General features: G+C 66.4%; 47 protein-coding genes and 1 pseudogene (2 of these 48 running past the window's edge). 25 read left to right on the plus strand and 23 right to left on the minus strand.

Annotated features, from left to right (window positions below):
• Positions 1 to 2,551: the 3' portion of a phosphoenolpyruvate carboxylase gene (gene ppc, locus LH19_RS22585; RefSeq protein ID WP_054731950.1), read on the plus strand. The gene continues 128 nt to the left of window position 1, outside the view; only the last 2,551 of its 2,679 coding nucleotides appear in the window; the start codon falls outside the window, past its left edge; its stop codon occupies positions 2,549 to 2,551.
• A gap of 117 nt (positions 2,552 to 2,668) precedes the next feature.
• On the opposite strand, the gene LH19_RS22590 is transcribed toward ppc, so the two are convergent.
• The 4 genes from LH19_RS22590 to LH19_RS22605 form a co-directional block, all read right to left on the minus strand.
• Positions 2,669 to 3,184 (minus strand): hypothetical protein, encoded by a 516-nt coding sequence (locus tag LH19_RS22590; RefSeq protein ID WP_054731951.1) that lies wholly within the window; start codon positions 3,182 to 3,184, stop codon positions 2,669 to 2,671.
• A gap of 175 nt (positions 3,185 to 3,359) precedes the next feature.
• A complete protein-coding gene (locus tag LH19_RS22595) occupies positions 3,360 to 4,163 on the minus strand; it encodes an SDR family oxidoreductase (RefSeq protein WP_054731952.1) in 804 nt (267 codons plus the stop codon).
• Positions 4,164 to 4,180: 17 nt separating this feature from the next.
• A complete protein-coding gene (locus LH19_RS22600) occupies positions 4,181 to 5,299 on the minus strand; it encodes an acyl-CoA dehydrogenase family protein (RefSeq protein WP_054731953.1) in 1,119 nt (372 codons plus the stop codon).
• Positions 5,300 to 5,302: 3 nt separating this feature from the next.
• Entirely contained in the window at positions 5,303 to 6,484 is a 1,182-nt protein-coding gene (locus LH19_RS22605) for an acyl-CoA dehydrogenase family protein (RefSeq protein ID WP_054731954.1), read from the minus strand.
• 172 nt (positions 6,485 to 6,656) lie between these two features.
• Here LH19_RS22605 and LH19_RS22610 point away from each other — a divergent pair, with 172 nt between their 5' ends.
• From LH19_RS22610 to LH19_RS22660, 11 genes are all read left to right on the plus strand, one after another.
• Complete coding sequence (locus LH19_RS22610; protein ID WP_054731955.1) at positions 6,657 to 7,514, plus strand: SDR family NAD(P)-dependent oxidoreductase; 858 nt, start codon at positions 6,657 to 6,659, stop codon at positions 7,512 to 7,514.
• Positions 7,511 to 8,971 carry an MFS transporter gene (locus tag LH19_RS22615; RefSeq protein ID WP_054731956.1) on the plus strand — a complete coding sequence of 487 codons (1,461 nt, stop codon included), beginning with the start codon at positions 7,511 to 7,513 and terminating at the stop codon, positions 8,969 to 8,971. Before LH19_RS22610 ends, LH19_RS22615 begins: the two co-directional genes overlap by 4 nt.
• A gap of 111 nt (positions 8,972 to 9,082) precedes the next feature.
• Positions 9,083 to 10,372, plus strand: a complete 1,290-nt coding sequence (locus tag LH19_RS22620) for an acyl-CoA dehydrogenase family protein (RefSeq protein ID WP_054731957.1) — start codon at positions 9,083 to 9,085, stop codon at positions 10,370 to 10,372.
• Positions 10,373 to 10,544: 172 nt separating this feature from the next.
• Positions 10,545 to 11,636: a Zn-dependent alcohol dehydrogenase gene (locus tag LH19_RS22625; RefSeq protein ID WP_054731958.1), complete on the plus strand. Its 1,092-nt coding sequence runs from the start codon at positions 10,545 to 10,547 to the stop codon at positions 11,634 to 11,636.
• On the plus strand, positions 11,633 to 12,700 hold the full coding sequence (locus LH19_RS22630; RefSeq protein WP_054731959.1) for a phosphotransferase family protein: 1,068 nt from the start codon (positions 11,633 to 11,635) through the stop codon (positions 12,698 to 12,700). Before LH19_RS22625 ends, LH19_RS22630 begins: the two co-directional genes overlap by 4 nt.
• Entirely contained in the window at positions 12,697 to 13,458 is a 762-nt protein-coding gene (locus tag LH19_RS22635) for an SDR family oxidoreductase (RefSeq protein ID WP_054731960.1), read from the plus strand. Before LH19_RS22630 ends, LH19_RS22635 begins: the two co-directional genes overlap by 4 nt.
• The gene (locus LH19_RS22640) at positions 13,455 to 14,261 is read left to right on the plus strand and encodes an SDR family NAD(P)-dependent oxidoreductase (RefSeq protein WP_054731961.1); all 807 of its coding nucleotides are present in this window, start codon (positions 13,455 to 13,457) and stop codon (positions 14,259 to 14,261) included. Before LH19_RS22635 ends, LH19_RS22640 begins: the two co-directional genes overlap by 4 nt.
• 11 nt (positions 14,262 to 14,272) lie before the next feature.
• Positions 14,273 to 15,220 carry an aldo/keto reductase family protein gene (locus tag LH19_RS22645; RefSeq protein ID WP_054731962.1) on the plus strand — a complete coding sequence of 316 codons (948 nt, stop codon included), beginning with the start codon at positions 14,273 to 14,275 and terminating at the stop codon, positions 15,218 to 15,220.
• Positions 15,221 to 15,228: 8 nt separating this feature from the next.
• Complete coding sequence (locus LH19_RS22650) at positions 15,229 to 16,431, plus strand: serine hydrolase domain-containing protein (RefSeq protein ID WP_145923665.1); 1,203 nt, start codon at positions 15,229 to 15,231, stop codon at positions 16,429 to 16,431.
• Between the two features lie 22 nt (positions 16,432 to 16,453).
• Positions 16,454 to 18,487, plus strand: coding sequence for a 3-hydroxyacyl-CoA dehydrogenase NAD-binding domain-containing protein (locus LH19_RS22655; RefSeq protein ID WP_054731964.1), 2,034 nt, complete (start codon positions 16,454 to 16,456; stop codon positions 18,485 to 18,487).
• A gap of 144 nt (positions 18,488 to 18,631) precedes the next feature.
• Positions 18,632 to 18,868, plus strand: a complete 237-nt coding sequence (locus LH19_RS22660) for a hypothetical protein (RefSeq protein ID WP_054731965.1) — start codon at positions 18,632 to 18,634, stop codon at positions 18,866 to 18,868.
• A gap of 205 nt (positions 18,869 to 19,073) precedes the next feature.
• On the opposite strand, the gene mmsB is transcribed toward LH19_RS22660, so the two are convergent.
• From mmsB to LH19_RS22705, 9 genes are all read right to left on the minus strand, one after another.
• Entirely contained in the window at positions 19,074 to 19,949 is an 876-nt protein-coding gene (gene mmsB, locus LH19_RS22665) for a 3-hydroxyisobutyrate dehydrogenase (RefSeq protein WP_054731966.1), read from the minus strand.
• Positions 19,946 to 20,203, minus strand: a complete 258-nt coding sequence (locus LH19_RS22670) for a hypothetical protein (protein WP_145923575.1) — start codon at positions 20,201 to 20,203, stop codon at positions 19,946 to 19,948. Before LH19_RS22670 ends, mmsB begins: the two co-directional genes overlap by 4 nt.
• Positions 20,200 to 20,982, minus strand: a complete 783-nt coding sequence (locus LH19_RS22675) for an enoyl-CoA hydratase-related protein (protein WP_054731968.1) — start codon at positions 20,980 to 20,982, stop codon at positions 20,200 to 20,202. The genes LH19_RS22670 and LH19_RS22675 overlap by 4 nt, the downstream gene beginning before the upstream one ends.
• Before the next feature lie 109 nt (positions 20,983 to 21,091).
• Positions 21,092 to 22,150, minus strand: coding sequence for an enoyl-CoA hydratase/isomerase family protein (locus LH19_RS22680; protein WP_054731969.1), 1,059 nt, complete (start codon positions 22,148 to 22,150; stop codon positions 21,092 to 21,094).
• Entirely contained in the window at positions 22,147 to 23,292 is a 1,146-nt protein-coding gene (locus LH19_RS22685) for an acyl-CoA dehydrogenase family protein (protein ID WP_054731970.1), read from the minus strand. Before LH19_RS22685 ends, LH19_RS22680 begins: the two co-directional genes overlap by 4 nt.
• A 2-nt stretch (positions 23,293 to 23,294) precedes the next feature.
• Positions 23,295 to 23,690, minus strand: coding sequence for a RidA family protein (locus LH19_RS22690; protein ID WP_054731971.1), 396 nt, complete (start codon positions 23,688 to 23,690; stop codon positions 23,295 to 23,297).
• Positions 23,683 to 23,985, minus strand: a complete 303-nt coding sequence (locus LH19_RS22695; protein ID WP_054731972.1) for an I78 family peptidase inhibitor — start codon at positions 23,983 to 23,985, stop codon at positions 23,683 to 23,685. Before LH19_RS22695 ends, LH19_RS22690 begins: the two co-directional genes overlap by 8 nt.
• Before the next feature lie 23 nt (positions 23,986 to 24,008).
• The gene (locus tag LH19_RS22700) at positions 24,009 to 24,533 is read right to left on the minus strand and encodes a hypothetical protein (RefSeq protein ID WP_054731973.1); all 525 of its coding nucleotides are present in this window, start codon (positions 24,531 to 24,533) and stop codon (positions 24,009 to 24,011) included.
• A gap of 98 nt (positions 24,534 to 24,631) precedes the next feature.
• On the minus strand, positions 24,632 to 26,125 hold the full coding sequence (locus LH19_RS22705; protein ID WP_054731974.1) for a CoA-acylating methylmalonate-semialdehyde dehydrogenase: 1,494 nt from the start codon (positions 26,123 to 26,125) through the stop codon (positions 24,632 to 24,634).
• A 99-nt stretch (positions 26,126 to 26,224) separates the two neighbouring features.
• On the opposite strand from LH19_RS22705, the gene LH19_RS22710 reads away from it, so the two are divergent.
• Complete coding sequence (locus LH19_RS22710; RefSeq protein WP_054731975.1) at positions 26,225 to 27,112, plus strand: LysR family transcriptional regulator; 888 nt, start codon at positions 26,225 to 26,227, stop codon at positions 27,110 to 27,112.
• Here the strand turns inward: LH19_RS22710 and LH19_RS22715 are convergent.
• From LH19_RS22715 to LH19_RS22730, 4 genes are read right to left on the minus strand one after another with little or no spacing between them, the layout of a single operon-like run.
• Positions 27,109 to 28,425, minus strand: a complete 1,317-nt coding sequence (locus LH19_RS22715) for a mannitol dehydrogenase family protein (protein WP_234716006.1) — start codon at positions 28,423 to 28,425, stop codon at positions 27,109 to 27,111. The genes LH19_RS22710 and LH19_RS22715 overlap by 4 nt on opposite strands.
• The gene (gene uxaC / locus LH19_RS22720) at positions 28,422 to 29,834 is read right to left on the minus strand and encodes a glucuronate isomerase (protein WP_054731976.1); all 1,413 of its coding nucleotides are present in this window, start codon (positions 29,832 to 29,834) and stop codon (positions 28,422 to 28,424) included. The genes LH19_RS22715 and uxaC overlap by 4 nt, the downstream gene beginning before the upstream one ends.
• Positions 29,831 to 31,135, minus strand: a complete 1,305-nt coding sequence (locus LH19_RS22725; protein WP_054731977.1) for an MFS transporter — start codon at positions 31,133 to 31,135, stop codon at positions 29,831 to 29,833. The genes uxaC and LH19_RS22725 overlap by 4 nt, the downstream gene beginning before the upstream one ends.
• A gap of 20 nt (positions 31,136 to 31,155) precedes the next feature.
• Positions 31,156 to 31,941, minus strand: a complete 786-nt coding sequence (locus tag LH19_RS22730) for a 2-keto-4-pentenoate hydratase (RefSeq protein WP_054731978.1) — start codon at positions 31,939 to 31,941, stop codon at positions 31,156 to 31,158.
• A 177-nt stretch (positions 31,942 to 32,118) separates the two neighbouring features.
• On the opposite strand from LH19_RS22730, the gene LH19_RS22735 reads away from it, so the two are divergent.
• Positions 32,119 to 33,162, plus strand: a complete 1,044-nt coding sequence (locus LH19_RS22735; RefSeq protein WP_054731979.1) for a LacI family DNA-binding transcriptional regulator — start codon at positions 32,119 to 32,121, stop codon at positions 33,160 to 33,162.
• A gap of 3 nt (positions 33,163 to 33,165) precedes the next feature.
• Here the strand turns inward: LH19_RS22735 and LH19_RS22740 are convergent, their stop codons facing one another.
• The 5 genes from LH19_RS22740 to kduI form a co-directional block, all read right to left on the minus strand.
• Positions 33,166 to 34,845 (minus strand): hypothetical protein, encoded by a 1,680-nt coding sequence (locus LH19_RS22740; RefSeq protein WP_054731980.1) that lies wholly within the window; start codon positions 34,843 to 34,845, stop codon positions 33,166 to 33,168.
• Between the two features lie 67 nt (positions 34,846 to 34,912).
• Positions 34,913 to 37,525, minus strand: a complete 2,613-nt coding sequence (locus LH19_RS22745; protein WP_158514474.1) for a TonB-dependent receptor — start codon at positions 37,523 to 37,525, stop codon at positions 34,913 to 34,915.
• 272 nt (positions 37,526 to 37,797) lie between these two features.
• Positions 37,798 to 38,808 carry a sugar kinase gene (locus tag LH19_RS22750; RefSeq protein WP_054731982.1) on the minus strand — a complete coding sequence of 337 codons (1,011 nt, stop codon included), beginning with the start codon at positions 38,806 to 38,808 and terminating at the stop codon, positions 37,798 to 37,800.
• Positions 38,809 to 38,817: 9 nt separating this feature from the next.
• On the minus strand, positions 38,818 to 39,585 hold the full coding sequence (gene kduD / locus LH19_RS22755) for a 2-dehydro-3-deoxy-D-gluconate 5-dehydrogenase KduD (protein WP_054731983.1): 768 nt from the start codon (positions 39,583 to 39,585) through the stop codon (positions 38,818 to 38,820).
• Between the two features lie 93 nt (positions 39,586 to 39,678).
• Positions 39,679 to 40,515 carry a 5-dehydro-4-deoxy-D-glucuronate isomerase gene (kduI, locus tag LH19_RS22760; RefSeq protein WP_054731984.1) on the minus strand — a complete coding sequence of 279 codons (837 nt, stop codon included), beginning with the start codon at positions 40,513 to 40,515 and terminating at the stop codon, positions 39,679 to 39,681.
• A 243-nt stretch (positions 40,516 to 40,758) separates the two neighbouring features.
• On the opposite strand from kduI, the gene LH19_RS22765 reads away from it, so the two are divergent.
• From LH19_RS22765 to LH19_RS22800, 8 genes and pseudogenes are all read left to right on the plus strand, one after another.
• Positions 40,759 to 41,898: an efflux RND transporter periplasmic adaptor subunit gene (locus tag LH19_RS22765; protein WP_407696694.1), complete on the plus strand. Its 1,140-nt coding sequence runs from the start codon at positions 40,759 to 40,761 to the stop codon at positions 41,896 to 41,898.
• 6 nt (positions 41,899 to 41,904) lie between these two features.
• Entirely contained in the window at positions 41,905 to 45,120 is a 3,216-nt protein-coding gene (locus tag LH19_RS22770; RefSeq protein WP_054731986.1) for an efflux RND transporter permease subunit, read from the plus strand.
• Positions 45,120 to 46,517: an efflux transporter outer membrane subunit gene (locus tag LH19_RS22775; RefSeq protein ID WP_054731987.1), complete on the plus strand. Its 1,398-nt coding sequence runs from the start codon at positions 45,120 to 45,122 to the stop codon at positions 46,515 to 46,517. Before LH19_RS22770 ends, LH19_RS22775 begins: the two co-directional genes overlap by 1 nt.
• A gap of 154 nt (positions 46,518 to 46,671) precedes the next feature.
• Positions 46,672 to 47,472, plus strand: coding sequence for an ImuA family protein (locus LH19_RS22780; RefSeq protein WP_054731988.1), 801 nt, complete (start codon positions 46,672 to 46,674; stop codon positions 47,470 to 47,472).
• Positions 47,360 to 48,913 carry a Y-family DNA polymerase gene (locus tag LH19_RS22785; protein WP_054731989.1) on the plus strand — a complete coding sequence of 518 codons (1,554 nt, stop codon included), beginning with the start codon at positions 47,360 to 47,362 and terminating at the stop codon, positions 48,911 to 48,913. Before LH19_RS22780 ends, LH19_RS22785 begins: the two co-directional genes overlap by 113 nt.
• On the plus strand, positions 48,910 to 49,656 hold the full coding sequence (locus LH19_RS22790) for a PHP domain-containing protein (RefSeq protein WP_054731990.1): 747 nt from the start codon (positions 48,910 to 48,912) through the stop codon (positions 49,654 to 49,656). The genes LH19_RS22785 and LH19_RS22790 overlap by 4 nt, the downstream gene beginning before the upstream one ends.
• 132 nt (positions 49,657 to 49,788) lie before the next feature.
• On the plus strand, positions 49,789 to 51,003 hold the full coding sequence (locus tag LH19_RS22795) for an IS256-like element ISSpma2 family transposase (RefSeq protein ID WP_006954973.1): 1,215 nt from the start codon (positions 49,789 to 49,791) through the stop codon (positions 51,001 to 51,003).
• A 51-nt stretch (positions 51,004 to 51,054) separates the two neighbouring features.
• A pseudogene (locus LH19_RS22800) lies at positions 51,055 to 53,631 on the plus strand (error-prone DNA polymerase); the annotation flags it as partial.
• A gap of 287 nt (positions 53,632 to 53,918) precedes the next feature.
• Here the strand turns inward: LH19_RS22800 and LH19_RS22805 are convergent.
• Positions 53,919 to 54,731: a flagellin N-terminal helical domain-containing protein gene (locus LH19_RS22805; protein ID WP_054731991.1), complete on the minus strand. Its 813-nt coding sequence runs from the start codon at positions 54,729 to 54,731 to the stop codon at positions 53,919 to 53,921.
• 245 nt (positions 54,732 to 54,976) lie between these two features.
• Between LH19_RS22805 and fliE the strand changes: the two genes are divergently transcribed.
• The 3 genes in view from fliE to fliG are tightly spaced (at most 3 nt apart) and all read left to right on the plus strand, a layout consistent with a single transcriptional unit that may run on beyond the window.
• The gene (fliE, locus tag LH19_RS22810; protein ID WP_054731992.1) at positions 54,977 to 55,321 is read left to right on the plus strand and encodes a flagellar hook-basal body complex protein FliE; all 345 of its coding nucleotides are present in this window, start codon (positions 54,977 to 54,979) and stop codon (positions 55,319 to 55,321) included.
• 3 nt (positions 55,322 to 55,324) lie between these two features.
• Entirely contained in the window at positions 55,325 to 56,986 is a 1,662-nt protein-coding gene (gene fliF, locus LH19_RS22815) for a flagellar basal-body MS-ring/collar protein FliF (protein ID WP_054731993.1), read from the plus strand.
• Positions 56,979 to 57,671: the 5' portion of a flagellar motor switch protein FliG gene (gene fliG / locus LH19_RS22820; RefSeq protein WP_054731994.1), read on the plus strand. It continues 345 nt past the right edge of the window; only the first 693 of its 1,038 coding nucleotides appear in the window; the start codon lies at positions 56,979 to 56,981; its stop codon lies off the right edge, out of view. Before fliF ends, fliG begins: the two co-directional genes overlap by 8 nt.

Genomic DNA, 57,671 nt, shown 5'->3' on the forward strand with positions numbered 1-57,671 from the left:
CGTCGACCGCCACCGCGGTATCGCGGGGGCCGAGGCGATCGACCCGGGGCTCGACGCGCTGAGCCTCGACGACACGATCGCCTTCGTGCGCGGTTTCATGCTCTTCTCGATGCTCGCCAACCTTGCCGAAGACCGGCAGGGGGTCGCCGCCGAGCCCGAAGCGACCGTCGCCGCGGCGCTCGCGAAGCTCAAGGCCGACGGGATCGACGGCGATGCGGTCCATGCACTGCTCGGCGCGTCGCTGATCGCCCCCGTCCTCACCGCGCACCCGACCGAGGTGCGCCGCAAGTCGATGCTCGACCACAAGAACCGCATCGCCGAGCTGATGCTGCTGCGCGACGCGGGCGCGGTGGAGACGCCGCAGGGCGACGTTGTCGAAGAAGCGATCCGGCGGCAGATCGTCCTCCTCTGGCAGACGCGGCCGCTGCGCACCGAGAAACTCTTCGTCGCCGACGAGATCGACAATGCGCTCACCTACTTGCGCGACGTCTTCCTGCCGGTGGTGCCCAAACTCTATGCGCGCTGGGAGGCCGAACTCGGCCAGCGCCCGGCGCCCTTCCTGCGCGTCGGCAGCTGGATCGGCGGCGACCGCGACGGCAATCCCTTCGTCACCGCCGACACGCTGCAACAGGCGACGGCGCGCAACGCCGCGGCGGTGCTCGGCCATTATGCCGATGCGGTGCATGCGCTCGGCGCCGAGCTGTCGGTGTCGGCGAGCCTTGCGCCGGTGCCGGGCGCCGTCAGCGCGCTCGCCGAAGCGAGCGGCGACGACGCGCCGAGCCGCCGCGACGAACCCTATCGCCGCGCGCTCTCGGGTATTTATGCGCGGGTCTGCGCCACTTACGCGGCGATCGCCGGCAAGGCGCCGCCGCGCCCGTCGGCGCTGAAGGGCGAAGCCTATGCCGCGCCGGGCGATTTCCGCCGCGATCTCGTCACGCTGGCCGACGGGCTGGCGGCGAGCGGCGAGGGGCAGCTCATCGGCATCGGCGCGCTCGGGCGGCTGATCCGCGCGGTCGAGGTGTTCGGATTTCACCTCGCAACGCTCGACATGCGCCAGAACAGCGCGGTGCACGAACGCGTGCTCGCCGAGCTGCTGGCGGTCGCAGGCGTCTGCGCCGATTACACGGCGCTGGGCGAGGAGGAGCGTATCGCGCTGCTCACCGCCGAGCTGCAGAGCGACCGCCCGCTCGCCGCGCCGTGGCACAAGTGGAGCGACGAGACGGCGGGCGAACTCGCGATCGTCCACGCCGCCGCCGATATCCGCGAGCGGCTGGGGCAGGATGCGATCTGCCAGTGGATCATTTCGATGTCGCAGGAACTCTCCGACCTGCTCGAAGTCCATCTGCTCGCGCGCGAAGCCGGGCTTTGGCGGAGCGGCGCTGCGGCGGGCAAGGCCAATCTGATGGTCGTGCCCTTGTTCGAGACGATCGCCGACCTCGATCGCGCGCCGGCGATCATGGCGCGCTATTTCGCGATGCCCGAAATCGGCCCGCAGATCGGGGTGCGCGGGCATCAGGAAGTGATGATCGGCTATTCGGATTCGAACAAGGACGGCGGCTATCTGACCTCGACCTGGGGATTGCATCAGGCGTCGCAGGCGCTGACCCCGGTGTTCGAGGAAGCCGACACCGCGATGCAATTGTTCCACGGCCGCGGCGGCGCGGTCGGGCGCGGCGGCGGCAGCGCCTTCGCGGCGATCCGCGCCCAGCCGGCGGGCACGGTGCAGGGGCGCATCCGCATCACCGAACAGGGCGAAGTGATCGCCGCCAAATATGGCACTGCCGACAGCGCGGCGACGAACCTCGAGGCGATGGTGTCGGCGAGCCTGCTAGCCAGCCTTGAGCCCGAGGCGGCGAGCGACGCCGATGCCGCGCGCTTTACCGCCGCGATGGATGCGCTGTCGGACAGCGCCTTCGCCGCCTATCGCGGGCTCGTCTATGACACGCCGGCGTTCAAAGACTTCTTCCGCGCGATGACGCCGATCGCCGAAATCGCGACGCTGAAGATCGGATCGCGCCCGTCGAGCCGCACCAAAAGCAACGCGATCGAGGATCTGCGCGCCATCCCGTGGGTGTTCAGCTGGGCGCAGTCGCGCGCGATGCTGCCCGGCTGGTACGGCACCGGCGAGGCCTTTGCCGGATTTGCCGACAAGGCGCTGCTTGCCGATATGGCGCAGGGCTGGCCCTTCTTCGCGGCGCTGCTCGGCAATATGGAGATGGTGCTCGCGAAATCGGACATGGGGATCGCGGCGCGCTATGCCGAGCTCGCGGGGCATGTCGACGGGCACGCCGCCATCTTCGGGCGCATCCGCGATGGCTGGAACCGGGCGCACGACGGGCTGCTCGATATCACCGGCCAGACGCGATTGCTCGAAAAGAACCCGGCGCTCGAGGCGTCGATCCGCCTCCGCCTGCCCTATATCGAGCCGCTCAACCTGCTTCAGATCGAGCTGATGAAGCGCCACCGCGCCGGCGAGACCGACGAACGGATCGGCGAGGGCATCCAGCTCACGATCAACGCGATCGCGACGGCACTCCGGAACAGCGGGTAGAGCTATCTCCGCTCGTGTCGAGCGAAGTCGAGACACCCGTCAGGACAGCGCAAGGCCGAGGGGCATCTCGACTTCGCTCGATGCGAACGGGTTTTTATGGTGGCGTGCAGCAAAGCCCTATTTCGAAACGATCCGCACTTCGCCCTTCGTATTCGCCCCGTCGGGTGCGAAGTTGATCGTGAAATCGTCGCCGTCCTTGGCGGTCCCCGCGAGCGCGTCGCCCGAGCGGGTGATCTTGACGCCCTGCTTCGCGAACTCGCCCGCCATCCAGTCGGCCGCCTTCGCCGGGGCCGCGGGGGCGGTGAAGCCGAGCTGGACGGTCGCCTTGCCCGCGCCGTTCGTATCGTTCGCATCGACATTGACCGTCGTGACATTGCTGCCGGGATAGAGCTTCACCCCGTCGATATCGAAATCGCCCGAGACGTCGAGGTTGACGAAATCGGGGATCTTCATGTCGATATCGACGCCTTCGCCGCCGATCTTGAGCTTGCCGCCGCCTTCGCCTGCGGTGATCTGCACGCCGCCGTCGGCGCCGCCGGCGTTGATCTTGATCTCGGGGCCGTCCTGCTTGTCCTCGCCCTGCCCGCAGGCGGCGAGGAGCATCATCGGCGGAATGAGGAACGCGAAACGCATGGCACATCTCCTTGGTGCATTAGTTAAATAATACACCTTGGGATTGGACGAGTCAACTTATCCACTATCGTCATCCCGGACTTGATCCGGGATCCATTCAACGGCCGTAGTCATGGGCCCCGGATCGAGTCGAACGAGCCACGTGTCTCGTTCGAGGGTGACGATAATGGAGAAATCAGGCGTCGATGCTCGTCTTCAGGTCGCCGTGCACCAGCCCGCCGTCGACGGTGATCGTATCGCCGACGACATAGTCGCCCGCCTTCGACGCGAGGAAGATCGCGGCGCCCGCCATATCCTCGGGCACGCCGATGCGCTTGGTCGGGATGCTCTGCGCCACCGCATCGCCATGATCGCGCGCCGCCTTGTTCATGTCCGACTGGAAAGCGCCGGGCGCGATTGCGGTGACGAGGATATGATCGGTGACCAGCCGCGCCGCCATGCGCTTGGTGAGGTAGAGAATGGCGGCCTTCGATGCGTGATAGCTGTAGGTTTCCCACGGGTTCAAACGCATGCCGTCGATCGAGCCGATGTTGATCACCTTCGCCGGACGGTCGTGCGAACCACCGGCCTTGAGCAGCCCGTGCAGCGCTTGGGTCAGAAAGAAGGGCGATTTGACGTTGATGTCCATCACCTTGTCCCAGCCCGCCTCGGGGAAGCCCTCGAAGGGTTCGCCCCATGCCGCGCCGGCGTTGTTGACGAGAATGTCGAGCCGCTCTTCGCGCGCTTCGAGTTCCTTGGCGAGCGCGCGGCAACCCTCGACGGTCGAAAGATCGACGGGAAGGCCGATGACCTTGCCGGGGTAGCGGGTTCCGAAATCGGCGACGGCTTCCTCGATCTGCGCACTCTTGCGCGCCGATATATAGACGCGCGCGGCGCCCGCGGCGAGATAGCCCTCGACGATCATCTTGCCGATGCCGCGCGAACCGCCGGTGACGAGCGCGATGCGGTCGTCGAGGCCGAACATGTCCTGAAGATTCATTGTCTTTACTCCCCGGCTCAATAGCCGTTCATGCGGGCGACCTGGTCGATGTGGTAGTGCACATCGCCCATATATTCGGCGAGCGCGCGGTCGCGTTTCATATAGAGGCCGATGTCATATTCGTCGGTCATGCCGATGCCGCCATGCATCTGCACGCCTTCGCGCACCGCGAGATTCGCAGCGCGGCCGGCCTTGGCCTTGGCGACCGAGACCATCAGCTTCGCGCCCTCGCTGCCCTCGTCGAGCAATTGCTGTGCCTTCATCACGGTGGCGCGCGCGACCTCCATTTCGCCATAGAGATGCGCGGCGCGGTGCTGGAGCCCCTGGAACTCGCCGATCAGCTTGCCGAACTGCTTGCGTTCCTTGAGGTAGGTGACGGTCATGTCCATCGCGCCCTGCCCGACGCCGACCATTTCGGCGGCAGCGCCGGTGCGGGTGGCGGCGAGCAGCGCGTCGAGGATCTCGCCGCCGGCATCGACCTCGCCGATCACCGCGTCGGCATCGACCTCGACCCCATCGAGCGTGACATGGCTCGCGAGGCTGGAGTCGACGAGGCGGCGCGGATCGGCCGTAACGCCCTTGGCGTCCTTCGGCACCGCGAAGAGCGTGATACCGCCGTCGGTCTTCGCCGCGACGATGCTCATGTCGGCGACATGGCCGTGGAGGACGAAGCTCTTCTTTCCATCGAGGCGGAAACCGTTGCCCGCGCGCGTCGCGGTGGTCGCGATGCGGTCGGGGCGGTGCTTGGCGCCCTCGTCGATCGCGAGCGCGATGATCGCTTCACCGCTGGCGATCGCGGGAAGCCAGCGGCCGGCCTGCGTGCCGCCAGCCTTGGCGAGCGCGGCGACCGCGCCGACGCTGGTTGCGAGGAAAGGCGACGGGGTCAGGTTGCGGCCGATTTCCTCGAGCACGATCCCCGCTTCCATATGCCCCATGCCGAGCCCGCCATGCGCCTCGGGCACGAGCATACCGGGCAGGCCCATTTCGGTGAACTGCGCCCAGAGGTCGCGCGAAAAGCCGGTGGCATCGGCCTCGTCGCGCAGCTTGCGGAGGTGCAGGACGGGGGCCTGTTCGGCCACGAAGGGGGCGACGCTGTCCTTGAGCATCGCCTGATCGTCATTGTGATAGAGAGGCATGGGTCAGGCTCCGGGCAGGTCGAGGATACGCTTGGCGATGACGTTGAGCATGACTTCGCTCGTCCCGCCTTCGATCGAATTGGCCTTGGTGCGCAGCCAGCCGCGCGCGCGCGCGCCGCCCTTGGTCTCCTCGCTGTCCCATTCGAGCGCTTCGCTGCCGCCGCCCGACATGACGAGTTCGTGGCGGCGCTTGTTCAATTCGGTGCCGACATATTTCATCATGTTCGAGCTGGCCGGATGCGCGCGGCCGGTTTTCCACATATCCATGAAACGCTCGCCCATCGCGCGATAGGCGAAGACGTCGACGTCGAACGCCGCCATTTCGGCGCGCAGGATCGGGTCGTCGAGCTCGCCATGGTCGTTCTTGCCGAGCGACTTCGCAAAGAGCGCACCGATACTGACCATGTCGCCGCCCGCGCCGCCGCCCGAGATCATCTCGCGTTCGTGGCCGAGCAGATATTTGGCGACGTCCCAGCCGCGGTTGATCTCGCCGATATATTGCGTCTTCGGCACCTCGACATCGTCGAAGAAGGTTTCGCAGAAGGGCGAATTGCCGCTGATCAGCAGGATCGGCTTGGTGGTGACGCCCTTGCTCGCCATGTCGAAGAGCATGAAGGTGATGCCCTGATATTTGTTCGCCTTGTCGGTGCGGACGAGGCAGAAGATCCAGTCGGCCTTGTCGGCATAGCTGGTCCAGATCTTCGACCCGTTGACGACCCAGTGATCGCCCTTGTCCTCGCCGAAGGTCTGGAGCGAGACGAGGTCGCTGCCCGAGCCGGGTTCCGAATAGCCCTGGCACCAGCGGATTTCGCCGCGCGCGATCGGGTTCAGATAATGGACCTTCTGCTCCTCGGTGCCGAATTTCAGCAGCGCGGGGCCGAGCATCCAGATGCCGAAGCTGTCGAGCGGCGAGCGCGCATTGATCCGCTTCATTTCCTGTTTGAGGACCTTGGTCTCTTCGGGCGAGAGGCCGGCGCCGCCATAAGGCTTGGGCCAGTCGGGGACGGTATAGCCCTTGGCGACACAGGCCTCGAGCCACTGCTTCTGGGCTTCGTTCTTGAATTCCCAGTTGCGGCCGCCCCAGCAGACGTCGCCTTCCTCGCGCACCGGTTCGCGCATTTCCGGGGGACAATTGGTTTCCAGCCACGCGCGCACTTCGGCGCGGAAGGCGTCCAGATCGCTCATCTCAAGGCTCCTCTTCTCTCCCGCAAATCTACGTCCGGTTCGCTACTTTACGCAAGCGTCAACTTGGGCGCGGCAACCTGCCGCTACGGCGCCGTAGCGTCCGTTCGACCGCCGTTGACGCGGCTTTTCGGGCGCCTAAGCTGAGTGGCAAAATAAAACGGGAGCAGAGGATATGCGATTCGCAGGCAAGGTCGCCGTCGTCACCGGCGCGGCGTCGGGCATCGGCAAAGCCACGGTGCTGAAACTGGCGGGCGAAGGCGCGCATGTCTTCGCCGCCGACATTGACGAAGCGGGCGGAACCGCGCTCGCCGCCGCATCGAACGGCAAGATCGATTTCGTCCGCTGCGACGTCACCGTCCCCGCCGACATCGAGGCGCTGATGAACGCGGCCGCCGAAAAGACGGGCGGCATCGACATCGTCTTCAACAACGCCGCCGCGGGCGGCGACCGCGCGCCGATCGACGAGATTTCGCCCGAGGGCTGGGACCGGACGATGGACCTCGTCCTCAAATCGGTCGCGATGGGCATCCGCTATGCCGCGCCGCACATGAAGGGCCGCAAGGGGGCGAGTATCGTCAACACCGCGAGCGTCGCGGCGCTCGGTGCCGGCTATTCGCCGATCGCCTATGCGGTCGCGAAGGCGGGCGTACTCCACCTCAGCAAGGTCGCGGCGACCGATCTGGCGCAGTACGGCATCCGCGTGAACGCGATCTGCCCCGGCTTCATCAACACCAACATCTTCACCGCCTCGCTCGACGTGCCGGGCGAACTCAAGAATCAGGCCAACGCCGTGATTGCCGAGATGAGCGCGAACGCGCAGCCCGTTGCACGCGGCGGCCAGCCCGAGGATATCGCGAACGCCGTCGCCTATCTGGCGAGCGAGGAGTCGAGCTTTATGACAGGCACCCACCTGCTCGTCGACGGCGGGCTGACGATCGGCCAGCGGCACGCGTGGGACAAGGAAACACCGGGCATGTTCGACGCCCTGCTGGCGATGGAGGAAGCGGCGAAGGCCGGAGCCGCCGCGTGAGTGCTGCCGCCACGGCGGTGCCTGCACCCAAACGCCTGCCCCTCTGGCTGAAGGCGACGCACGGGCTCGGCAGCATCGCCTATGGCGTCAAGGACAACGGCTTTTCGACTTTCCTGCTGCTGTTCTACAATCAGGTGATCGGCCTCGACGCCGGCATCGTCGGCGCCGCGATCATGATCGCGCTGATCGCCGATGCCTTCGTCGACCCGGTGATCGGCGAGCTGACCGACCGCACGCGGAGCCGCTGGGGCCGCCGCCTGCCCTGGCTTTACGGCGCCCCGATCCCGCTCGCGATCGCGTGGATGCTGCTGTGGAGCCCGCCCGAAATGAGCGACACGATGACCGTCGCCTGGCTGATCGGGCTCGCGATCGTCGTCCGCTCGCTGGTGTCGATGTGCGAGGTGCCGTCGGTCGCGATTGTCCCCGAACTGACCGCCGATTACGACGAGCGCACCGCCGTCATGCGCTTTCGCTTCCTGTTCGGCTGGGGCGGCGGCCTCGTCATCCTGCTGCTGGCCTATGGCGTGTTCTTCGGCGGCGCCAAGGGGCTTGTCGATCCCGACGGTTATTTCCCCTATGCGCTCGCCGGGGCGCTGATGATGTCGGGGGCGGTGCTGGTGTCGGCCGCCGGGCAGCACCGGCGGATCGCGGTGTCGAACCTCGCCGACGTCAAGCCTGCCGCGAGCCTTGCCCATATCGTCCGCGACATGCGCGACACGCTGTCGAACCGTGCCTTCCTGTGGCTCGTGTTCGCGGCGCTGTTCGGATACGTCAATCAGGGCATCACCTTCTCGATGAACAATTATCTGCTGAGCTTCTTCTGGCGGTTCACGCAGGGCGAAATGATCGCCTATGTCTTCCTGCTGTTCGGGACGATGATCGCGGCCTTCATCCTCGTCGCGCCGATGTCCGCCCGGCTCGGCAAGCGCGACGGCGCGATCGTCGCCGGGGCGATCGCGCTGCTCGTCAACAGCGGCATCTATTTCGCGTGGATCCAGGGCTTTTTCCCTGGCCTGCCCGGCAAGCCGAGCGTCGCGGCGATGTTCGCGCTGGTCTTCGTCTCGAACACCTTCTCGATCATCCTGATGATCCTCTCCTCCTCGATGATGGCCGACGTCGTCGAAGCCTCGCAGAGCGAAACCGGCCGCCGGTCGGAGGGGCTGTTCTTCGCGGGCTTTTTCTTCATGCAGAAATGCGCGACCGGCATCGGTATCTTCGCCGCCGGGCTGATCCTGTCCTTCGCCGCCTTTCCGGCCAACGCCAAACCAGGCGAGGTCGGCGACGCGGTGCTCGGCAATCTGGCGGCGGGCTATGCGCTCGCGATCCTCGTCATCGGCACGCTGGGGCTGCTCGTGATGCGCAAATTCCCGATCTCGCGCGCCGACCACGAAGCGCGGCTGGCGCTGCTCGACGATGCAGCGCGCGCCGAGCCCGACGCGACGGGGGCGCATCCGTAACGGAAAATGTCGCAGGCCGACCAAATGGGGTAATTTTCGGCCCGCAGGACTTGGCAAGGCCCGCGAATCGGTCCAAAGGTTTACGTGAACGTAAAGGGAAAGGAAGCGAAGATGGACTTCGATCTCACCGACCGGCAGGTCTATTGGCGCGACCGGGTGCGCGATTTCATCGAGCGCAAGATACGCCCCGCGGTGCCGACCTACAAGCAGCAGGACGCCGCCGGCGACCGCTGGAAGGTGATCCAGATCGTCGAGGATCTGAAGGCCGAGGCGAAGGAAGCCGGCATCTGGAACCTGTTCATGCCGCCGCGCAGCGGCGCGCACCATCATGTCGACGAGACGTTCGAGTTCGAGGGCCCCGGCCTTTCCAACCTCGAATATGCGCTGTGCGCCGAGGAAATGGGCCGCGTCGGTTTTGCGAGCGAGGTGTTCAACTGCTCGGCGCCCGACACCGGCAATATGGAAGTGTTCCACCGTTACGGTACGCGCGCGCAGAAGGAAAAATATCTCGGCCGGCTGATGAACGGCCAGATTCGCTCGGCCTTTCTGATGACCGAACCGCGCGTCGCCTCGTCCGACGCGACGAACATCGAAACACGCATCGAGCGCGACGGCGACGACTATGTCATCAACGGCACCAAATGGTGGTCGTCGGGTGCCGGCGATCCGCGCTGCGAAGTCGCGATCGTGATGGGCAAGACCGATTTCGCCGCCAAGCGTCACGCGCAGCAGTCGATGGTGCTGATGCCGCTGAACGCGCCGGGCGTGAACATCCTGCGCCACCTGCCCGTCTTCGGTTATGACGACGCGCCGCACGGCCATATGGAAATCGAACTGAAGGACGTCCGCGTCAACGCCGAGGAAGCGATGCTGCTCGGCGAAGGCCGCGGCTTCGAGATCGCGCAGGGCCGCCTCGGGCCGGGCCGCATCCACCATTGCATGCGCACCATCGGCGTCGCGGAAGAAGCGATCGCCAAGATGGCGAAGCGTCTGCAATCGCGCGTCGCCTTCGGTCGCAAGGTCGCCGAATACAGCATCTGGGAACATCGCCTCGCCCGCGCGCGCATCGATATCGAGATGACGCGCCTGCTCTGCCTGAAGGCGGCGGACATGATGGACAAGGTCGGCAACAAGTCGGCGGCCGCCGAGATCGCGATGATCAAGGTGCAGGCGCCGAACATGGCGCTGAAGATCATCGACGACGCGATCCAGGCGCATGGCGGCGCCGGCGTCTCCGAGGACTTCGGCCTCGCGCAGGCCTATGCGCACCAGCGCACCTTGCGGCTTGCCGACGGACCCGACGAGGTGCACGAACGCGCGATCGCCCGCATCGAATTCGCCAAGCACAGCGACGCAAGCGAGCCGGGCTTCTCGTCGGGCGACATCGGCGCGACGCGTTAAACGCATCGACCTAAGCCGAATATCGTCATTGCGAGGAGCGAAGCGACGAAGCAATCTCCAACCATCGGCCTTGCGCCGTGATCCAGGCTGGAGATTGCTTCGCTCCGCTCGCAATGACGGAATTGGATAAGCGGGTTTTGCCCCGCGAAAATGGGAAAGGTTGCAGTTCCACATGACCAAGGCCGCGATCCTGATCGAACCCGGCAAGCCGCTCGTCATCGAAGATGTGGTGGTCGCCGACTGCGGCCCGCACGAGGTGCGCATCCGCACTGCGGCGTGCGGGCTTTGCCATTCGGACCTGCATTTCATCGACGGCGCCTATCCGCATCCGCTGCCCGCAATCCCCGGCCACGAAGCGGCAGGGATCGTCGAGGCGGTCGGCAGCGAAGTGCGCACAGTGAAGGTCGGCGATGTGGTCGTCACCTGCCTTTCGGCCTTCTGCGGCCACTGCGAATTCTGCGTATCGGGCCGCATGTCGCTGTGCATGGGCGGCGACACGCGGCGGCCGGCGGGGTCGGCGCCGCGCATTACCCGCCCCGACGGATCGCCGGTCAACCAGATGCTGAACCTCAGCGCCTTTTCCGAGACGATGCTGGTCCACGAACATGCCTGCGTCGCGATCGATCCCGACATGCCGCTCGACCGCGCCGCGGTGATCGGCTGCGCAGTGACGACAGGCGCCGGCACGATCTTCAACGCGTGCAAGGTGACCCCGGGTGAGACGGTCGCGGTCGTCGGCTGCGGCGGCGTCGGGCTCGCGACGATCAACGCCGCGAAGATCGCCGGCGCGGGACGGATCATCGCCGCCGACCCGGTGCCCGAAAAGCGCGAACTCGCTAAGAAGCTCGGCGCCACCGACGTGGTCGATGCGCTCGCCGACGATGCCGCGAAGCAGATCGTCGAGCTGACCAGGGGCGGCGTCGACCATGCGATCGAGGCGGTCGGGCGTCCGGCGTCGGCCAGCCTCGCGGTCGCCTCGCTGCGCCGCGGCGGCACCGCGACGATCCTCGGCATGATGCCGCTAACCGAAAAGGTCGGGCTCGGCGCGATGGACCTGCTCTCGGGCAAGAAATTGCAGGGCGCGATCATGGGCGGCAACCGCTTCCCCGTCGATATCCCGCGCCTCGTCGATTTCTACCTGCGCGGGCTGCTCGACCTCGACAGCATCGTTGCCGAGACGATTCCGCTCGAGAAGATCAACGAAGGGTTCGACAAGATGAAGAAGGGCGATGCCGCGCGGTCGGTGATCGTGTTCGACCAATGACGCTCGACGCGCAAAAAGCCTTCAGCGGCACCGTCGCGCCCGAGGGCGCCGATGTCCTCGACGAGGCGAAGCTCACCGCGTGGATGGAGGCCCATGTCGAGGGGTTCGAAGGTCCGCTGACGCAGGGCAAGTTCGCCGGCGGCCAGTCGAACCCGACGTACAAGATTTCGGCGCCGTCGGGCAATTATGTCCTCCGCCGCAAGCCCTTCGGCCCGCTGCTTCCCTCGGCGCATGCGGTCGACCGCGAGTATAAGGTGCAGGCGGGCCTGCATAAGGCCGGCTTCCCGGTGGCGCGCCAATATGGCCTGTGCACCGACGACGATGTCGTCGGGAGCTGGTTTTACGTCATGGGCATGGTCGACGGCCGGACGATCTGGGACGGCGCGATGCCGGGGTCGACGCCGGAGAACCGCCATGCGACTTACGACGCGATGATCGATACGCTCGCGGCATTGCACAGCGTCGATATCGAAGCCGCGGGCCTGTCTGACTTCGGCAAGCCCGGCAATTATTTCGGCCGCCAGGTCGACCGCTGGACGAAACAGTACCGGCTTTCCGAAACCGAAACGATGGACGAGATGGAGCGGCTGATCGAATGGCTGCCCGCGACGCTGCCCGAACAGACGCGCACCAGCGTCGTCCACGGCGACTATCGCATCGACAATATGATCTTCGCGCATGACCGGCCCGAAGTGCTCGCGGTGCTCGACTGGGAGCTGTCGACATTGGGCGATCCGCTGGCCGATTTCACCTATGTCGCAATGGCGTGGGTGACCGAGAATGGCGGTCGGTCGGGCGTCATGGACCTCGACCGCAAGGCGCTCGGCATTCCCGAACTCGACGAGGTGGTCGAACGTTATTGCGCCGCCACCGGCCGCGACGGCGTGCCCGACATGAACTGGTATTTCGCTTACAACTTCTTCCGCCTCGCCGGGATTATCCAGGGGATCAAGAAGCGCGTGATCGAGGGTACCGCCTCGTCACAACACGCAAGGGACATGTCCGAACGCGTCCGCCCGCTCGCCGAAAAGGCGTGGGATTTCGCGAAGAAGGCCGGGGCATGAACCTGTTCGACCTCGCCGGCAAGGTCGCGATCGTCACCGGCTCGTCGCGCGGTATCGGCCGCGCGATTGCCGAGGAATATGCCGATCACGGCGCGAAGGTGGTGATCACCAGCCGCAATATCGAACCGTGCGAAGAGGTCGCGGCGGCGATCAACGCCAAACATCCCGGCCATGCAATCGCCGTGTCGTCGAGTCTGTCGTCGAAGGAATCGTTGCAAGCCATGGTCGATGCCGGGCGCGCGGCGTTCGGCCCGATCGACATCCTCGTCTGCAACGCGGCGTCGAACCCGCATTACGGGCCGATGGAGACGATCAGCGACGAGGCGCTGCGCAAGACGCTCGACCATAATATCGTCGCGCAGCACTGGCTGATCACGATGGTCGTGCCCGACATGCGGGCGCGGGCTTCGGGATCGATCATCCTCGTCTCGTCGATCGGCGGGCTGCGCGGCACGCCGATCATCGGGACTTATGCGATCACCAAGGCCGCCGACATCCAGATGGTCAAGAATCTGGCGCGCGAGTTCGGCCCCTCGAACATCCGCATCAATGCGATCGCGCCCGGTCTGGTCAAAACCGATTTCGCCAAGGCGCTGTGGGAAAATCCCGAAAATCTGAAGGCCTCGACCGCGAACGCGTGCCTCGGCCGCATCGGCGAGCCGCGCGAGATCGCGGGCGCGGCGGTATTCCTGGGGTCGGGCGCAGCGAGTTTCATGACCGGACAGACGGTCGTGGTCGATGGAGGTGTGGTGGTATGAGCGGAGCATTGGACGGCAAGGTCGCGATCATCACCGGCGCCGGTTCGGGAATCGGCCGCGCGAGCGCGCTGCGCTTCGCCGCCGAGGGTGCGAAGCTCGTTATCGGCGACAAGACGGCGGCGGTGCACGACACCGCAAAGCTGGTGAAGGACGCCGGCGGCGAGGTCGTCGCGCTGGAGATCGACGCCGGCGTCGAAGCCGATGTCGCCAGCCTCGTCGCGGCGGCGCAGGAAAGCTATGGCGCGCTCGATATCGCTTTCGCCAATGCCGGAATCATCGGCGACATGGGCGGCATCTTCGATTTCGATCCCGATGCCTGGGCCGAGACGCTGCGCGTCAATCTGATCGGCCCCGCGCTGATGGTGAAGCATGCCGGCAAGGCGATGGTCGATCAGGGCCGCGGCGGCGCGATCGTGCTGACCGCGAGCGTCGCCGGGATCAATTCGGGCGCCGGCCCCGGCGCCTATTCGGCGTCGAAAGCGGGGGTGATCAACCTCGCCAAGGTCGCGGCACAGCAGCTTTCGACGAGCGGCGTGCGCGTCAATGCGCTGTGCCCCGGCCTCACCGAAACGGGGATGACCAAACCGACCTTCGACTATGCCAAGGCCAAGGAAGTCACCCACAAGCTCGGCCAGCTCAACCCGCTGCGCCGCGCCGCGCAGCCCGAGGAGCTCGCCAATGTCGCGCTCTTCCTCGCGAGCGATCAGGCGAGCTATGTCAACGGACAGGCGATCGCGGTCGACGGTGGCCTCACCAGTTCGCATCCGGTAACGCGTCAGTTGCTCGGCCAGACCTCGCACTGAGGAGACACGATATGCAGTACCGGCAGCTTGGCGACAGCGGGATCGAGGTTTCGGCGATCTGCCTCGGCAGCTGGCTGACCTACGGGGTCGGGGTCGACGACAGCGCCGGACGCGCCTGCGTCGATGCGGCCTTCGATGCCGGGATCAATTTCATCGACACGTCGAACGTCTATGGTCGCGGCGCTGCCGAAAGCTTTCTCGGCGATGTGCTGAAGGCGCGGCCGCGCGATAGCTATGTGCTCGCGACGAAGCTGTTTTTCCCGATGTCGGACAGCGACAGGGGGCTGAGCCGGGCGCAGATCGAAAAGCAGATCGACGCCAGCCTGACGCGGCTTCAAACCGATTATGTCGATCTCTATCAATGCCATCGCTACGACCCAGACACCCCGCTCGAAGAGACGATGGCGGCGCTGTCCGACGTCGTGCGCAGCGGCAAGGCGCGCGCGATCGGCTTTTCCGAATGGTCGCCCGAACAGATCGAGGCGGCGCTCGCGCTTGCGCCGCCGCACGTCAAATTCGTGTCGAGCCAGCCGCAATATAGCCTGATCTATCGCCGCGCCGAGGCGAAGGTGATCCCGGTCAGCATGGCGAACGGCATTGGCCAGATCGTCTGGTCACCGCTCGCGATGGGCGTGCTCAGCGGCAAATATACGCCGGGCGCAACGCCGCCCGCCGGCACCCGCGCGGCAGGCGACGATGCGGCGTTCATGAAGCTCTATATGACCGACCCGGTGCTCGAAGCCGTGCAACGGCTGCGGCCGGTCGCCGACAAGGCGGACTGCAGCGTGGCGCAGCTCGCGATCGGCTGGGTCCTGGCGCAGCCGGGCATCACCAGCGCAATCGTCGGCGCAAGCCGCCCCGAGCAGCTCCGCGAGACTGCCGCAGCGGCCGACCTCGATATCGACCCCGCCTTGCTCGCCGAGGCTGCCGCCATCCTCGAAGGAGTTCGCGTTTCGTGAGCCGCAAAGTGATACAGGGTTTCGACACCGCGCGGCTGGACCGCATCCCCGCCTTCCTCGCCGCCCGATATGTCGACACCGGACGGCTGCCGCACGCGGCGACGCTCGTCTCGCGGCGCGGCGAGATCGCGCATCGCTCGTGCATCGGCGAGGCGCGCCCCGGCGAGGCGCTGAAGGATGATGCGATCTATCGCATCGCCAGCATGACCAAACCGATCACCAGCGTCGCCTTCATGATGCTGGTCGAGGAGGGCAAGGTCGCGCTGTCGGACCCGCTGGTAAAATATTGCCCCGAGTTTGCGGACACCGGCGTCTTCGTCGCCGGCGGCGGCAACGTCCCCTTCCTCACCCGCCCGCCGACGCAGCCGATCCGCATGGTCGACCTGCTGCGCCACACCGCGGGCCTGACCTATGGCTTCCAGGAGCGCACGCCGGTCGACGCCGCCTACCGCAAGGCGCGGATCGACGATTTCGACGCCGATTACACGATGGAAAGCTTCATCGCAGGGCTGGCGAAGATCCCGCTGCAATTCGATCCCGGCGCGCACTGGAATTATTCGATGGCGACCGACGTGCTCGGCGCGGTGATCGAGCGGATCGAAGGCAAGCCGTTCGGCGAGGTGCTGCACGAACGCATCTTCGCCCCGCTCGGCATGGTCGATACCGGCTTCAAGGTGCCCGCCGAGCAGCAGCACCGGCTGACCGACGCCTATGCCTTTCATCCCAAGGACAAGATGCAGGGTTTCGACGGCGGCGCGCGCAGCCGCTGGGCGAAGGACCGCAGCTTCGAATCAGGCGGCGGCGGGCTCGCTTCGACGGTCGACGATTATCACCGCTTCTGCCTGATGCTGCTCGGCGGCGGCAAGCTCGGCGACACGCGGATCATCAGCCGCAAGACGCTCGATCTGATGACGTCGAACCACCTCGTCGGCGGCGGCGACCTGACGCAGCACAGCGTCGGCATTTTCAGCGAGGACGAAAATGCCGGCGTCGGCTTCGGCCTCGGCTTCGCGGTCACGCTCGATCCGGCGGCGGCCGGCATCCCGGGTTCGGCCGGCGACTATTATTGGGGCGGCATGTTCTCGACCGGCTTCTTCGTCGATCCGGTCGAGGAAATCTGCATGGTGTTCATGACCCAGCTCATGCCCTCCTCCACCTATCCCGTGCGGCGCGAGGTCAAGACCCTCGTCCACGCCGCGATCGATGACTGACAGCTAAACCAAGGAGTCTCCCATGTCCGAAGAAACCCCCAACAGCGTCACGATGGAAAAGGACGGCGAAGTCGCCGTCGTCATCGTCAACAACCCGCCGGTCAACGCGCTGAGCTGGCATGTCCGCGAAGGGCTGGCCAATCATTTCGCCGCGGCGCTGGCCGACGATAGCGTCAAGGCGATCGTGCTGCGCTGCGACGGCAGCACCTTCATCGCCGGCGCCGACATCAGCGAGTTCGGCAAGGCGCCGCGCGGTCCCGATTTCAACGCGGTGCTGAACAGCATCGAAGCCGCGACCAAGCCGGTCGTCGCCGCGATCCACGGGACAGCCCTTGGGGGAGGCCTCGAGACCGCACTCGTCTGCCATTATCGCGTCGCCGTGCCTTCGGCGAAGCTCGGCGTCCCCGAAGTCAAGCTCGGCCTGCTGCCCGGTGCCGGCGGCACGCAGCGCCTGCCGCGCGTCGTCGGGGTCGAGGCCGCGGCGACGATGACCTCGCTCGGCGAGCCGATTCCGGCCGCCAAGGCGAAGGACCTCGGCCTTGTCGACGCCCTCGCGGGCGAGGACAGCCTGGCCGCCGATGCGATCGCCTTTGCCCGCACCAAGATCGCCGACGGCCCGCGCCCGACGCGCGAACGCAAGGTGTTCGGCGACGTCGCGGTGATCGAACAGCTCAAGGCGGCGAACGCCAAGCGCTGGCGCGGTTTCGACGCGCCTTATGCCAACCTCGCCTGCGTCGAGGCGGCGACCCGGCTGCCGTTCGACGAGGGCCTCGCCTTCGAACGCGAGGAATTCACCAAGCTGATGTTCGGCAGCCAGTCGGCGGCACAGCGCCACATCTTCTTCGCCGAGCGTCAGGCGGCAAAGATCGACGGCCTGCCCAAGGATATCAAGCTGCGCGACATCAAGCGCGTCGGCATCATCGGCGCCGGCACGATGGGCGGCGGCATCATGATGAACTTCCTGCAAAAAGGCATCGCCTGCACGATCGTCGAAATGCAGCAGGACGCGCTCGACCGCGGCCTCGGCGTCATTCGCAAGAATTACGACGCGTCGGCCGCCAAGGGCCGCTTCAAGCCCGAACAGGTCGACCAGATGATGGGGCTGGTCACCCCCTCGCTCGACCTCAAAGCGCTCGCCGACTGCGATCTGATCATCGAGGCGGTCTATGAGGATATGGGCGTCAAGAAGGAGATCTTCGGCAAGCTCGACAAGATCGCCAAGCCCGGCGCGATCCTCGCGTCGAACACCAGCTATCTCGACGTCAACGAGATTGCGGCGGCGACCAGCCGCCCCGGCGACGTGCTGGGCATGCACTTCTTCTCGCCCGCCAACGTCATGAAGTTGCTCGAGGTCGTGCGCGGCGACAAGACCGCCGACGACGCCCTCGCCACCGCGATGGCGATCGGCAAGAAGATCGGCAAGGTTGCGGTGGTCGCGGGCGTCTGCCACGGCTTCATCGGCAACCGCATGCTCACGCCGCGCCAGATCGAAGCCCAGAAACTGCTGCTCGAAGGCGCGACCCCGGCGCAGGTCGACAAGGTCCACACCGATTTCGGTATGCCGATGGGCCCGTTCCAGATGTCGGACCTCGCCGGCGTCGACATCGGCTGGCACCGCGACCCGAACCGGATCGAAAGCATCCGCGACGCGCTGTGCGCCGAGGGCCGCTGGGGCCAGAAGAAGCAGGCGGGCTTCTACGACTATGACGACAAGCGCAATCCGTCGGAAAGCGCCCGCGTCGCCGAGATCATCGACGAATTCCGCAAGAAGGCGGGGATCGAAAAGCGCGAGGTGACCGATCAGGAGATCGTCGAGCGCACGCTCTATCCGATGGTCAACGAAGGCGCGCTGATCCTCGCCGAGGGCAAGGCGCAGCGCGCGTCGGACATCGATGTCGTGTGGATCTATGGCTATGGCTGGCCGGTCTATCGCGGCGGCCCGATGTTCTGGGCCGGGCTGGAAGGCACCGACAAGATCGCCGCCGCGCTCGAAAGCCACGGCTTCGAGGTCGCGCCGCTGCTCAAGGAAAAGGCGGCGGCGAAGGCCGGCTTCTGAACCGCCAGCCGATAAGCAAAGCGAGGCCGCCTGTCCCAAGCTGGGGCGGGCGGCCTTTTCTTTGTCAAAGTTCCGCCGTCGGTCCTGCGGAAATATTGCGATTCAGGGTTAAAGGACTGGCAAGACCTGTCGTCAGGGCAGAGCATGAACGCCATGCCCGTCACCGCCATCCTGCTCCTCGCCGCGAGCGCCCCGGCCGCCACCCCGGCGCCGCAGCCGCAGGCGACCGCAATCGCCGTGGCGCGCGCGCGGATCGTGTCGCCCGCCGAGGTACGGCGGGTGGACGGACGGATCGAGGTCCGCACCGGTGAGAAGAGCGCACCGACACAGGTGCACCGCACGCCACGCCGCGATGGCGGTGAGACGGCGGATTTTTACTGAGCGGCTCGGATGCTGACGTGACGGCGAGTTTCGGCCGGTAACCGACGGCTCATTCTTTCCTGTTTCGTCATCCCCGCGAAAGCGGGGACCCAGGGCGTGCGTCGGCTTACCCCACACTGGGTTCCCGCTTTCGCGGGAATGACAAAGGTTTGGAACCTCCGCTCCCACCCCAATGCCGCTACGCCTTCCTGCGCGCGGGCCGCGATCAGTCCTGCAAGGTTTGGATAATCGCCGAAAAGTCGCGGCCGTCCTTGTCGGCCTCGACAAAGGCTTCGTAAAGCTCGCGCGCCTTCGATCCCATCGGGACATCGGCGTCGACGCTCGCCGCAGCTTCCATCGCGAGGCGGAGATCCTTGAGCATCAGCGCCGCGGCAAAGCCGCCCTTGTAACCATTGTCGGCGGGGGTCGCCGGTCCGACGCCGGGCAGCGGCGCATAGCTGGTCAGCGACCAGCACTGGCCCGAGCTGACCGAGGCGATGTCGAAGAATTTCTGCGGATCGAGCCCGAGCTTCTGCGCGAGCGCGAGCGTCTCGCACGTCGCGACCATCGAGGCGCCGAGCAGCATGTTGTTGCAAATCTTCGCGCCCTGTCCCGCGCCCGCGTCGCCGGCGTGGATCACCGCCTTGCCCATCTTGGCGAGGATCGGTTCGGCGCGCGCGAAGCCTTCATCGGTGCCGCCGACCATGAAGGTCAGCGTCCCCGCATTGGCGGCGGCGATGCCGCCCGAAACCGGCGCATCGACCGCAACGAGGCCCTTCGCGGTCGCGGCTTCGATGTTCGAACGCGCGGTGGCAACGTCGATCGTCGAGCAGTCGAGCAGCAGCGTGCCCGGAGTGGCGTTGGGGAAGACGTCGGCTTCGTAGACCGACGCGACATGCTTGCCCGCCGGGAGCATGGTGACGACGGCTTCGGCGCCGGTCACGGCTTCGGCGGCCGACGCGGCGCGGGTGCAGCCGGCCTCGGCGGCGCGCGCCAGTGCTTCTTCGCTCAGGTCGAAGGCGCGGACGTCATGCCCCGCCTTCGCCAGGTTCGCGGCCATCCCGCCGCCCATATTGCCTAGTCCGATAAAGGCGATTTTCATAGCAGTTCCAATTCACCCAGAATGATGGCCACCCCCGCGAGAATGAAGAGAGGTCCAAGAATGAACCCGAGGACGGCCTGAAGATATTTGAGAAACCAATCGAGCTTCGTGAGCGGCAGCGGCGCTTCGCCGGTCGGTCGCAGAATGGCCGCCTCCAGAAAATTGATCGTTTCCTGTTTGCGGTATCGCCAGTGATTCCAGCCGGCCAAAAGGGCGACAGCCCCGATCGCCAGCGAAATCAGGCCGGCGATCACCGCCCCTTCCACACGCCTTCGCGCTTCTCGATGAAGGCGGCCATGCCTTCGGCCTTGTCCTCGGTCGCGGCGAGGATCTGGAACAGGCGGCGTTCGTAGATCAGCCCCTGGTCGAGGCTGGTTTCAAAGGCGGCGTTGACCATGTCCTTGTTCACCATCGCGGCCATCGGCGGCATCGATGCGATCGTGGTCGCGGTCTTCACCGCTTCATCGACGAGGCCCGCATGCTCGACGACACGCGCGACAAGCCCCGAGCGCTCGGCCTCGGCGGCGTCCATCATCCGGCCGGTCAGGCACATTTCCATCGCCTTCGCCTTGCCGATCGCGCGCGTCAGCCGCTGCGACCCGCCCATGCCGGGGGCGACGCCGAGCTTGATTTCGGGCTGGCCGAATTTCGCCTTGTCGCTGGCGATGATGAAGTCGGCCATCATCGCGAGCTCGCACCCGCCGCCGAGCGCGAAACCGTTGACCGCCGCGATCCACGGCTTGCGCACCTTCTTCACGAAGTCGCTCGTCCATTTCGAGAAGAAGTCCTCGAGATAGAAATCGGCGGCCGGCTTGTCGGCCATCTCCTTGATGTCGGCGCCCGCGGCGAACGCCTTGTCGCCCGATCCGGTGAGCACGGCGCAGCGCTGGCTGTCGTCGGCTTCGAAGGCGGCGAAGACTGCAATAAGGTCTTCCAGGACACCCGAGTTTAGCGCGTTCAGCGCCTGCGGACGGTTGAGCGTCACCAAAGTGACAGCGCCGCGCGTTTCGACGAGGAGGGTTTCGTAGGTCATTCGGCAGTCTCCGGATTTTCGTCATGCCGGACTTGATCCGGCATCCATTCCGACAGGGCGGGAATGGACCCCGGATCAAGTCCGGGGTGAAGAAGAGTGGGTGGCAAGATCAGCTAAGCGGGGTCCATTTCTCGTTTTCGGGCAGCGGCGCGAAGATCGCGTCGATCCAGTCGTCGGTGATCGCCTCGGGCGTCGGCGGGTCCCATTTCGGACTGTTGTCCTTGTCGACAATCAGCGCCCGCACGCCCTCGATGAAGTCGTGCATCGCGACGACGCGGCTGCCGATCGCATATTCCTGCGTCATCTGCGCGGCGAAATCGTGCATCTCGCCGCCCTCCTTGAGCTGGCGGAGCGCGACCTTGCACGTCTGCGGGCTCTTGGTGCGCAGCGCATCGAGTTCCTTCGCCGCCCATTCGCCGCCATCGGCTTCGAGCGCGGCGAGGATGTCCTCATAGGTGTCGCTCGCGAACAACCGGTTGATCTTGTCGATCTGCCCGGTGATCGCGGCGGGCGGCGCGGTGACCGCGAGGTCGCCGAGGATGCCGCCGATGCGGTCGGGATGCGCGGCGATGCGGTCCTTGGCCTCGGCGAGCTTCTCCGACGGCAGATAATGCGTCGCGAGGCCGAGCGCGAGGCAATCGGCGCCGTCGAGCCGCGCGCCGGTGAGCGCGAGGAACACGCCGACGCGGCCTTCGAGGCGCGGCAGGTACCAGCCGCCGCCGACGTCGGGGAACAGACCGATCCCGGTCTCGGGCATCGCGAAGCGCGTATGTTCGGTCGCGACGCGATATTTCGCCGGCTGCGAAATGCCGACGCCGCCGCCCATCGTGATGCCGTCCATGAAGGCGACGACGGGTTTGGCATAGGTGAAGAGCAGATGATTGAGGCGATATTCGGTGTGGAAGAAGAAACGCGCCTCCTCGCCGTCCTTCGCGCCGCTCTCCGCAAGCATGCGGATGTCGCCGCCGGCGCAGAAGCCGCGCCCTTCGCTATGGTCGATGATCACCGCCTCGACGCTATCGTCGCCCTGCCATTTCAGCAGCGCATCGATCATCGCCTGACACATCGGCAGGTTGAGCGCGTGGATCGCCTTGGGGCGGTTGAGCGACAGGCGGCCGACGCGGCCGTCGGTCGAGATCAAGACATCGTTTGTAGATTCTGGGGTCATTGGCGCAGCAGGTCCCTTCCGACAATCATCCGCATCACCTGGTTGGTGCCTTCGAGGATCGAATGGACGCGCAGGTCGCGCCAGAAACGCTCGATCGGATAGTCGCGCAGATAGCCGTAACCGCCGAACAGCTGCAGCGCGTCGTTGACGATCTTGCTGCCGTTATCGGTCGCGAGCCGCTTCGCCATCGCCGAGAAGCGCGACTTGTCGGGGGCGTTCGCGGTGACTTTCGCTGCCGCGAGATAAAGCAGCGCGCGCGAGGCTTCGAGGTCGGTCGCCATGTCGGCGAGCATGAACTGGGTGTTCTGGAAATCGGCGATCGGCTGCCCAAACTGCTGGCGGTCCTTGCTATAGGCGATCGCCTCGTCGAGGCAGCGCTGCGCACCGCCGAGCGAGCAGGCGCCGATGTTGAGGCGGCCACCGTCGAGCCCCGCCATCGCGAAACGGAAACCATCGCCCTCGGCACCGACCAGATTTTCGACCGGCACGCGGCAATCCTCGAAGATCACCTGCGCGGTCGGGGAGGCGTTCCAGCCGAGCTTTTTCTCGGGCGCCCCGAAGCTCAGACCCGGCGTATCCTTTTCGATGACGAGGCAGGAAATGCCCTTCGATTTTTCCTCGCCGGTGCGGACCATGCAGACGTAGATGTCGTTGTAGCCGGCGCCCGAGATGAACTGCTTGGTGCCGTTCAGCACATAATGGTCGCCGTCCTTCTTCGCCGTGGTCTTGAGCGCCGCGGCGTCGGACCCCGAGCCCGGTTCGGTGAGGCAATAGCTCGCGATCTTCTCCATGCTGACGAGTTCGGGCAGGAAGCGCGCCTTGATCTCGGCGCCGCCAAAGCGGTCGATCATCCATGTCGCCATATTGTGGATCGAGACATAGGCGCTGGTCGCGGGGCAGCCATAGGCCATCGCCTCCATGATCAGCGCCGCCTCAAGCCGGCCGAGCCCGATACCACCCGATTCCTCGGCGACGTAAATGGCGCCGAAACCGAGCTCGCCCGCCGCCTTCCAGACATCGACGGGATAATGGCCTTTCTCGTCCCACTCGGCCGCGAAGGGCGTGATGCGGTCGGCAGTGAATTTGCGCGCCATATCCTGGATGGCGAGCTGGTCGTCGGTAAGCTGGAACTGGTCGGTCATGGTCACTTCTCTAAAATGGCTTCGGCTTCGATTTCGACTTTCCATTCGGGGCGGATCAGCGCCGGCACAACCAGCATCGTCGATGCCGGTCGGACATTTTTGAATGCCGATCCATGCGCCCGCCCCACAAGATCGGCATCCGCGGCGTCGGTAATGTACATGCGGGTGCGCACGACGTCGGCGAAACTGCCGCCGAGCGCTTCGAGCGCTTCGCCGATGATCGCGATGCAGCGCGCCGCCTGCGCCCCCGCGTCGCCGGGGGTCGACGAACCGTCGGGCTCGATCGGTGCGCAGCCGGCGACGTCGATGCGATTCCCCACCCGAACCGCCCGGCTGTAGCCGTAGACCGGTTCGAAGGGGGATGCGGAGCTATGATTGCGGCGGCTGTATTCAGCCACAGGTGACCTGCGTGATCTTCGAAGCGTCGTCGTACATCACGTTCACCCGGTCGACGCGATAGTCCATCGTCATCGCCGAGCGCGGCGGGCCCCAGCGCAGCGTGCGCGCACCCGATGCCTTGAGGATCGCCGCACCGAGGTCGGGGCTGACGCTCTGGCCGACATAGCTTTGCACCGCGTCGGCCTTGCACGTCATTTCGGCTTCGGGCGGCGGCGGGGTCGATTCGGGCGGCCGTTCCTGCGTGCAGGCGGCGAGCGGCAGAACGGCGGCGATTGCCATGATGCGAATGTCCATCGTGAGTCTCCCTTGCAAAGCCGTCATCCGGCACAGCGCGTATAGCGTATCGGCTCGGCCGCGGCACCCTCGCCAGAATCGCGACGAACGAGCGTTTTGCCGCCGTCGGCGAGTTCGAGCTGCATCCGGCGATCCCATTCCTCGCCCTCGCCGCTGAAGCGGTAGTCGGCGACGATCCGCTCGGCACCGCTCTCGCGAACCCGGGCGAGTTCGCCGTGCGATTCGAAGAAGCGCAGGTTGGCGGCGTCGATGACCAGCGCGGTGAGATCGGTGCCACGCTTCGCCGCACAATCGGCGGCTTTCAGCGCCCAGCGGCCCCGGATCGCGGCGGGGATCGACTTGCCGTCGCCAGCGCTTTCGGCCTTTTCTTGCACGGGCGCGGGCTCGGTGGCTTCGGGCAGGTCTTCATCCACCGCCGTTTCGGGCGCCGGGCGGTCGGCCTTTTGCAACGGCGATATCTCGGCCGTGTCTTCGGGTCCGGACTTGTCCTCGCCGCCGCTGCACGCGGCGAGAAGCAGCACCATCGCGGGAAGCATGAAGCGGGTCATTTCTAGTCTCCTTCGGAAGGAGAAATGCCCGGTGCGGCGCGCGGGTTTCATCGCGCGCCGCTTTCGCCGGACAGGATCGGACACCGCCGCAACCGGCGTTACCCCATCGTCGGGATGACGAAGGCGTTGCCGCCGTCGGGCGACCCGTCGGGCCAGCGCGCGGTGATCGTCTTGACCTTGGTCCAGAACTTCACGCCTTCCATACCGTGCTGGTTGGTGTCGCCGAACGCCGAGCGCTTCCAGCCGCCGAAGGTGTGATAGGCGACGGGCACCGGGATCGGCACGTTGATGCCGACCATGCCGACGTTGACGCGCGCCGCAAATTCGCGCGCGGCGTGGCCGTTGCGGGTGAAGATCGCGACGCCATTGCCATATTGATGCTTCGACGGCAGTTCGAGCGCGCTTTCGAAATCGGGGGCACGGACGATCTGCAGCACGGGGCCGAAGATTTCTTCCTTGTAGCTTTCCATGTCGGGGGTGACATGGTCGAACAGCGTCGGGCCGACGAAGAAGCCCTTTTCATGGCCCTGCAGCGTGAAGCCGCGGCCGTCGATAACCAGTTCGGCGCCTTCTTCGGCGCATTTCGCGATCCAGCCTTCGACCTTGTCCTTGTGCGCCTGCGTCACGACGGGGCCGTAATGCGCTTCGTCGTCGGTCGACACGCCGACGCGCAGCGCCTCGATCGCCGGGACGAGCTTTTCACGGAGGCGGTTCGCGGTGTCCTCGCCGACGGGGACGACCACGGGCAGCGCCATGCAGCGTTCGCCCGCCGAGCCGAAAGCGGCGCCGGTCAGGTCGTTCACGACTTGGTCGAGATCGGCGTCGGGCATCACGATGCCGTGGTTCTTCGCGCCGCCCATCGCCTGCACGCGCTTGCCGTTCGCGACGCCGCGATTGTAGACATAATGCGCGATGTCGGACGAGCCGACGAAGCTCACCGCGCCGATATCGGGATGATCGAGGATCGCGTCGACCATTTCCTTGTCGCCGTGGACGGTCTGAAAAATGCCTTCGGGCATGCCCGCTTCGAGGAAGAGTTCGGCCAGCCGCACCGGCACGCTGGGATCGCGTTCGCTGGGCTTGAGGATGAAGGCGTTGCCGACGACGGTCGCGATCGCACCCATCCACAGCGGGATCATCGCGGGGAAGTTGAACGGGGTGATGCCGGCGCCGATGCCGATCGGCTGGCGCATCGAATAGACGTCGATGCCCGGGCCGGCGCCGACGGTATATTCGCCCTTCAGGATATGCGGCGCGGCGCAGGCGAATTCGACGACGTCGAGGCCGCGCTGGATATCGCCCTTGGCATCGGCGATCACCTTGCCATGCTCGGCCGACAGGATTTGCGCGAGCTCGTTCATATTGGCTTCGACGAGACGCTTGAAGTCGAACATCACGCGCGCGCGGCGCTGCGGATTGGTCGTGGCCCAGGCGGGCTGCGCGGCCTTCGCCGCCGCAACGGCGCGGTCGAGGACGGCGCGGTCGCCGAGCGCGACCTGCGCCTGGACGCCGCCATTGTTCGGGTCGAGCACGTCGGCGAAGCGGCTGCTGCCGCCGGCACCGCCGACGATGTGGTGGTCAATCTGTCGCATGGGTCGAATCTCCCGTCTGTGATTGCCCGCTGCAACAGACGAATCGCGCGCTGAAAGCAAGGGATAGACTTGCAGTTCAATCCTGCATATTTGCAGCATATGGATTGGGACAGGCTGCAATATTTCCTGCTCGTCGCGCGGCACGGCACCCTCGCGCGCGCCGGGGCGGCGCTGCATGTCGACGCGACGACGGTCAGCCGGCGGGTCAGCGCGCTCGAAGCCGCACTCGGCCAGACGCTCTTCGAACGCGCGCCGACCGGTTTCGTGCTGACCGCGGCGGGACGGGCGCTGGTCCCGCATGCCGAGGCGATGGCCGCAGCGGCGGCACGCGTCCACATGGCGCCGGGCGGCCGGGCGGGATTGTCGGGGCAGTTGCGGCTCAGCGTGACCGAGGGGTTCGGCAACAGCTTCATCGCGCCGCGGCTCGCCACCTTCGTCGCCGCGCACCCCGAGCTCGAGATCGACCTTGTCGCCTCTTCGGGCTTCCTCAATCCGTCGCGGCGCGAGGCCGATATGGCGGTGCTGCTCGCGCGACCCAGAAAAGGCCCGCTGATCACACGCAAGCTGTCGGACTACAGCCTCGGCCTTTATGCGCCCGCCAGCCGCCCCGACTGGCAACAGGCGGTCGGGCAGGCGCCGCTGTCGCGCGCCGGAATCCCGGTGATCGGCTATATGCCCGATATTCTTTACGCGCCCGAACTCGATTATCTCGACGAGATCGAGCCGGGGCTGCGCGCCAGCGTGCGGTCGTCGTCGATCCTCGCGCAGCGGCGGATGATCGCGGGCGGCGCCGGGGTCGGCGTGCTTCCCTGCTTTATCGCCGCCGGCGATCCCGGGCTGGTGCGGGCGCGGCCCGAACAGACGATTGCGCGCGCCTTCTGGCTCGCGCTCCACCGCGACGTCGCCCCGCAGCCGCGCATCCGGGCGTTCATCGACTGGCTCGACGCCGAGGTGCGCGAGAGCCGGGGACTGCTCGTTCCGGCCTAAGGCCGCCAGTCCGACGCGATCAGCCCGCCCTCCCCGAACAGCCTTGCCATCGCATCCGGCCCGGCTACGGCGGCACGCAACCGGTCGGCGAGCGGGTCGTCGACGGGCTCGCCGCTGCGCAGGAAAGCGACCCACGCCGCCACCGCCGCCGCGAGCGAAGGGCAATGCACCCCGCGCTGTTGATGCCAGGCCAGCGTTTCGAGCCAGCGCTGCGGAATCTTCTGGCTGCCATCCATCGCGATCTGGGCGAGGCGGTGGTCGAGCGCCGGATTGGCAAAGCGATCGAGCAACGCGTCGGCATAGGCGGACAGGTCCTGACCCGGCGCCGCGGCGATCGTCGGCGCTGCTTCTTCGCGCATCAGCCGTTCGATGACCGGGCGGATGTCGGGATCGGCGATCGCCTGATGGACGAATATATGCCCCCGCCCGAGCCCGATATAGGCGAGCGCCGAATGGGCGCCGTTGAGCAGCCGCAGCTTTGCGGTTTCATAGGGTGCGACGTCGGCGACCAGTTCGGCGCCGGCCTTTTCCCAGCGCGGGCGCGCGCCGGCGAAGTCATCCTCGATCACCCACTGGCTGAAACTTTCGGTGACGACCGCGCCCTCGTCGCGGGCGCCGAGCGCGGTTTCGACGGCGGCGCGGTCGGCGTCGGTCGTGGCGGGAACGATCCGGTCGACCATCGTCGCGGGACAGGTGCATTCGCCATCGAACCATGACGCGAGGCCGGGATGATAGGCGGCGAGATATTCGCGCATCAACCGGCGCAGCACCGCGCCGTTGCCGGCAAGATTGTCGCAACTGAGCAGAGTGAGCCCGCCCAGCCCCGCCGCCTTGCGCGCCGCGAGCCCGGCCGCGACAAAGCGATAGAGGCTCGCCGCCCCGACTGCCGCCGCGAGGTCGAGCGATCCGTCGGGGCGGCGCAAATAGCCTTTCTCGGTCACGGTAAGGCTGACGATATGCGTCGCGGGCGCAGCGATGGCGTCGATCACCGCCTGCGGATGCTCCGCCGCAACGAGCGGTTTGCGCACCGCACCGATCAGGCGCAGCCGCGTGCCCGCAGCGCCGCGGGCGCTCACCGTATAGAGCCCGTCCTGCGGGCCGAGCTGCGCCGCGACATCGGGCGCGCGCAGCGACACGCCGATGATGCCCCAGTCGCGGTCGCCCGCATTCATCGCGTCGTCGGTATAGACCGCCTGATGCGCGCGGTGGAAGGCGCCGATGCCGAGATGGACGATCCCCGTCGCCTGCGCGTGCCGGTCATAGGCCGGGCGCTGCACCGCGGCGGGTAGCGGCGTATCGGGCGACAGTCTCACAGCCGATATGCTTTTCTGGCGAGGTTACAGGCAAGGTCGGCCGCGAGTTCGGCGGCCTCCCATTCCTCCATACGATGTTCGGCGACGAGCCCGGCGAGGAAGCCGCAGTCGATCCGCCGCGCGACGTCGTGGCGCGCGGGGATCGACAGGAAGGCGCGCGTGTCGTCGTTGAAACCGACGGTGTTGTAGAATCCCGCCGTCTCGGTGACCTGCGCCCGGAAACGGCGCATCCCCTCCGGGCTGTCGTGGAACCACCAGGCCGGGCCGAGCCGCAGCGCCGGATAATGGCCGGCGAGCGGCGCGAGTTCGCGCGCATAGCTCGTCTCGTCGAGCGTGAAGAGGATGATCGTCAGCCCCGCCTCGTTGCCGTAGCGCGCGAGCAGAGGGCGCAGCGCATGGACATAGTCGGTGCGCATCGGAATATCGGCGCCCTTGTCGCGGCCATGGCGCACGAACAGCCCGGGGTTGTGGTTGCGGAAACTGCCGGGGTGGATCTGCATCACCAGCCCGTCGTCGAGGCTCATCCCCGCCATCACCGTCAGCATGTGCGCGCGGAACAGTTCGGCATCGGCGGCGCTGACATGGTCGCCAGTGACCCGCGCGAACAGCGCTTCGGCCTCGGCGTCCGACAGGTCGGCGGTCGCGGCGGTCGGATGCCCGTGATCGGTCGAGGTCGCGCCCATTTCGGCAAAAAAGGCGCGGCGGTTCCGGTGCGCGGCGAGATAGCCCGGATAGCTGAAGGCATCCTCGCCCGAGAGTTCGGAGAAGCGCCGGAGATTGTCGCCGAAACCTTCGAACTCGGGATCGACGACAGGGTCCGGACGATAGGCGGTGATCACGCGCCCGCTCCATTCGCCGCTTTGGTTGGCGGTGCGGATCGCGGCGTGATGATTGAGGGTGTCGAGCGGGCTTTCGGTGGTCGCGATCACCTCGATCCCGAAACGGTCGAACAGCGCGCGCGGGCGGAAGGCGTCGGCGCCCAACGCATCGGTGATGCGGTCGTAATAATGGTCCGACGTCGCCGCATCGAACTGCTCGTCGAACCCGAACACCTCGGCAAACACCCAATCCATCCACATCCGCGTCGGGGTACCGCGGAAGAGGTGATAATGTTGCGCGAACAGCCGCCAGCTTTCGCGCGGGTTGGCGGACGGATTGCCGATGCCGAGCGCTTTGAGCGGCACGCCCTGCGAGTAGAGCATCCGGAAGATATAATGGTCGGGATGCAGCAGCAGTTCGGCGGCGTTGCCGAACGGCGCATTGTCCGCAAACCACGCCGGATCGGTGTGCCCGTGCGGGCTGATGATCGGCAGGTCGGCGACCGCCCCGTACAGCCGCCGGGCGATATCGCGCTGCCCCGGATCGGACGGAAACAGCCGGTCGGGATGCAGGATCAGCGGGGTCGTCATGCGCTTTCGACGCTGACCGGCGCGAGGCGCGGGCTGAGGAGGTGGATCGCCAGCACCGCCAGGAAATAGACGATCGTGCAGGCGGCGAAGATCACCGTGTAACTGCCCCCCGTCGCGTCGAGCGCGAGCCCGGTCGACTTCGCCATGATCATCCCGCCGACACCGCCCGCGAAACCGCCGAGCCCGATCACCGATCCGACCGCGCGTTTCGGGAACATGTCGGGCGGGATCGAGAGGATCGTCGACGAAAAGGCCTGATGCCCCGCGAGCGCGATGCCGATCAGCACCACCGCGAGCCACATATTGTCGAGCCCCGAGACGAACAGCAACGGCAGCACACAGCAACCCGCGCCGAGCATCGTCGCCTTGCGCGCGAAATTCACGCTGCGGCCGGTCTGGATCAGCTTCGACGATACCCAGCCGCCAAGGATGCTGCCGACGTCCGAGAGCAGGTACATGATGATCATCGGCAGCAATACGACCTTGAGGTCGACGTCGTAGGTGGTGCTGAAATATTTGGGCAGCCAGAAGAGCATCAGGAACCAGACGGGATCGGTCAGGAACTTTCCGATCGCATAAGCCCATGCCTCACGCTTGGTGACGATGGCGCCCCAGCCGAGGCGCTCGACCGTTTCGGGCGGGTCATGCTCGATCCACGCAAGTTCCGCCTCGCTCACCTTCCCGCTTTCGCGCGGGTTGCTGTAGAGCCACAGCCAGAGCAGCAGCAGGATCATGCCGAAGGCACCGGTATAGATGAAGGTTTCGCGCCAGTCGAAGCCGAGCACGCGCATGAACAGCGCGATCGTCGGTGCGGTCAGGATGACGCCGATCGTCGTCGCACTGTTGACCCAGCCGATCGCATAGGCGCGTTCCTTTTGCGGAAACCACTCGCTCGCCGCGCGGACGACCGAGGGGAAATGCCCCGCCTCGCCGACGCCGAGGATGACGCGCGCCATCATGAAGGAGGCGACCGAGGAGGCGAAGCCGTGCGCGACATGGCCGACCGTCCAGATCGATATGGCGATCGCATAACCGACCTTGGGACCGAAACGGTCGATCAGCCAGCCCATCGCGAGGAAACCGAGCGCATAGGCGGCCTGAAAGGCGGTGACGATGTTGCCATAATCATTTTCGGTCCACCCGAGCTCATCGCCGAGCGTCGGCGCGAGCAGGCCGAGCATGGTGCGGTCGATGTAGTTGACCGTGGTCGCGGCGAACAGCACCCCGACGATCAGCCAGCGGTAACGTCCCGCCCGGGACGTCGGCGTTGCCGCCGCTTCGCCCGCACTTGCCTGTGCCATGATTCTCTCCCGATTTTTCCTTAATCGCTAATCGTGCAGCCGACGCGGATTTTTCCGTCGAACAGCGCTTCCCCGCTTTGGCCGGGGCGAATTTCGTGGATGCCGGTGATCGCGCCCGCCGACAGCCACGTCCCGGGCGGGATCGCGATCCCGCGCGCGCGGAGGGTGCGGATCAGGAACAGCGCCGATCCGAACGGTCCGTCGAGCATCGTTTCCATCGTCGCTGCGCCGACGGTTTCGCCGTCGATGGCGAACTCGACCGGCATGTGGATCAGGTCCCTGTCCTGCCAGCCGGCGAGCGGCGGCCCGAGCACCAGTCCCCTGTTGTTGCCGAAGTCCGAAGCGGTGACCGCAGGGCCGTGGCGGTTGATACCCTGAAAAGGCGAGCTGGCGATTTCGATGCCGGTCCGCACCTCGGCGACGCAGTCGCGCACCGACGCAATGTCATAATCATGGTCCGCGACCGTCCCGAAGCACAGCACGACTTCGGCTTCGGCCGCCGCGAAGCCGCCTGCATAGACGGGCATGGCGGGGCGGGCTCCACCGGCGTCCCCGACAATTTCGTCGGCGAAGATCGGCCCGGTCAGCCGGTTATCGCCATAGCGGCCGACGAGCTCGGCGGCGATGCGCCCGACCTTCCAGCCGCCGACGCGACGTCCGTCGAGCGCGATCGCCGCATCCTGGATCGCATAGGCATCGGCCATCGTTTCGGGCATCGCGCCGGGATACAAGGTAAGCGGTGTCTTTTTTGCGCGCGCGGCGAGGAACGCTGCGGCGATATTTTTCTGTTCGGTGGTCGCTGCCATGGGCCTGCTTTTTCCTCTTCCGCGACGAGGCTTAAAAGACACCGGTGTCAAAAGCAAGCAAATAGCCGTTGTTGCGGTTGATTTTGCCCAACCGAGCGCCCATCAGGGAAGGGACAGGCCAAAGTGGTGGGAACGGTGCGGCGCGCCGGGCAAGGCCTGTGGAGGAAAGCTGGAGTCATGGTGGGACAAGCGGGCGGCAAACAACCGACGATCAATGATGTGGCGGCGCTCGCCGGAGTATCGAAAAAAACCGTCAGCCGCGTCATCAACCGGTCCGAATTCATCAGCGAAAAGACCCGCAAAGCCGTTCAGGGTGCGATCGAGACGCTGGGCTTCGTCCCCAACCCGCAGGCGCGCGCGCTCGCCTTTCGCCGCAATTTCCTGATCGCGCTGCTCCACGATAACCCCAATGCGCAGACGGTACTCAATTTCCAGCAGGGCGTGCTCGACGCGATCAAGGACAGCGACCTCGCGCTGCTCGTCCGCCCGGTCGACCGGGGATCGGACCGGCTGCTCGACGACGTTCGCACCTTCCTCGAAAAACAGCGCCCGATCGGCGCGATGCTGCTGCCGCCGATTTCGGAGAATGACGATCTTGCCGCGCTCTGCGAAACCCTCGGCGTACGCTATGTCCGCGTCGGCTCGGCGCCGCTCGACGATCCGCAGCATTGCGTCTCGTCGAACGACCATGACGTCGTCAAGGAAGCGGTGCGGCGGCTTGTCGACCTTGGCCACCGCCGCATCGGGTTCGTACGCGGGCCCGAGGGCTTCCGTTCGGCGGCCGAGCGCGAAAAGGGCTTCCGCGAGGCGCTCGCCGACGCCGGACTGAGCCTTGCCGAAGAGCATTATGCGCCCGGCAATTACCGCTACGCCGCCGGCGTCGAGGCCGGCGAAAAATTGCTGGCGCTCGCCGAACCGCCGACCGCGATCTTCTGCTCGAACGACGAAATGGCGGCCGGCGTGATGAGCGTCGCGCATGGCAAGGGGATCGCGGTGCCGGGCGCGCTGTCGATCATCGGCTTCGACGATTCGCCGACCGCGACGCATATCTGGCCGGCGCTGAGCACGGTGCGCTGGCCGATCCGCCAGATGGGGGTGCGCGCGGCGCAGCTCCTTGTTCCCGACTTCCTCGGTGCGGGCGCCAAGGCCATCGACCCCGACCCCGCCGCGCTCACCTCGACCTTCGTCGAACGCCAGTCGGTCGCCCCGCCCGGGCGGTGAGGATCAGCGCCGCCGCGCCAGCTGATAATCGTAGAGCGAGGGTACCGCATCGACGGCCATGCCCGTCGCCTCGATATAGGGGGCGGGGTCGTAGCTGACCGTGATCCGGCGGTTCGCGTGCAGCCCGACGATCCGCTCGCCCGGCCCCTCGAGCCCGCTGACGATCGCAACCTCGGCGTCTGCCGGAACCGCGTCGGAGATCACCAGCCGCGCGTTCCACAGCGTGTTGTAAAGCCCGTGCCCCGGCTTCCAGTAAGGCGCGCCGCCGCCCATCCACAGCCGGTAGCGCCACGCGCCCTTGTCCTGCTTCGGGTCGATATGCAGCGTCACCTGATCGAACAGATTCTGGTGGTTCGATCCGCTATGCTGGTCGATCACGCCATCCTGCGCGACGGTCGAGCGAAGGAAGACCGAGCGCGTCGAGCGCGTGTTGACGCTGAGCGGGTGGATCACCGGATTCTCGACCTTCAGATCCCGGACCAGCACATTGTGCACTGCGCCGACATGCACCGAATAATGCGCGGCGCGATCGCCCGTCGTCGTCACATCGGCGATCGTCAGGCTGGCGGCATTGTCGGTCAATATGCCGCTGTCCGACCGGTCGATGACGAGGTAGCGGACCCAGCCGTCGAAGACCCCGGTCATATAGATGCCGTTATAGCCCTGTTCGAGGTGATGGCCGAACGCCGGCGCTGCGGGGAATTGCAGCCGCAGATTCTGGATGCCGACATGTTCGAGATGCCGCCAGTTCGCGAGCACTGCGGGCTGGTCGGCGCGCACGTCGTGGAGCAACGGATCGCCCAGCGTTACCGTCTTGCCGCGGATCGCCGCGATGCGCGTCGCCTGCACGACTACGGGGCGGTCGGGCGACGACCAGTGATGCGATCCGATCGGCAGGTCGGTGTCGCCGTAGAGCGATTTCAATATCGCGCTCTTCGGACCGTCGACCGAAAACCATTGGAGCTGGACGACGTCGCCGGCCTTGAGCTTCGTAGCGTCGTCGACGGTGAGCGTGCGGCCGAACTGTTTTCCCGCGACGCCGCGCGCCAGCACCGGGTCGCGCGCATCCTTGCTGCCGTCGTAGGAGACGGCGCGCGTCTTGTCGGGTCCGACGGTGATCATCCCGCCGGCCCAGCTGTATTCGGTGAACAGATAGTCGATGTTGTTCTCGGGCTCGACCTGATATTTCTTCTCGCGCACCAGATAGGCGCGCAGCTCGTCATAATCATGGCTGTTGTCGATGAGCTTCAGCGGCCGGGGAAACCAGAGTTCGCTGCCGCCGTTCCCGTCGCCGGCACCGTCGAGGACGATATCGCTGCGCGTGATGCGCAGCACCTCGGTGATCTGCGTCCGCCCCTTGGGAAAACGCAGCGTCACCTTGCCCTTGACCGCATTGGCCGCGGCGAGCGCGCGCAGCACCGCCTTCGTATCGTCGAGCCCGTCATCGGGGATCGCGCCATGGTCGGTAACCTCGATGACCGTTCCCGCATCGGCGGGGAGCGGCGCGAGGCCGAAACCGTAGCCGGCGTAGGAGAAGTCGGGGAGCGGATTGGCCGCCATCGTCGCGGGGTCGGAGAGGATTTTGGGCGGGCTTGCCGGTTCGGCCTGCGCCGGCAAAGCCAGCAGCGCGCCGAGCGCAGCACCGAAAGCGAGGCGCGCGCGCCGATGACCCGATATCTTCACTATCCAAATCTCCTGACGATCCGGTTCCGGTGGCGGCGTGGACGGCGGCCGCCACCGGAGTGGGGGATCAGAATTTCGCCCGCACGCCGACCGAGAAGCGCCGCTCCGACAGGGCATAGCTATTGAGCGCGGTCGGGTTGAAATTGCTATATTCGCTCGTAGCCGATTTTTTCGGCATCAGGTTTTGTGCCTGCAGCGACAGGGCGAAATTCTCGGTCAGGTCGAAGCCGAGCTGGGCGTCGAGTTGCGACCGCGCGCCGATGAAGCTCGGCCGCCCTTCGGAAAATTCGAACACCGCCTCGTCGCGATAATTATAGGCGATTCGCGCCGAGAAAGGACCTTTTTCATAGAGGCCAACGAGGTTGTAGCTGTTCTTCGACACCGCAACGAGCGGGAAGCCGGCATTATCCTCCGAATCCGAATAGGTGTAGTTGGCGATGATGCCGAGGCCGTCGAACGGCGTGGGCAGGAAGTCGGCGAACTGCTGGATGCCGATCTCGAAGCCCTTGATCCGGGCGCTGGCGAGGTTTTCGGGTCGCGAGAAGGTGAGCTCGCGCCCCTGGTCGTCGAGGTCGAGGTCGACGCCGGTGGTCACGAAGCTGGCGATGAAATCCTGCACATCCTTGTAGAAGACCGCGCCCGAGATCAGCGAGCTCTTACCCGTATAATATTCGAAGCTGACATCGGCCTGCGTCGAGATCGGCGGCTTGAGGTTCACATTGCCGCCGGTGACCGACAGGTTGGTCGCGTTGAAAAAGGTCGACGGCGCAAGGTCGGCGATCGACGCGCGCTGCATCGTCTGCGATCCCGAGACGCGGACCAGGAAATTGTCGGTGACGTTGAAGGCGATGTTCGCGCTGGGCAGGACGTTCGTATAGCGGTTCTTGTCGTTGCGCAGCGTGCTGACCGTGCCGACGTTGACATAGCTATCGACCGACAGCCGGGTGCTGGCGATACGCACCCCGGCATTCGCCTTGTACGGCATACCGAGGATCTCGCCCTCGCCCGATACCATCAGATAGGCGGCAAGCGTGCGTTCGCTGAAGTCATAGTCGCGCTGGAGGTTGGGCAGCAGCGTCGACCGGCCGTTCGCATCGGGATTGGGTTCGGCCGCCTGCGCGCGGGTGAAGACATAGTCGAAGGTCGGCGCGGTGCTGAGGAAGCCGCGCGGGAAGCTGCCCGCGATGTCGGGCAGAAAATCCCGTGGATCGACGAGATTCAGGAACGGCTCGATCTCGTCGGGGGTCGGCGTCACCTGGCTGCGATAGGCGTTCGACCGGGCGTGCAGGTCGGTATAGCGCACCCCGGCGGCGATGGTGACGCCGCCGCCGGTTTCGTAGCTGACGTCGAGCTTGCCGGTCCATTCCTCGAGCAGCCCGATCAGCCGGTTGCTGCGCACGCCGTTGTTCGCGGGATTGTACGACGCATAATCGGCGGGGTCGAAAGTGCCGCCGAGCGTCAGCGACGGGATGGTGTTATCGCGGAAATCGAAGGCGCCGGGGACGGGCGCGGCCGCCTGCAGCGTGATGATCTGGATCGTCTGGTCGATCGTGCCCTTGCTGTAATAGCCGTCGGCCTCGATCGTCAGCCCGCCGCTCTCATATTTGCCATTGAGCCCGTAGAGGAAGCTTTCGGTCGGCTCGTTGCGGATCTGCCCCGCGGTGGTGACGGTGCCGTTGGCGTTGCCCGCAACCACCATGCCGTCCTCGACCACCGCATCGGTCACCGGATTGGCGCCGGTGGGCAGGCGGAACGCGAAAAAGTCCTGCCGGCGCCCGGTCTTGAGCTTCGAATAGAGCGCGTCGGCGGTGAGCGTGAATTCGGGCGTCACCTCGAACTGGATCGCGCCGTTGAGGCCGAGCCGCGAACGGTCGACGGTGAACTGTTCATATTGCAGCAGCGCCGGGGTCGGCTGGACGATCGTGTCGCCGCCAGCGGCATAGTTGCGATTCAGGAAATTGTTGCGCTCGAAGGCCTGGGTGACCGACGTGCGCTTCTGATATTCGCCGGCGATCATGATGCCGATGCGGTCGTCGGCGAATTTCGTCGTCGCAAAGCCGGTGATCGCGGGTTCGAACTTGTCGCTGTTCTCCGAATAAACGCCCTGCACGCGCAGCGACGCGGTCGGCTCCTTGAACGAGAGCGGTTTCGGGGTGACGAGGTTGACCGTGCCGCCCAGCCCGCCCTCGGCTTGGCTGGCAAGCGGCGACTTGCGCACTTCGAGGCGGCCGAACAGGCTCGACGGCACCGAATCGAGCCCCGACGAGCGGCCGAGCTGGTCGTTCTCGGGCGGCGACAGCCGCGCCGACCAGCCGAGCAGGGTGCGCCCGTCGACTTCGACGCGGACCTGTTGCAGCCCGCGCACCGACACCGACTGGCCCTCGCCGAAAACACGGGTGATCTGGACGCCGGTAACGCGCTGCAGCGCCTCGGCGACATTGGCGTCGGGAAGCTTGCCGACATCCTCGGCGGTGATGACGTCCATCACCTGCCCCGCCTCGCGCTTGATATCCGCCGCCCGCTCGAGTGATGCGCGAATGCCGGTCACGATGATTTCGCCTTCGGGCGTGTCCGCGCCCGCTTCCTGCGCATAGGCGGGTGCCGCCATCAGCACCGCGAGCGACACGCCGCCCGCCAGTTTCGCCGTCAAGGCGCCGCCCCGCTTCATCCGAATAGCCATATGGTCCTCCCTTTCGCAGCGCATCTCCGCCAAAGCAAGAAATGACACCGGTTACTCTTGCAGGCAAAAACGGATCGACGCGCTTTTGCCATCCTTTTCCGAGAGCAAGCGGGAGGCCGCCGTTTTCGGCGGGCCGGACGCCCTCTCCCCCATCGATATCGTTTCGTTGACCGATTCAGGTAACCGGTGTCAGTAACAGGTGACCTATTGGATGATCGATGTCAAGCGCGATTGTCGTACAACTTTGACCGCCCGGGCCGGCGCCGATGCGATCAGCGCCGGACGTCGAGCCCGCCGGCGTGGAACGCCGCAATATCGGCGGCGCCGAAGCGGCTGGCATCGCCGGGCAGCGAATGTTTGAGGCAGGTGAGCGCGAGGCCGGTTTCGGCCATCGCGCGCGCATCGCCGCCCGCGCGCCAGGCGTGGAGCACCCCGGCGGCGAAGGCGTCGCCGGCGCCGATGCGATCGACGATGCCGGTCACGTCGACCTCGCCGGTCTGGTGTGTGCTGTCCCGACGGTCGACGCGCGCGGCGACGCGGTGATGGTCGGCGGTAAGGACATGTCGCGCGGTCGAGGCGATGATCCGCAGGTCGGGGAAGGCAGCAAAGCCCGCCTCCGCCGCCTCGCGCCGCCGGTCTTCGCCCTCGCCGCCGAAATCCTTGCCGAGGACGAGCGACAGGTCGCGGTGGTTGCCGAAGAATATATCGGCGAGGCCGATCAGTTCGCCGAGGATCGCGCGCGGATCGCTGTCCCACGCCTGCCACAGCATCGCGCGGTAATTGCCGTCGAAGCTGACCGGCACGCCGAGCCGCTTTGCCGCGCGCGCCGCCGCCAGCGCCGCTTCGGCCGAACGCGGCCCGAGCGCGGGGGTGATCCCCGACAAGTGCAGCAGCCCCGCTCCGGCGAGCAGCGCGTCCCAGTCATAATCCTCCGCACCGCGCGCGGCGAAGCTCGATCCGGCGCGGTCGTAGACGATCTCGGAGGCGCGCAGCCCGGCCCCGACGCTGAGGAAATAGAGCCCCATCCGCCCCGCGCCGGTCGCGACCGCGCCGCAATCGACGCCCGCGCCGCGCACCGCCGCCACCGCCCCGCGCCCGAGTGCATTGGCGGGAACCGTGCTCACCATCGCACAGTCGTGGCCGAGATGGGCGAGCCCGATCGCGACATTCGCCTCGGCCCCGCCGACATGGAGCGCGAGCGCCGGCGACTGCATCAGCAGTTCGTTGCCCGGCGCGGTGAGGCGGATCAGCAGTTCGCCGAAGAAGACGAGACGGTCCGGCATGGCGGGATGCTAGCGTGCGAGCCAGCCGCCGTCGACGGCGAGGATATGGCCCTGCACATAGTCCGAGGCCGGCGACGCGAGGAACACGGCAGCGCCGCCGATATCCTCGGGGCCGCCCCAGCGGCCGGCGGGGATGCGCTCGACGATCTGGCGATTGCGCGTTTCGTCGCCCTGCAACGCCGCGGTGTTGTTCGTCGCGATATAGCCGGGGGCGATCGCGTTGACGTTGACGCCCTTCGCCGCCCATTCGTTCGCGAGCAGCTTGGTCAGCCCGCCGACCCCCGATTTCGACGCGGTGTAGCTCGGCACCCTTATGCCGCCCTGAAAGGTCAGCATCGAGGCGATGTTGATGATCTTGCCCGCTCCCCCCTCTTTCTGGATCCGCGCGATCATGTGGCGACCGACGCTCTGACAGAGGAAGAAGAGCGACTTCAGATTGGTGTCCATCACTGCGTCCCAGTCGGCTTCGGTAAAGTCAACGGCGTCGGCGCGGCGAATGATCCCGGCATTGTTAACGAGAATGTCGATCCGCCCGAATTCGGCGACCACCGCATCGACGAGCGGCTGCACTGCACCGACGCTCGACAGGTCGGCGGCGAAGTTGTCGGCCTTGCGGCCAAGCGCGCGCACCTTGCCGACGGTTTCATCGGCAGGAGAACGCCCCGCAGCGGCGATGTCGGCGCCCGCCCCGGCGAGCGCCAGCGCGATCCCCTGCCCGATGCCGGTGTTGGCGCCGGTGACGAGCGCGACTTTTCCGGCGAGGTCGAACATCTTCATTCTCTTACCTTTCGTCATGCCGGACTTGATCCGGCATCCATCGCCGCGACCGTGCATGGACCCCGGATCCAGTCCGGGGTGACGATGAATGGCTTACTTCAACTGGCAGATGTCGAGGACGTTCATGTCGGTATAGTCGAGATTCTCGCCGCCCATCGCCCAGATGAAGGCATATTTCTTCGTCCCCGACCCCATGTGGATCGACCAGGGAGGGCTGATCACCGCTTCCTCGTTCGCGATCACGATGTGCCGCATGCTGTCGGGCTCGCCCATATAATGGAAGATGCGGTCATTCTCTTCGGGCAGGTCGAAATAGAGATAGATTTCGCTGCGCCGGTCGTGGAGGTGCGGCGGCATCGTGTTCCACACGCTGCCCTCTTCGAGCACGGTGAGCCCGAGCAGCAATTGCGCGCTCTCGCATACGCCCGGAATGACGAGCTGATAGATCGTCCGCTGGTTCGAATTGGCAAGGTCGCCGCGCGCGAGCGGGTTCGCCTGATCGAGCGTGATGTGCTGGATCGGGCAGATCTTGTGCGCCGGAAGCGACGCCAGATAGAAGCGCGCGCCGTCGCCTTCGAAGACCACCTCCTTCGACCCCATCGGGATATAGAGGCATTCCTTGTTCTTCATCGCAAAGCGCTGGCCATCGACGCTGATCGCGCCGTCGGTGCCGATATTGACCGCCGCCATCTCGCGCCGTTCGAGGAAGGGATGCCCCGCCGCCGAAGCCGGCTCGCTCTGGTCGGGAAGCCGCAGCGCGCCCCCCTTCGGCACCGCGCCGCCGATGACGAAGCGCTCATTGTGCGAATAGTTGAGGTTGACCCTGCCGTCGGCGAACATGCCCGGGACAAGATAGCGATCGCGCAGCGCGTCATTGTCCACGCATTCCATCATGTCGGGATGGGTCGCGTGATAAGTTTTGGCAAACATGATGATCCTCGTCCCGTCTTCGTCGTCGCTATCTGCTAAACCCGATGGTAACCGGTGTCAATGCTGCGGCGTCGATGCGCGGGCAAAATTGTCGCACTTTGTCGCAAAGCCCTGAAAGCGCTTGCATGGCGCCTTCCAAATGGTGGAATAGGCATCATTCCTCCCCCGCCGTCGGCGGACCGACACGAGATAATAATTATGCAGGACAACAGGCCGCTGCTCCGCGCGGGAGCCTTGTGTGCCATGATGCTGTCGCTGGGCGCTTGCGCCGGCAAGGACGACGAGGGCGGGCGCGGGCGCGGCGCCCCCGAGGTCGGCTATGTCACGGCCGTGGTACAGGCGGTTCCGGTCACCACCCAGCTCGGCGGCCGCACCGTCGCGTTCGAGACGAGCGAGGTGCGTCCGCAGGTGAACGGCCTGATCCGCCGCCGCCTGTTCGCCGAAGGCAGCTTCGTGCGCGCCGGGCAGCCGCTCTACCAGATCGACGCCAGCCTTTATCAGGCGGCGGCGGATCAGGCCGCGGCGAATCTGGCGAGCGCGCGGGCAAGCGCGCAGGCGGCCGACGAAAAGGCAAAGCGCTTCGAGCCGCTCGCGAAGATGCAGGCGGTCGCCGAGCAGGATTATACCGACGCGCTGGCGCAGGCGCGCGTCGCGCGTGCCACCGTAGCGCAAAATGCCGCGGCGCTCGAAACCGCGCGCATCAACCTCCGCTACACGACGCTTTCCGCGCCGATCAGCGGCCGGATCGGGCGCAGCCTTGCCACCCCCGGCGCGCTGGTCAGCGCGAGCCAGTCGGAGCCGCTGGCGACGATCCAGCAGACCGATCCCATCTATGTCGACATGCAGCAGTCGAGCGCCGAACTCATCCGGCTGCGCCAGGCGCTGGCGAGCGGCGGCACCCAGCCCGGCAGCACGACGGTGCGGTTGAAGCTGGAGGACGGCAGCGATTACGGGTTCGCCGGCACCGTCCAGTTTTCGGAGATCGCGGTCAGCGAAGCGACGGGCACGGTGACGCTGCGCGCGCGCTTCCCCAATCCCAAGGGGCTGTTGCTGCCCGGCATGTTCGTCACCGCGCTGTTCGACCAGTCGGTCAACCCCGCCGCGATGCTGGTGCCACAGGCCGCGGTGCAGCGCGATTTCGACGGATCGGCGTTCGTCTACCTCGTCGGCAAGGACAACAAGGCGGCGCGGCGCAAGGTCACCGCCGAGCGGACGGTCGGCGCCAACTGGGTCGTCACCGAGGGGCTGAAGTCCGGCGAAAAGATCATCACGCAGGGAATCGGCAACCTCAAGGCCGGAGCGCCGATCAAGCCGGTTCCGGCGAGCACGCCGCAGCGGGTCGGGGCGCCCGCGGCCAAGGGCGCGGCAGCGAAAGGAACTTAAGGGCCCATGTCGCGCCTTTTCATCGACCGGCCGATCTTTGCCTGGGTGCTGGCGATCATCGTCATGCTCGGCGGGCTGGGCGCGCTCTTTTCGCTGCCGATCGAGCAATATCCCGATATCGCCCCGGCGCAGGTCAATATCCGCGCCAACTATCCGGGCGCGTCTGCCGAGACGATTGAGAACAGCGTCACGCAGGTGCTCGAACAGCAACTGACCGGGATCGACGGCCTGCTCTATTTCAGCTCGCAGTCGAGCTCGCGCGGGCAGGCGAGCATCACCGCGATCTTCGAGAAGGGCACCGACCCCGACATTGCGCAGGTCCAGGTCCAGAACAAGATCCAGACCGCGATTTCGCGCCTGCCGCAGCAGGTGCAGCAACAGGGCATCCGCGTCACCAAGTCGAACGCCGACACGCTGCTCCTCGTCGCCGTCTATGATTCGACGAACACCCGGTCGAACCAGGACGTGTCCGACTATATGGCGTCGAACATCCAGGACCCGCTGTCGCGCGTCGAGGGGGTCGGCGACGTCAACATCTTCGGCGCGCCGCACGCGATGCGCATCTGGCTGAACCCGCAGCGGCTGGCGGCGATGTCGCTGATGCCGAGCGACGTCATCTCGGCGATCACCGCGCAGAACAGCGAGGTCGCCGCTGGCGACGTCGGCGGCCTTCCCGCGCCGCAGGGCCAGATGCTCAACGCGACGGTCACCGCGCAGTCGCGGATGCAGACGGTCGAGGAGTTCGAGAATATCGTCCTCAAGACGCTCCCCGACGGGTCGAGCGTGCGCATCAAGGATATCGCGCGGGTCGAGGTCGGCGCCGAAAGCTATGCCGTCATCAGCCGCATCAACGGCCATCCCGGCGCCGGCATGTCGATTTCGCTGTCACCGGGGTCCGACGCGCTCGAAACCGCCGACCGGGTGAAAGCGCGGATGGCGGAACTCGCCGCCGATTTCCCCGACGGCGTGACCTACAGCTACGCCAACGACGCGACCGCCTTCATCAAGCTGTCGGTGAGCGAGGTGCAGAAATCGCTGTTCGAGGCGATCCTGCTCGTCATCCTCGTCATGTTCGTCTTTCTGCAGAGCTGGCGCGCGGTGCTGATACCCGCGATCGCGGTGCCGGTGGTGCTGCTCGGCACCTTCGGCATTTTCTATATGGCGGGATTCAGCATCAATACGATGACGCTGTTCGGGCTGACGCTCGCCATCGGCCTGCTCGTCGACGATGCGATCGTCGTCGTCGAGAATGTCGAGCGATTGATGGAAGAAAATCCCGGCATGTCGGCGCGCGAGGCGACGATCCAGTCGATGCAGGAATTGCAGGTCGCGCTGATCGCGATCGCGCTCGTGCTGTCGGCGGTGTTCATGCCGATGGCCTTCTTCGGCGGCTCGACCGGCGTCATCTACCGGCAATTCTCGATCACCATCGTCTCGGCGATGGCGCTGTCGGTGCTCGTCGCGCTGATCCTGAGCCCCGCGCTGACCTCGAGCCTGCTCAAGCCCAAGACGCATGGCGAGACGGCGGAGACGCACCGCTTTCCGCGCCTCCACGCGCTTGGCGAGCGGCTGAAGAACGGCTTCAACACCCGTTTCGACCGCACCGTGAACCGCTATGTCGGCAGCGTCGGCGCGGTGGTCGACCGCAAATGGCTGTTCCTCGGCATCTATGCCGTCATCCTCGTCCTGCTCGCGGTGCTGTTCCTGCGCCTGCCGAGCGGCTTCCTGCCAAACGAGGATCAGGGCCGCGTCCAGGTCCAGTTCCGCCTGCCCGCCGGCGCCACCCAGGAGCGCACGCTCGAGGTGCGTAACGCGGTCGAAGATTATTTCCTGACCCACGAAAAGGCGAACACCGGCGCGCTGTTCCTGATCGCCGGCGGCGGCGGCGGGGCCGCGGCAGGCCAGAACACCGGCCAGGGATATGTCAATCTTGTCGACTGGGACGACCGGCCGGGCGACGAGAACACCGCCGATGCGATCACCGAACGCGCGCGCAAGGCACTGAGCGGGCTGCGCGACGCACAGGTCTTCGCGCTCGTTCCCGGCGCGGTCCGCGGGCTCGGCGACACGTCGGGGTTCACGATGCAGTTCCAGAATCGCGGCGGGCTCAGCCGCGAACAATTCTCTGCCGCGCGCGACCGGCTGCTCGCGATGGCGAACGCCAATCCCAAGCTGACCTCGGTGCGCCTCAGCGACCTTCCCGACGTCGCGACGCTCAAGGTCGATATCGATACCCAGCGGCTGACCGCCTATGGGCTCACTAACAGCGACGTGAACAATACCCTCGCGACCGCCTGGGGTGGCCGCTACGTCAATGATTTCATCGACAAGGGCCGCGTCAAGCGCGTCTATGTCCAGGGCGACGCGCCCTATCGCGCCAAGCCCGAAGACCTCGGTCAATGGTATGTCCGCTCGGCCGATGGCGAGATGTCGCCTTTCTCGGCCTTTTCGCGGATCGGCTGGGCGACCACCCCCGCGACCACGTCGCGCTTCCAGGGTGTTTCGGCGTTCGAGATTTCGGGCCAGCCGTCCGCCGGGGTCAGCTCGGGCGAGGCGATGGACGAAATGGAAGCGATGGCGGCGCAGATTCCCGGGACCAGCGTCGCCTGGTCGGGTTCCTCCTATCAGGAGCGGCTGTCGTCGGGGCAGGCGCCCTTCCTCTACGCGATTTCGCTGCTCGTCGTTTTCCTATGCCTCGCGGCGCTCTACGAAAGCTGGTCGATCCCGCTCGCGGTGATCCTGATCGTCCCGCTCGGGCTGATCGGCGCGGTGTTCGCGGTGACGCTGCGCGGGCTCGAGAATGACGTCTATCTCCAGATCGGGCTGCTCACGACGATGGGGCTCGCGGCGAAAAATGCGATCCTGATGATCGAATTCGCCGAACAGGAGGAACGCAAGGGCAAGCGCGTGATCGAGGCGGCGATCGAGGCGGCGCGCATCCGCCTGCGGCCGATCCTGATGACCAGCTTCGCCTTCATCTTCGGCGTTCTGCCGCTCGCGATCGCGACCGGCGCGGGCGCGAACAGCCGCGTCGCGATCGGCACCGCGGTGATCGGCGGCATGCTGACCGCCGCCTTCCTCGCCATCTTCTTCATCCCGCTCTTCTTCGTCCTCGTCAGAAGGGGTGTCCGCGACGGCCTCGCCGCGCTGCGCCGGCGCTTCGGTAAGGAAAAGGATGGCGACAAGGATGCGGGCGCCGGCGGGACGGAGGTTCCGGCATGATGGCGCTCCGCCCCCTCCTGCTCGCGGGGACGCTGGCGCTGGCGGGCTGCTCGCTCGCGCCGAAGACGGTGCTTCCCGCGCCGCCGGTGCCGCAAAGCTGGCCGGTCGGCGACGCCTATCTGCTGCAGAGCGAGGCGGCGCTACCGATCCTTTCCTATCGCAGCGTCTTCACCGACCCGCGGTTGCAGACGCTCGCCGAACAGGCGCTGGCGAACAACCGCGACCTGCGCGTCGCCTATGCCAATGTCGCCGCCGCGCGCGCGCAGGCGCGCGTCAGCCGCGCGGGACAGTTCCCCGAAATCGGGATCAGCGCCGGGGCCGGCTATGCGGATAGCGGCGGCGCCGGCAATGGGAGCGGCGATTTCTCGCTGCGCGGCGGCATCACTGCGTTCGAGCTCGACCTGTTCGGCCGCCTCGCCAATGCCGCCGAAGCGGACCGCAACAGCGCGCTCGCGACCGAAGCCGCATCGCGCACCGTCCGCCTCGCGCTGATCGCCGACCTCGCGGGGGCATGGGCGACCTATGGCGCCGACCGCGACCTGCTCGCGATCGCGCAGGATACCGCCGCCAATGCGCGCGAGAATGTCCGGTTGACGAAAGCGCGGCTCGACGGCGGCGTCGCGCCGCGCACCGACCTCAGGCAGGCCGAACAGATTCTCGCGACCGCCGAGGATGCGATCGCGGCGCAGACGAGCGCGATCGCGCAGGACGAAAATCTCATCCGCCTGCTCGTCGGCGGCGATGTCGACCGCGCGCTGCTGCCCGCCGGGCTCGCCGAGGTGACGCCGGCGATCGTGTCGCTGCCCGCCGGGGTCAGCTCGCAGGTCCTGCTGCGCCGTCCCGACGTGATCGAGGCCGAATATCGCCTCCGCGCCGCCAACGCCGACATCGGCGTCGCGCGGGCGCGGCTGTTCCCGACGATCTCGCTCACCGGCCTGCTCGGTTTCGCGAGCGACGCGCTCGGCAGCCTGTTCGACGGCGGGTCGTTCGGCTGGTCGGCGGGCGGCGACGCCGCGGCGACGATCTTCGACGCCGGCGGCCGCCGCGCCGGGGTCGCGGTGACCGAGGCGCAACGCGACGCCGCGCTTGCCGGCTATGAAGGCGCGATCCAGACAGCGTTCCGCGAAGTCGCCGACGCGCTTGCGGTGCAGGGCACGATATCCGAACGCGTCCGCGCCGCCGCCGCGAATACCGAAGCCGCCGCCGACACCGCGCGGCTGACCGACGCGCGCTACAAAGGCGGGGTCGACAGCTTCCTCGCCAGCCTCGACGCGCAGCGCAGCCTCTATACGGCGCGGCGGAGCGAGATCGCGACCGGGCTCCTGCTCGTCAACACGCGAATCGCGCTGTTTCGGGCCCTCGGCGGCGACAGCGGCGCGGGAAGCCGCACGCCCTGAAGACCCTCTTCGTCACCCCGGACTTGATCCGGGGTCCATGCTTCGGCCGTGGAATGGATGCCGGATCAAGTCCGGCATGACGATGAAGGTCGAAACCGACTCTCCTTGACAACTGCCCCCGCTCGCGCGCTAATAGAACATATCAGGAACAAATATGCGCGAGTCGTTTTCCCAACTCGCCGGGCTGCGCCGCCGCGTCGCCCGGCTGGCCGCCAGCGGCCATGAAAACCGTCCGGCCGAAGGCTGGCTGGCCAGCGGCGATGCGCGCTTCGACGACGCGCTCGGCGGCGGGCTGGCGATCGGACGGGTCCATGAATTTTTTGCCGCCGACGCGCTCGACGCGACGAGCGCGGCCGCTTTCGCGGCGCTCGTCGCGCTGCGCACCCCGGGCAAGGCGCCGCTGATCTGGCTGCGCACGAGCGACGCCGGCAAGCGCAGCGGGCATATCTATGCCCCCGGGATTGCCGAACTCGGCGGCGACCCCGACCGGCTGCTGCTGGTCGAGGCGGCCGATCCCAAAATGCTGCTCGCCTGCGCCAACGATGCGATCCGCTGCCCCGGCGCGGCAGCGGTGATCGTCGAAAGCTGGGGCAAATTCCCTTTGCTCGACCTGACCGCCGGGCGCCGCCTGGCGCTCGGCGCGCGCGACGCGGGCACGACGCTGCTGCTGCTCCGCCTCAACGCCGTGCCGGTACCGAGCGTCGCCGAAACGCGCTGGAGCGTCGCCGCCGCCGCGTCGCACGCCCTCGAAGCCAATGCCCCCGGCGCGCCCGCTTTCGACCTCGAACTGCTGCGCTGGCGCGCCGGCCCCGCGGGTGCACGCTGGCGACTGGACTGGAATCATGACGGACAATGCTTTGGACAGGGCTTCGGGAACGACGCGGCGCTATCTGGCGCTCTTCTTCCCCTTCCTGCCCGCCGAGCGATGGCTTCGCACGGCGCCGCGGCCGCCTGACGCCCCGCTCGTCTTCGCCGAGAAGCAGCGCGGCGCGATGCGTCTCGCGAGCGTCGATGCGGCGGCGCTGGCGGCCGGGCTGCGTCCCGGCATGCCGCTCGCCGACGCGCGCGCGCAGGTCGGCGAACTCGCGGTCATCGCGCACGATCCGGTGCTCGACCATGAATGGCTCGACCGGCTCGCGCAGGGGTGCGCGCGCTATACGCCGCTCGTCGCGCTCGACGCCCCCGACGGGCTGATCCTCGACATCGCGGGTGCCGCCCATCTCCATGACGGCGAAGCGGGGGTGATCGCCGATGTCGAAAACCGCCTCGCGCGGCTCGGCATGACGATGCGCCACGCGCTCGGCCCCACCGCCGACGCCGCACGCGCACTCGCGCGTTATCAGGCGCGCCCCGCTCCCGACGAGGCGCAGGCGACCCGCCGCCTGCCCGTCGCCGCGCTCGAACTCGACGGCGAGGCGACGACCGCGCTCGTCCGCGCGGGGCTCAAGACGATCGGCGACCTCGCGAGCCGCCCGATGGCGAACCTTGCCGCACGCTTCGGTGCCGAGGCCGCAATGGCGCTGCGCCGCCTGCTCGGCGATGCGCCGAGCCCGCTCGACCCGCGCGTCGCCCCGCCGCCGGTCGCCACCGAACGCCGCTTCGCCGAGCCGCTGGGGAGTACCGCGCACGCCGCCAAGGTGCTGGCCGAACTCGCCGCCGAAGCGATCGAAGAATTGGGCGCGCGCGGCAAGGGCGGGCGTCATTTCCGCGCCACCTTCTTTCGCAGCGATGGCCTCGCGCGGACGATCGCGATCGAGACCGGCCACCCGACGCGCGACGTCGGTCTCGTCATGCGCCTGTTCGCCGAACGGATGGACGGCCTCGCCGATCCGCTCGACCCCGGCTTCGGCTTCGACATGATCCGCCTCGCAGTGCCGCGGCTCGAGGCGCTCGGCGCGAGCCAGCTCAAGCTCGAGGGCGGCGCCGTGAAAGTCGCCGCCATCGACGAGCTTGCCGACCGGCTGGCGACGCGGCTCGGGCGCGGCCGGGTGCGGCGTCTTCGTCCGGCCGACACGCATATCCCCGAACAGGCGCAGCTCGAACTGCCCGCGATCGACGCACCCGCGCCGCTGCCCTGGCCGGCGCCCGATGCCGGCGAACCGCCGACGCGCCCTTTCCACCTCTTCGACCCGCCACAGCCGATCGAGGTGATCGCCGAGGTTCCCGACGGGCCGCCGCAGCGCTTTCGCTGGCGACGCGCCTTTCATGCCGTGCGCCGTTACGAAGGCCCCGAACGCATCGCCGCCGAATGGTGGCGGCGCCGCGACAATGGCGGGCTGACGCGCGATTATTACCGCGTCGAGGACGCGCAGGGCCGCCGCTTCTGGCTGTTCCGTCACGGGCTTTACGACGAAAAGCCCGACCCGCGCTGGTATATCCATGGGGTCTTCGCATGAGCGATGCGCCCGAGACCGGCCCCGAAACCCGCTTCGCCGAACTGGTCGCGGCGACCAACTACAGCTTCCTGCGCGGCGCCTCGCACCCCGCCGAGATGGTCGCCGAGGCGCTCGCGCTCGGCATGACCGGCATCGGCATCGCCGACCGCAACAGCGTCGCGGGGGTGGTGCGGGCGCTGACCGGACTGCGCAAGTTACACGAAGATGCAGCCGAAGAAGGGATCGAACTGCCTCCCATAAAGCTCGTCGTCGGTGCCCGGCTGGTGTTCGATGACGGAACCCCTGACATCATCGCCTATCCGACCACGCGCCACGGCTGGGGCCGCCTGACCCGGATGCTCACCATCGGCAATCGCCGTACCCAAAAGGGCGACTGCGTGATGAAACTCAAAAACCTGCTGACCCATTGCGATGATATGATCCTGATCGCGATGGCGAGCGAAAGGAATGAGTTTGCCCTGCGCCGCCTCAAAAAGGTCGCGCCCGATTCGCTATGGCTGGGGGCAACGATGCCGAGGGCAGGCAGCGACCGCCGCCATCTCGCCAGACTGAGCTGTTTGGCCGACCGCATCGGCATTCCGATGCTTGCGACCAACGACGCACTTTACGCCACGCGCGAACAGCGGCCGCTCCACGACGTCATCACCTGCATTCGCGAAGGCACCAACCTCGATGATGCAGGCCGTCTGCTCCGCGCCAATGGCGAACGCCATCTGAAGTTAGCGTCCGCGCTCGTGGTGTAATTTCCGGTGTAGGCGATGGTGTATTCCGGGGTGGGGCATGCCCCACCCCGGAATGCGGCGTCGCTGGTGGCCACCGGGTTCATCGTTATGGTGGAGTTTGCACACTTCAACCGTGACGAAGAGGAGTTCCCGATGACCGAGGACAGATTACTGATCGAAGAGCTTGCTGCGAAGGGCGGCCAACCGGATTTTTTGCGCACCATCGCCGAGAACGTGCTGCAGCTGATCATGGAGGCCGACGTTGATGGCCTGATCGGCGCGGGTCGCCACGAACGCAGCAGCGAGCGCGCGACCTGGCGCAACGGCTATCGCGACCGTTCGCTGGATACCCGGGTAGGCACGCTGAACCTGAAAATCCCCAAGCTGCGTGCTGGGTCCTACTTTCCGGGCTTCCTTGAGCCCCGCAAGATGGTCGAGAAAGCGCTGGTTGCGGTGATCCAGGAAGCGTGGATCGGCGGGGTCAGCACCCGGCGGGTCGATGAACTCGTCCAGGCCATGGGCATGACCGGCATCTCCAAGTCCACCGTCTCCAAGCTTTGCAAGGACATTGACGAGCGCGTCCATGCCTTTCTGAAACGCCCGCTCACCGGCGAATGGCCGTATCTCTGGCTCGATGCCACCTATCTCAAGGTACGCGAAGGCGGGCGGATCATCAGCGTTGCCGCAATAATCGCCATGGCCGTCAACACCGAGGGCCGGCGCGAGATCGTCGGCCTGCATATCGGCCCCTCGGAAGCGGAGGTCTTCTGGTCCGACTTCCTGAAGGACCTTGTTCGGCGCGGTCTTACCGGCGTGAAGCTGGTCATCTCCGATGCTCACGAGGGCCTCAAGGGCGCGATCACCCGCGTCATGGGCGCCACCTGGCAGCGCTGCCGGGTGCACTTCATGCGCAATGCCCTGTCCTATGTGCCCAAGGGCCAGAACACTGTCGTCGCCGCCGCGATCCGCCAGGTCTTCCTGCAGCCCGATCAGAAAAGCGCAACGCAGGTCTGGCGACAGGTCGCCGACCAGTTGCGCACCCGTTGGCCCAAGCTCGGCGCCTGCATGGACGAGGCCGAAACCGACGTGCTCGCCTACACCGGCTTTCCCACCCAGCACCGCACGAAGTTACACTCAACCAATCCGCTCGAGCGGCTCAACAAGGAGGTCAAGCGCCGCGCCGACGTCGTCGGAATCTTCCCGAACGAAGACAGCATCATCCGCCTCGTCGGGGCTGTGCTGATGGAGCAGAACGACGAGTGGCAGCTCCAGCACCGATACATGCAGATCGAAGGCATGGCCGAACTCAACCAACCCATGATCGAGGAGGAAAATCAGCCCCTACACATCACCGCCAAAGCCGCCTGACGATGGCCCACGGCCACAGCCGAAATTACACCACCTTGACGGACGCGACCCCATCTGAAATCGCCGCAAGAGATGCGGCGGTTGTTTCGGGACTGCCCTGAAGCGGTCGAGGAAAGCCTGAAGATCCTCGACAGGATATCCTTCTCGCTGAGGGATCTGGAGTATGAATATCCACACGAGCCCGTCCCTGAAGGCTGGGAGCCCCAAAGCTGGCTCGAACATATGGTAATGGATGCCGCGAACAAGCTTCATCCCGAAGGATTGCCGAAACGCTGGCAGGAGGTTCTCGAAGAGGAACTCTCCCTCATCCGCAAATGCAAATTCGCCTGCTATTTCCTGACCGTCCACGACATCGTCAATTTCGCCCGCACCCAAGACCCGCCGATTCTATGCCAAGGGCGTGGCTCTGCGGCGAATTCACTCGTTTGCTATCTGCTGGGGATCACCTCGATCGATCCTATCCACAACAACTTGCTCTTCACGCGGTTCCTGTCGGAAGAACGTCGCGAGCCGCCCGACATCGACGTCGATTTCGAGCACGAACGACGCGAGGAGGTGATGCAATATGTCTATCGCCGCTACACGCGGCGACGCGCCGGCATCGCCGCAACGGTGATCCATTATCGGCCGCGTAGCGCTGTACGAGAGGTCGGCAAGGCGCTCGGTTTGAGCGAGGATATCACGCAGCGCCTCGCCGACACGACCTGGGGTAGCTGGGGCAGCGAGATGCCCATCGAGCGGTTCATCGAAGCGGGATTGGACCCCGAACTGGACGATATCGCGCGGCTGCAATGGATCGTCGCGCAACTGCTTACTTTCCCGCGCCACCTGTCGCAGCATGTCGGCGGCTATGTGCTGACCGAGGATCGGCTCGACGAGACGATCCCGATCCATAATGCCGCGATGAAAGATCGGACCTTCATTGAATGGGACAAGGATGACATCGATGAGCTGCGACTGATGAAAGTCGATGTGCTCGCGCTCGGAATGCTGACCTGCATCCGGAAATGCTTCGACCTGATGCGGTTGCACGACTTGGGCGATCATGACCTCAAATCCGTCCCGCCAGAAGATTCCGCCGTTTATGAAATGCTTTGCAAGGGCGACAGCATCGGGGTCTTTCAGGTCGAAAGCCGGGCGCAGATCAATATGCTGCCACGACTACGCCCGCGGGAATTGTACGATCTTGTCATTCAGGTAGCAATCGTCAGGCCGGGACCCATTGAGGGCGATATGGTCCACCCCTACCTGCGTCGCCGTAACAAAGAGGAGGAGGCCGAACTTCCCTTGCGCGCCGGAGGTCACGCCAACGAGCTGCAAGATATTCTTGGAAAAACATTCGGCGTGCCTCTTTTTCAAGAGCAAGCGATGAAACTCGCCATCACGGCAGCGGGCTTTTCTGCGGACGAAGCAAACGGGCTCCGGCGAGCAATGGCGACTTTTCGGAACGTCGGAACGATCCCAGAATATCAAGACAAGATGATCGAAGGGATGGTCCGGCGCGGCTACGAACGCGCCTTCGCAGAACGTTGCTACAACCAGATCAAAGGCTTCGGCAGCTATGGCTTTCCTGAAAGCCATGCCCAATCCTTCGCCAAGCTCGTCTATGTTTCGTCATGGCTGAAATGCCATCACCCCGCCGTCTTCGCCTGCGGCATCCTCAATTCGCAGCCGATGGGCTTTTATGCTCCCGCCCAGCTTGTCCGCGACGCGCGCGAACATGGGGTCGAGGTGCGCGCGGTCGATGTGAATGCGAGCGGCTGGGACAACAGCCTCGAACGGCGGGCCGACGGCGCGCTCGCGCTGCGGCTCGGCTTCCGGCAGGTCGATGGGTTTCGCGAGGCGTGGGCCGGACAGATCGCCGATGCGCGGACCGCGGCGCCTTTCGCCTCGGTCGAGGAACTCGCGCGCCGCGCCGACCTGCCCTCGCGCGCGCTGCGCCTCGTCGCCGATGCCGATGCTTGCCGGTCGATGGGGCTCGACCGGCGGCCGGCGCTGTGGGACGCCCGCCGCGTGCGGCAGGGGGTTCTGCCGCTGTTCGACGCCGCCGAAGCGGATGAACTGGGGGCCGAGGAAGATGCCGGGCTGCCGCCGACGCCGATGGTCGAGCATGTGCTCACCGACTATCAGACGACGCGCCTGTCGCTGAAAGGCCATCCGATGGCGTTCCTCCGCCGCGATTTCGAACGTGAGGGCGTGCTGAGCGCCGCCGGGGTCGCGGCGGCGAAGAACGGGTCGCTCGTGCGTACCGCGGGCGTCGTGCTGATCCGCCAGCGCCCCGGCAAGGGCAATGCGATCTTCATCACGCTCGAGGACGAGGGCGGGATCGTCAATATCCTGCTGTGGGCGCGGCAGTTCGAACGCTATCGCCGCGCCGTCATGGCGTCGCGGCTGATGCTCGCCGAAGGCGAGGTGCAGCGGAGCAAGGAGGGGGTCATCCACCTGATGGCGAACCGCATCGTCGACCGCACGGCGATGCTCGATGCGCTGGGAAGCGACCGGCGCTTCGATCCCGAGGTCTGCCGGGCCGACGAGGTCAGGCACCCGCAGGTCCCGCGCGGCCACGCCCAGCGCCACGGCCATCCGCGCAACGTTCGCATCCTGCCCAAATCGCGCGACTTTCATTGAGGGGGTGCGAGAGCTGCTTCGGAGTGGGGAGCGGGGGTTTGCCCATTTGTGTACCCCGGCGAAAGCCGGGGCCCAGAGCGTTACAGAACCCCCGTTGTGCGACGACGCCCTGGGCCCCGGCTTTCGCCGGGGTACACGACGGGAACGGCAGCGACCGGCCGCTACCGGCCGTCCCGCGCAGAAGTCCCACGCCACAAAAGAAGATGCCCCGGCTGTGGGGGCCGGGGCATCCGATCAGGCTATCAAGGGACCAACCAACATAGCCTGAATTTTTTGCGAGCTTCCGCTTAGCGGAGCAGGTTCATCACGCCCTGCTGGCTCTGGTTCGCCTGGGCGAGCATCGCCGTCGACGCCTGGGCCAGAATGCCGGCCGCGGCGAGCTTCGTCGATTCTGCCGAGAAGTCGGTGTCTTCGATGCGCGACTTCGAGTCCGCCAGATTCACGACAGTCGACGTCAAATTGTCGACAGTGGCTTCGAGGCGGTTCTGCTGCGCACCGAGGTTGGCGCGTCCGGTAGCGACCGTCTGGATCGCCGTGTCGAGCGTCGCCAGGGCAGCCGAAGCGCCGGCGGCGGTCGAGAAGTCGAGGCCGTCGACACCAAGGCCGGCCGACTGCATGTCGTCGATGGCGATGTTCACGACTTCGCCGTCGTTGAGGCCGGTCTGGATGTCGAGGTCGGCGGTGCCGTCGAGCAGCGCGGTGCCGTTGAAGGTCGTGCGCGTCGCAACGTCGTCGATCTGCGCGATCAGCGCGGTGACTTCGGTCTGGATCGCTTCGCGGTCGTCGTCGCCCAGCGTGCCCGTCGAGGCCTGAACGGCCAGTTCACGCATACGGACGAGCATGTTCGAAATGCCGCCCATCGCGCCTTCGGCGGTCTGCGACAGCGAAATGCCGTCGTTGGCGTTGCGGACGGCCTGGTTGAGGCCGCGGACGTTGGCGTCCATGCGGGTCGCGATGGCGAGACCGGCTGCGTCGTCCTTGGCGCTGTTGATACGCTTGCCGCTCGACAGGCGCTCCATGGCTTCGGACTGCATGCGGCCCGCAACACGCGAGTTGTTCTGGGCGCGAAGCGCGCTCACATTGGTGTTGATGACAGTCATAATGTTCCTTTCCGGCCCCTATGGCCATTCCCGTGGTGTGAGGGCTCGGCGAGCGGTCACGAAAAGCAGTAACGGCGGGCGGCAGCGGCGATTAAGCCGGTCCGTCAAAAAAACGCCGAAACGGCATCGGGTGGGCGGACTATTCCAACTATCTAATTGAATTTATTCAAATAAAATTTTTGGCACGCGCTTTGCATTACTCTTTGCGTGCGGCACACCGCCGCGCCCAGGACGGATGAAATGCAATGAGCACGATTGACCAGAGCCGGCTGCTGCAGATGCGCAGTTCGATCCTCAATCAGAACCAGGCGCTGCAACGCGCCGCGGGGCGCGGCAGCGAAGGCGCCGGCGTCGATGCGGCCGGCGGCACGCCCGACTTCGGCACCGCGATCAACAATGCGCTGCAACAGGTCAACGCCCAGCAGACGAAGGCGAGCGAACTCAGCGAAGCCTATGAGCGCGGCGACACCCACGACATCGTCAGCGTGATGATCGAACGGCAGAAGGCCTCGCTCGGCTTCGAAACGACGCTGCAGGTCCGCAACAAGCTGCTCTCCGCCTATCGCGACATCATGAACATGCCGGTGTAACCCATGGCCGACGCACAGACCCTCACCCCGATCGACAGCGCGCAGGCGAACCGCCTGCCCGTTCCCGCATTCGGCGGCCGCTTCGCACCGATCCAGCAATTCGTCCGCCAGCCCGCCGTCCAGCGTGCGCTGCCCGCGATCGCCACGACGACCGCGATCGGGCTTGCCGCGCTCGCCTATTTCACCATGCAGTCGGCGCCGCAGGCGCAGCTCTTCGCCGGGCTCGCCGACGCCGACAAGTCGGCGGTCGCCGACGCGCTGCAGACCGCGGGCATCGCGCACAGCATCGACCCGGTGACCGGCGCGCTGACCGTCGACGCCGACAAGATGCATGCCGCACGCATCGCGCTCGCCGGACAGGGGCTGCCCAAGGCGGCACCCGACGGCGACAATCTGATCGCATCGCTGCCGATGGGCGCGAGCCGCGCGATCGAGGGCGAGACGCTCCGCGCCGCACGCGAGGCCGATCTTGCCCGCACGATCGAGGCGATCGACGCGGTCCGGAGCGCCCGCATCCACATCGCCGCCGCCGAACCCAGCCTGTTCGTGCGCGAAGACAAGCCCGCGACCGCATCGGTCATGCTGACGCTGCAGAACGGCCGCTCGCTCTCCGACGGGCAGGTGCAGGCGATCCGTTTCCTCGTCGCCTCGTCGGTGCCCGGCATGAATGCCGACCAGGTATCGGTGATCGACCAGCGCGGCGCGTTGCTGTCGGACGGCGCGACGTCGAGCGACATGAAGGCCTTCCAGCTCCAGACGCAGATCGAGGACCGTTTCCGCCGCGCGCTCGACAGCCTGCTCGGCCCGATGCTCGGCGCCGGCAACTATACGGTCGAGGTCCACGCCGACGTCGACATGTCCGAAAGCCAGGCGACCCGCGAAAGCTTTCCCAAGGACGACCGCGCGCTGCGCAGCGAACAGATCACCCGCCAGGTCAGCGGTCAGGGCCCCGCCCCCGCGGTCGGCATCCCCGGCGCGCTGTCGAACCAGCCGCCACAGGCGACGACGGTGACCGGCGAAGCGCCCGTTGCCGCCCCCGCCGCCGCCGGTGCGCCCGAAACGCAGAGCAACGAAAATGCCGCCCGCGCCTATGAGGTCGGGCGCGAGATTTCGGTGACCCACCAGCCGCAGGGCCAGCTTCGCCGCGTCTCGGTCGCGGTCGCGCTCAATCAGGGCAAGAAGGCACTGACGCAGGCCGACATGGCGAAGATCGACGGCCTCGTGAAAGGCGCCGTCGGCTTCGACGCCACCCGCGGCGATCAGGTCGCGATCAGCCAGCGTCCCTTCGTCAAGGTCGAGGACGAAAGCCCCGCCTTTTACGATCAGGGCTGGTTCCTGCCGCTGGTCAAGCAGATCGGCGCGATCGTCGCCGCGCTGCTCGCCTTCCTGTTCATCGGCCGCCCGCTGATCCGCGCCGCGAAGGAACGCGCCGCGGCGCGCGCCGAGCAGAGCGCTTCGCTCGAAGCCTCGCTGCTCGCCGCGACCGACAGCCAGCCCGCGCTACCCGGCGGCGGCAGCAATCGCCGCGAAATCACGCTCGAGATGATCGAACAGGCGCCGAGCTACGAAGCGCGCGCCAACCTCGTCCGCGCCTTCGTCCGTCAGGATTCGGCGCGCGCCGCGCTTGTCGTCCGCCAGCTGATGCAGGAGGGCGCCCGTGGCTGATGCCGACGATATGACGCTCGACGCCCCGGCACCCAAGGCCGCGATCGACGGATCGTCGGCTGCCGCGATCCTGCTGATGCTGCTCGACGAGAGCGAAGCCGCGACGATCCTCAAGCATCTCGGTCCCGAGGAAGTGCGCGGGCTCGCCAAGGCGATGTTCGACACCGCCAATGCCAGCGAAGCGCAGATCGAACAGGCGCTCGACCGTTTCGTCGTGCGCAGCCGCGACGTCAGCGCGCTGGCGATCGGCGCCGACACGCGCATCCGCACCGTGATCAACCAGGCGGTCGGCAACGTCCGCGCCGACAATATCCTCGCCGCCGTCGCGCCGCAGCGGAGCGCCGCGTCGCTCGAGATGCTGCGCTGGATGGACGTCGACGCGATCAGCGGCCTGCTCGCCAGCGAGCACCCGCAGGTCGGCGCGCTGATCCTGTCGGTGCTCGTCCCCGACGTCGCGGCGCGCGCGATCGAAACGCTCGACGAATTGCTGCAGGCCGACCTCGTGCTCCGCGCCGCGCAGCTCACCTCGGTTCCCGCCGCGGCGATCGAGGATCTCGAATCGGTTCTCGCCTCGGCCAATGTCGACGGCCAGCGGGTCGCCAAGCAGGCAATCGGCGGGCCGAGCGATGTCGCCAAGATCATGAAGAAGATGCCGAAGCAGCTTTCGGAACGCACGATCCGCGCG

This window comes from Sphingopyxis macrogoltabida (assembly GCF_001314325.1).
Classification (GTDB): domain Bacteria; phylum Pseudomonadota; class Alphaproteobacteria; order Sphingomonadales; family Sphingomonadaceae; genus Sphingopyxis; species Sphingopyxis macrogoltabida.

Coding starts and splice junctions, on each gene's coding strand:
- LH19_RS22750 (WP_054731982.1), bottom strand. CDS start 38,808: ATGCCGGACCGTCTCGTCTTCTTCGGCGAACTGCTGATCCGCCTCACC.
- LH19_RS22790 (WP_054731990.1), top strand. CDS start 48,910: ATGAGCGATGCGCCCGAGACCGGCCCCGAAACCCGCTTCGCCGAACTG.
- LH19_RS22775 (WP_054731987.1), top strand. CDS start 45,120: ATGGCGCTCCGCCCCCTCCTGCTCGCGGGGACGCTGGCGCTGGCGGGC.
- LH19_RS22600 (WP_054731953.1), bottom strand. CDS start 5,299: ATGCCTCTCTATCACAATGACGATCAGGCGATGCTCAAGGACAGCGTC.
- LH19_RS22735 (WP_054731979.1), top strand. CDS start 32,119: ATGGTGGGACAAGCGGGCGGCAAACAACCGACGATCAATGATGTGGCG.
- LH19_RS22705 (WP_054731974.1), bottom strand. CDS start 26,125: ATGCGACAGATTGACCACCACATCGTCGGCGGTGCCGGCGGCAGCAGC.
- LH19_RS22640 (WP_054731961.1), top strand. CDS start 13,455: ATGAGCGGAGCATTGGACGGCAAGGTCGCGATCATCACCGGCGCCGGT.
- LH19_RS22780 (WP_054731988.1), top strand. CDS start 46,672: ATGCGCGAGTCGTTTTCCCAACTCGCCGGGCTGCGCCGCCGCGTCGCC.
- LH19_RS22655 (WP_054731964.1), top strand. CDS start 16,454: ATGTCCGAAGAAACCCCCAACAGCGTCACGATGGAAAAGGACGGCGAA.
- LH19_RS22700 (WP_054731973.1), bottom strand. CDS start 24,533: ATGACCCGCTTCATGCTTCCCGCGATGGTGCTGCTTCTCGCCGCGTGC.
- fliF (WP_054731993.1), top strand. CDS start 55,325: ATGGCCGACGCACAGACCCTCACCCCGATCGACAGCGCGCAGGCGAAC.
- LH19_RS22645 (WP_054731962.1), top strand. CDS start 14,273: ATGCAGTACCGGCAGCTTGGCGACAGCGGGATCGAGGTTTCGGCGATC.
- LH19_RS22710 (WP_054731975.1), top strand. CDS start 26,225: ATGGATTGGGACAGGCTGCAATATTTCCTGCTCGTCGCGCGGCACGGC.
- LH19_RS22590 (WP_054731951.1), bottom strand. CDS start 3,184: ATGCGTTTCGCGTTCCTCATTCCGCCGATGATGCTCCTCGCCGCCTGC.
- fliE (WP_054731992.1), top strand. CDS start 54,977: ATGAGCACGATTGACCAGAGCCGGCTGCTGCAGATGCGCAGTTCGATC.
- LH19_RS22730 (WP_054731978.1), bottom strand. CDS start 31,941: ATGGCAGCGACCACCGAACAGAAAAATATCGCCGCAGCGTTCCTCGCC.
- LH19_RS22680 (WP_054731969.1), bottom strand. CDS start 22,150: ATGACCCCAGAATCTACAAACGATGTCTTGATCTCGACCGACGGCCGC.
- LH19_RS22620 (WP_054731957.1), top strand. CDS start 9,083: ATGGACTTCGATCTCACCGACCGGCAGGTCTATTGGCGCGACCGGGTG.
- LH19_RS22770 (WP_054731986.1), top strand. CDS start 41,905: ATGTCGCGCCTTTTCATCGACCGGCCGATCTTTGCCTGGGTGCTGGCG.
- LH19_RS22660 (WP_054731965.1), top strand. CDS start 18,632: ATGAACGCCATGCCCGTCACCGCCATCCTGCTCCTCGCCGCGAGCGCC.
- LH19_RS22745 (WP_158514474.1), bottom strand. CDS start 37,525: ATGGCTATTCGGATGAAGCGGGGCGGCGCCTTGACGGCGAAACTGGCG.
- kduI (WP_054731984.1), bottom strand. CDS start 40,515: ATGTTTGCCAAAACTTATCACGCGACCCATCCCGACATGATGGAATGC.
- LH19_RS22675 (WP_054731968.1), bottom strand. CDS start 20,982: ATGACCTACGAAACCCTCCTCGTCGAAACGCGCGGCGCTGTCACTTTG.
- LH19_RS22785 (WP_054731989.1), top strand. CDS start 47,360: ATGACGGACAATGCTTTGGACAGGGCTTCGGGAACGACGCGGCGCTAT.
- LH19_RS22805 (WP_054731991.1), bottom strand. CDS start 54,731: ATGACTGTCATCAACACCAATGTGAGCGCGCTTCGCGCCCAGAACAAC.
- LH19_RS22685 (WP_054731970.1), bottom strand. CDS start 23,292: ATGACCGACCAGTTCCAGCTTACCGACGACCAGCTCGCCATCCAGGAT.
- LH19_RS22765 (WP_407696694.1), top strand. CDS start 40,759: ATGATGCTGTCGCTGGGCGCTTGCGCCGGCAAGGACGACGAGGGCGGG.
- LH19_RS22625 (WP_054731958.1), top strand. CDS start 10,545: ATGACCAAGGCCGCGATCCTGATCGAACCCGGCAAGCCGCTCGTCATC.
- LH19_RS22695 (WP_054731972.1), bottom strand. CDS start 23,985: ATGGACATTCGCATCATGGCAATCGCCGCCGTTCTGCCGCTCGCCGCC.
- mmsB (WP_054731966.1), bottom strand. CDS start 19,949: ATGAAAATCGCCTTTATCGGACTAGGCAATATGGGCGGCGGGATGGCC.
- LH19_RS22610 (WP_054731955.1), top strand. CDS start 6,657: ATGCGATTCGCAGGCAAGGTCGCCGTCGTCACCGGCGCGGCGTCGGGC.
- kduD (WP_054731983.1), bottom strand. CDS start 39,585: ATGAAGATGTTCGACCTCGCCGGAAAAGTCGCGCTCGTCACCGGCGCC.
- LH19_RS22595 (WP_054731952.1), bottom strand. CDS start 4,163: ATGAATCTTCAGGACATGTTCGGCCTCGACGACCGCATCGCGCTCGTC.
- uxaC (WP_054731976.1), bottom strand. CDS start 29,834: ATGACGACCCCGCTGATCCTGCATCCCGACCGGCTGTTTCCGTCCGAT.
- LH19_RS22605 (WP_054731954.1), bottom strand. CDS start 6,484: ATGAGCGATCTGGACGCCTTCCGCGCCGAAGTGCGCGCGTGGCTGGAA.
- LH19_RS22630 (WP_054731959.1), top strand. CDS start 11,633: ATGACGCTCGACGCGCAAAAAGCCTTCAGCGGCACCGTCGCGCCCGAG.
- LH19_RS22725 (WP_054731977.1), bottom strand. CDS start 31,135: ATGGCACAGGCAAGTGCGGGCGAAGCGGCGGCAACGCCGACGTCCCGG.
- LH19_RS22635 (WP_054731960.1), top strand. CDS start 12,697: ATGAACCTGTTCGACCTCGCCGGCAAGGTCGCGATCGTCACCGGCTCG.
- LH19_RS22795 (WP_006954973.1), top strand. CDS start 49,789: ATGACCGAGGACAGATTACTGATCGAAGAGCTTGCTGCGAAGGGCGGC.